A 56,130-nucleotide genomic window follows, 5' to 3' on the forward strand; every position below is an offset into this window, starting at 1 on the left:
CTATCCCCGCAAGCCGTTCGAGAGTATCGAAGCAGCGCGCGCCTGGGTCTATGAGTTCGTTACCTGGTACAACAATGAGCATCGTCACAGTGCGATTAAATACGTGACGCCGGCACAGCGCCATGCTGGTCTCGATAGTGAGTTACTGCGGCAGAGGAAAGCAGTTTACGAAGCGGCGAAAGCCGCACATCCACAACGGTGGTCTGGCCCGACACGTGATTGGGAAAGGACCGACGAGGTCTGGCTGAACCCACCGAAAGAATTGTGCACTGAGAAACCATCATTGGCTAAGGCTGCATAATCAATGAACGCGACATCTTTGTTGACAAACACCGGGGTCAGCGCACACCAACGGTGCTGTACACCGCACCAAACCCTCGCCATGTCGGTCGCCCAGCGTTCATTAGGTCGGGAAGCCGCCGAGGGCAAGGATCTGACCCGAGGCCGGTGGCCGGACTTGCGTTTCCGGACCTGCCAACCCTTGATCTGGAAGATTCGCTGAACAGTATTCTTGTTCTCGCCCAGCAACCAGGCCACAGTCCGGTAGCCCGCATAGGGCAAGGCATCGATGACCCGCTTTATCCGCCGGGAGAGCACATCATTGACCCGCCTCTGTCGCTTCACCGCCTGATAATAGTATGTTCGCCGGGCAATACCCGCCCACTCACAGGCTTTGCTGATCGGAACCGGTGTACCCTCTGCCGCCATCTCCTCAATGAGATGCTTTACGACTCGTCGCTCGAATCGAGATGGCGCTGCAGCTGAGCCTGCCCCTGTTTATGGGCATTTTTCTGAATTTGAGCTCCAGCATCGCTTCACCGTATGCTTCCTTCAAATCGCGCAGTTGTTTCTCGTACTGTTCAGCGATGTCTTTGGGGTTCGCCTTCAGTGCGTTCTCCATCCCGGATTCGGCATCGGACATCCAGGATTCAATCTCGGCCTGGGTGAGATCGAATTCCCTGGCGGCTTCCGGGATCGTTGTCTGCCCCCGGTAGACCTGCTTGATCAACTCCGCCTTACGCTTCGCTGTCCAGCGTTTGATTTCGGGTTCTTGCATCATGGTTACCTACCTCCTCAGATAGAAAATACCATGTGCAGTTATTCACTGGGTCATTACATTCCCAGCGTCAAATACAGCTTCACCGCCCGAAGGCGTTCTTCGTATGAGTACATGGACTACCTCCAAAGTAGTCCAAGATTTTGTCTGCATCCCCGGTGGGTCAATTTTGGGCGGCATTCAACAACTTACGGCTTGGTCTCTACATGTCTTGCTCTGGCTGATGCATTTTTTCGACGGTAACCGAAAGGTTCTGATCAATCGTTATTACCATGATCTTTCGGAGACGCTCCACAATCTCGCGGCCATATCCAATATCAAATGATCGGTTCTGAGACATTCCATACTCGAAGAAAATTTTAAAGTTTTTAGGTGCACGCTGCATTTTGTAGTCCGCAAATGAAATTGCCACTTCGGGTTCCGAGGGGTCGCCAACTTCTGCCAGATGACTAGGACTTATTGTTACGATCGCTCCTTGCACTTCGATGGTGAAGTTTTCTATATTTTTCTCTGCATTTAAATTCATGCTTACTAAAATTTTCCCAAAGGGTTCCGGTAAAGTTGCTTTGTACGTCTGCGCTTCCCATGAAATCTCTTTAAATAGAGGAAAACCCGTAGAGGCAACTGAACTCGTTGATAGAAATACAAATAAAAAAATTGAAAATAATTTAATTCCATTCATACCTATTTATACTCGTCAATCTGAAATGTCATTTCAATCTTGAAGTTAGTTCCCAAACCAAAATCACCGGCAGTTGCACGTTGCCATTGATAAGCAAGACGTTCGCTACTGTTTACGGTTTGCTTAACGGACCTGTCCAACGTGCCATTCAAATAATGCTGCACATGTATTAACTCGTGACCTATTGCACTACCAATTTTTCCGAGCCCAGCATCCGCCAACCAAACTGGATTAACGTATATGTTTCTTGAGTTCGGCGTCGACATTAATACGCATTTAGACGTACCTGCTAGACATGCTTCAGATTGTGCTAAAGCAGGATCTATGAATACACTTATAGAGTGTTCTCCAGGAGGTAGGATACCTTGAAGTTTATCACTATATTTCTCAAAGGCTTCCTGAAACTTTTCCAAGCCCGCACCATAAGTGAAAACTGGATTGCCAGTGTGATCTGCCTCGTCGCCCCCCGCCGCCTTACTCTGGGCGATCATCCAAGCCTGAGTCACAGACAGCGGATTACCCACACCCCCAACATAGGCAAGATCTTCGTTAGCCCGCAGTCTCTCTATCGGATCACGTGGGGCCAAGCAATTGGTTGCGTTGCACCAAGCCTGCCTCATCTTGGTGGCTTGGCAGTTCGGGCCGCATTTACCAATTCCGCCAATGGCACCGATTAACCCATCCTTGAACCAGTTAAATGCATACTCAATCACATATGGCGCAACCGTCTCCGCAATATGGCCTGACGGGTCAGTGAATCTCAGGGGATTATTGAACGCATACGAGTATCGATTGTAGTTCTGTGCGTTTTCGGGCGCCTGGGTCACCGGATCAGGACTCAACATCCGCCCCAGGCTCGGGCTGTATAACCGCCCGTTCATGTGAATGATCCCGACATCATCCAGGTGCTCGTGGCCCGTGTAGCCGCGCTTCTCAGAACTGCTGATCGCCGCCGGCTGCCACGTTGTCGGGTTGCGGCGCAGGCCCCAGGCGTCGTAGCTGTAGCGGGCAACGACTGTGCCGGTGGCCTCATCGGTCAGGGCAGTGATGCTGCCCAGGTGGTCCCTGTGCACGTAACGGTGTGTAACCGCCCCGTTTACATCCTCCCGGATCATGACCACGCGTCCGTTGGCGCGGACGTAGTGCCGGTGTGTGTCGAAGCCCAGCCCGCTTGAGTTGATGGCCTCGAAGTTTTTGCCCACGTAGTGCGTGGTCTGGCCATTGTGTACCTTGCGGTAGCGGGCCCGATCGGGGCCGTATTCAAAGCCATAGGTCGCCGAGGCGGTGGTGATCGAGACAGGTTTGTTGTAGCTGGACCAGCTGATCATGGGGGTGCTGTCCAGCGTGTCGAGATTGCCGTTGGCATCATAGGCAAAGGTATGGGACGGCAGGCCCCCACCCACCACAGCAGACACGGCATGTGGCTGGGCCAGGTTGTACAGGTGGCTGGTGCCCACATCCGACTTCTCGATCAGATTGCCCATGGGGCTGAAGCCATAGTTCACCGGCGCACCACCCCCCAGGCTGGCACCGGTCAGGCGATCGAGGGTGTCGTAGCTGAAGGTCTCAGTCAGTCCGTGCAAGTCATCCACTCGGCTGAGCATGTTGCCCGTGGCGTCATAGGCGTATGTGAACTCCTGTACGGTCGCCGCCCCGATCATGCTCTGCTGGCTGGCAATCCGGCTGGATGCGCCCTGGAACGCCTGCGTGACGGTGGAGCCATCCCACCGCCAAATTGAAAACCCGGGCAAGTGTCTTGTCCGGGTTTTTTTATGCCTGTAGACCGCGAACCAATGGCAGCACACTAGAACTTGTGCGAGCGCAAAATCTCCACATCCTCCAGATAGGTGATGCCCGAATAGTTCTGGAAAAAGCGCTCCGCCACATCCACGGCGATTTCCTCTGCCGTAATATGGGTCGCCGTAATCACCTCAATCTGTACATTGCTGAACCCGTCCACAACCGCAGCCCGACCTGTCGGACGCACACCGCGGCTGCCCTTGCCGCCCGCCGCAAAAACGGTATAGCCGGTGGCACCGTGGGCCTCTATCACCTCGGCTACCTGCTCCAGGATCACTTTTTCGGTGATGATCACCACCTTGGCTGCCTTGTATGTCATATGCCCTGCCCTCGTCGTGTACTCAATGCCAGCATGGTCGTTGGCCCCGGATGTACTTGATACCTGCAGCGTATCACTGCTTTCACACCCCAAATACGGCCTGCGCCAGCGCCACGTAGAGGGGGATGCCCACGGCGATGGCGATGGGCGTACCGACGCTGGTCGAGGAGCCAATATAGGCTGACGGATTGGCCGTGGGAATGGCCGCACGCAGGGTCGGCGGGCCGGAAATATCCGAGCTTGAACCCGCCATGACTGCCAGCAGGATGACGCCGCCGGGGCTGAAGCCAGTAAGCATGTGCGCCACATAGCCCAGGCCGAAGGCAATCAAGCCGTGCAGCAATGGCGCCAGGGCCGCGTAAACGGCATACCAGTGCGCCACCTTGCGCAGCTCGTTCAAGCGTGTGTAGGCCTCCATACCCATGGTCAGCATGAGTATCGACAGCAGACCGCGGAACAGGGGGTCGTAGAATCCTTCATAAACAATCTCCGGCCGGGTGAACAGCCCAAGGGCCAGGCCGAGTAACAGCGCGCTGAGTGCGGAGCCGCGCAGGCTGCTACTGATGATGGGCCAGATTCGGGTCTTGGCTTTGGCGCCTTCCTTTTTCCGCGCCAGATACAGGTTTGCAAGGACAATCGCGACAATCAGGGCAGGAATATCCATGAAGGGGTACAGCGCTGGCACCCAGGCCTCAAACACAAGGTCCTGCTCCTCGAGCATGACCATGGCCGCGGCCAGGGTGGAGGCACTCACCGCGCCGAACAGGCCTGCCGTGGCGATGCCATCCTCGGTTTTCACTCCCGGCAAGCTGGCGAGCACCATGCTGCCGAGCAGTACAATACCAATGCCGACAACCACCGCAATGAATGCCGGCAGCAGCATGTCGGCCAGGTTGGCATCGCGTATTTCCAGGCCACCTTCCAGGCCAATGCGCATCAGCAGCATGAACACACAGAACTGGTAGATCGCGTCAGGTATTTCCAGCTTGCTGCGAAACGCCGCCAGCAACATGCCGCCAACCAGAAACGCCAGCGCCGGGGTCTGGAACTGAACCAGAAAACGGGACAAGAAATCAAGCAGAAGTTCCATGAGGCAATTCCAACGGTTGCGTTGGAAGAGCATGTTGCGCCCGACCTTACTGCAAGTAAAATAGAATATTTATTTATAAACGTTCTTAAATAAAGAACGACAAAACACGATGGGTTGGGCGCAAATTCACGACCTTTGGCCCCAGCCTGTGCTGATGTCAGCAGACCTCAGCCACCCAACCCCAGATTCCGCAGCGCTGTGCGAAACGCATTGAATGGGCTGATGATGGCGTCGCCCAGCACAATGGCGCAGCCAAACCAGTGAAAGTAGTTGAGCTGCTGCCAGCCCGGACCATTGCTGTTGCTGCCCTCAAACACAAACCAGGTCAGCAGTGCCGTGCCCAGCATTACCGCTGCCACCGACCAGAGCAGGTCAAAAAAGAAGGAAGCGGCGTTTATATCACCCGACTTGAAGAACTCGATAAACAGCACAAATACGCCGAGCCCGATATACACGAAACCAAAGTGGATCTGGGCGGCCATGTCTACCTCAAGCTGGTAGAGCACCGCGGGGTAAAGAACGACCAGCAATACCCAGGGGAAACGGGAAAGAAAGCTACCGATGCCACCGCCATTGTTAACCGTGATTTGTGCACTCACCTGCTGTTCTCCACTTATTATGAACTCACTCATCATAGGTGTATCGGGGGAAAAAACCAGCCCGTTGCCTGCTAACTCCGCGGTGCAGGCGACAGACTCTCAGCAAACTCCAGGGCCTGCGGAAAAAACTCGAGGAACCCCGCTTCTATCGGTACGGCATGGCGTTTGATTTCAGCTGCGCCCGCCGCCAGCGGGTTGGTGCGCTGCAACCGCCCGGCCAGCCCGCGTAAGGTACTCTCCACCCCGTCGATGGTCGCACAGCGATTGAGCCAGTCATGCGCGACCAGCCGCGGCGCAACGGCAGCCAGCGGTTTTGGCAGCTCATTGCGATGCTCGAGTAACAGGCCATACACGCCGTCGACGAAAACAGGCCTTTCCTCTGCCGCGAAGCGCTGCCAATGCTGAATTAGAAAGTGATCGAAGGCGACATCAAGCAGGATACTGGCGTAGCGCCGGAAAGGTGGCGCGAACAGTTCGCGCAGGTCCCGGGTCAGTGGGTGGTCATCGGTGAAGCGATCAATCTGCCGGTGGTGCCGCACGCCCTCACAGAGGCGCGGCGACAAGCCCTGGTCTGCCAGCGGCCCCTTGATAAAATCGCCCGTGACATTCCCCACGCGATGCAGTGGGTCGGCACCGGATAACAGCGCATGCGCCAGATGATTCACGAGTAAAAAACCATTTTCACACTACCCTTTCGTTTCCGAGGGTGCGACCATTGCGCCTCCTCTATAACACGATAAGCTCCGCCCGATGGTACTACGCCCCGCGTTTCTGCGCGCACCCTGGTTCCACTTTCTGCTGCTCGGTGCGGTGCTGTTTTTCGCACAGGCGCAACTGTTTCCGCCGCCCAAGCCGGTTGTCGGTCCGCTGCCGCAGGCGCGCATCGACACTCTCATTGGCCAGTGGGTGGCACTGACAGGGCGCTCCCCGAAGCCGGCCGAAGTGCAGCGCATGACGCGTAATGAACTGGAACAGGACATGTTGTTCCAGCACGCGCTGGGCCTGGAATTACACCGCCACGACCCCGTGGTGCAGCAGCGGTTACTGCTGAATATGCGTTTTCTTGGCCTCGCTGACCCGGCCGCAAATGACGAGGCGCTGTTCGAGGAAGCACTGGCAATGCGCCTGCATCTGGGTGACGAGGTTGTGCGGCGTCGCATGATCCAGGTGATGGAGCAGCTGATACTCGCCAGCAACCCGCCCGCAGCGCCCACAAACGCAGAGATTCAAGCTGATTTTGCAGCCCGCAGTGCGGAGCTGGAGCGCCCGCCCCGCTACTCGCTGCAGCACATTTATTTCAACCGCGAGCGCGAACCGGAGGTCCCGGCACTGGCGAAGCGCATGCGCACAGAGAGCATGACACCGGCGGATGCGCTGCCGTTGAGCTCACCGTTTCTGCACGGGCATGCCTTCCGCAACCAGACGCCGGAACAGCTGGCGCGGCTGTTCGGTGCTGTATTTGTGGACAAACTGACCTCGGGAAGTGCGGCAACTGACACCTGGATTGGTCCGCTGCGATCAGCCTTTGGCCTGCATCTGGTGTGGCTGGATGCCTTCACTCCCCCGCGCCCTGCACAGCTGGAAGAAGTCCGCGAGCAACTGACCAGAGACCTCTCGCAACAGGCACGCAGCAGAGCCCTGCAAGCCGGCATCGAGCGCCTCGCCACAACTTACGAGTTCCGCCTGTGAGAATAACCCCCCGTCCACTACTGTGCGTGTGTGCACTGCTTATGTTGGGCTTGCTGCCGCCTGCCGCCCAGGCACACCGCTTTGCCCCCACCCTGCTGCAGCTCACCGAGCTGGACTCCGGCAACTACAACGTGGTGTGGAAAACACCCGCACAAACCAACAGTCCGGTGCCCCTCGCACCCGTGTGGCCTGAGCGTTGCCGCGTGCTGTCCACCAGCCCCACGCAGCCGGAGGGCACCGGGCTGGTGACGAGCCTGCAGCTGGCATGCGGCGGTGAGGGGCGCGCGCGCCTGGTGGGACAACGCCTGGCCGTTGACGGCCTGGCCGCCAACCAGGCCTCAGTGATGTTGATGCTGAACCTGCAGGACGGCCGCCAGTACCAACAGGTGCTAACGGCTGAGCAGCCCTCGTTTAACGTGCCCGAGGCACCGAGCGCTGCGCGCGTGATGGGTGAGTACAGCGTACTGGGCATGGATCATATCTGGCGGGGTATCGACCACCTGCTGTTCGTGTTCGGCCTTTTACTGCTGGTGGGGGGCGGCAAGCGCCTGCTCTGGACCATAACCGCGTTTACCGTTGGGCACAGCATCACCCTGTCACTGGTGACGCTCGGGTTTTTCAATTACCCGGTAGCGCTGGTGGAATTCACCATTGCCCTGAGTATCTTCTGGCTGGCGCTGGCACTCACCTCCCCCAATCAGAACAGTCTGTCGCGGCAACACCCGTGGTGGCTGGCGGGCGGATTTGGCCTGTTGCACGGCATGGGTTTCGCCGGTGCGTTGGCCGCCACTGGCTTGCCAGAGGGTAACCTGCCACTCGCTCTGCTGTTTTTCAATGTGGGGATCGAAGCCGGGCAAATTGCCTTTATCGCCGTGGTGCTGCTTCTGTGGTGGCTGCTGCGCCGCGCTATTGCGCCCTGGCGGGAGCGCCTGGAGCCGGTGCCGATTTACCTGCTGGGTGGCCTCTCCGCCATGTGGTGTATCGAACGCGGGCTGGAAGTCATCGCCTGAAAGGTCGCTGCAAAACCGCCAACCCAGAAGGTTGGCGGCATTGCACCCTATCCGAAGGACGGTGGCGTGATCTCGCGCTCGTCCTGCCATACCACGTTGAGGTCACGCGACAGGTAGCGCGCGCCTTCAGCACGCACTTCAATCACGTCCTGATAGCGAATGCCCATATCGAGGCAGAAGGAGCGACCCTCGCGCTGGAAGAAATGCGATGCCACGCAGTAGGTTTCCCCGCGGTAGCGATCACCTTCCCATTCACCCGCTACCTGCCCCACCAGGTGGAACGTGCGCTCAAACTGGCGCAGGAATTCCAGATTGCCGATGAACACCTCGCGTGACGGAGCCGCAAAGCCTGGGCCCTGCTGCGTGAACTCGGGCCACATCAGGGTTTCCATAACCGCAAACTCCCGGTCATCCACCGCTTTTGCATAGCCGGCTGCGAGGCGCGCTGGCGCGTGCTCCCGGCTCATTTCGCCGCCTCGAAACTGGCAACAATGGCGGCGATTTCAGCGCGAATACGCCCCGTGCCATAACCCAGCTCTTTAACGCCCTCCGGCGCGTAACTGACGGTTGCGTTGCGCCCTGCGAACATAATCATGTCGGGCATGAGCGGGTGCTCGTCGCTGCGCACCTCCAGATCCTGCGGATTGCCGGCTTCTTCACACCACATCTCGAAGTAGGCTTTCCAGGTGAGGTTCTCATCGCCTACCAGGTAGGCACATCCGGGTTCACCGTGTTCCAGTGCGCCCTGCACAGCCTCGGCAAGGGACGCGGAGGTAATGTGGTTGGTGCCCCCTTCAGGGGCAAACACCGGCACGCCCTCCATCAGGCCTTTGGCATAGAGATAGTTGTAGTACAGGTGCGGGATCTCCAGACCCGGCAGATGGCCGAGTACAAACGGTGCATTCAGGCTGCACACCGCGAAACTGTCATCGCTCATGGCGCGGATGGCATCGTCAGCCAGCTTGCGCGAACGCACATAGGGGCTGGTGGCGACTTTTTCCGGTGCCACCTGCGGGTAGAACGTGCCGATGTAGGCCACACGCTTGATACCGGCAGCCTTGGCAGCGGCGAAGAAGCGCGGAATGCCCTCCGTGTTGTAGCGCGTGTAGAAGTCCTCCTCGGTCACCGAACCGTCCTGCGGTACTTGCCGAATGTCCACACCGGCTGCGAACACCAGCCAGTCGAACCCTTCCAGGCGGCCATCGGCTACGTCATCTTCAACATAGTGCGTGGCAATGAACGGCAGCTCTGCCAGTGCAGGCACCTTGGAGGGGGAACGCGCCATGATCGTCACCTCATGCCCTGCCTGCGCCAGATGTAACGCGGCATGGCCGCCAATCAACCCGGTTCCGCCTACCACCAGTACTCGCATGTCGTTCTCCTCAATTGCCAATAGTGCGGCCAACCCGAAGCAGGGTCCGCCGTGAACCCGGAGTGTACCGGCTGGGAAAGCACGGGAGTAAGCCTCGACCACCGCCTACCGCGTGCAGCCGCGTAAAAAGCGCCTGTGAGACTGCCATGTTGAACAACGCCCCGAGGCGCTCACCGGGAAGTCGCGCGCACGCCTCATCCACCGACGACGAATCGCCCTGTGGCATCACAGATCCGCGCGCATCCGCCACGCGTATAATAACTGCTTGATTTCCGTGGCTATAATTGAATCAGGATGGAGCGGAAAACCTTGGAATCGGGGAACTTCGCCACTATTATGGGTCCAAGAAATGTTCGCACCTCGGGTGCACAGCAATGGAGCGGTAAACGATGCAACAGAAGAGCATGTACAACGTGAATACGGCGGGCATGGATTCGTTGGTCAACACCAACAAGGTGCTGAAGAACACCTACATGCTGCTCGGCATGACCCTGCTGTTCAGTGCAGTCACGGCGGGCATCTCAATGGCGGTTGGGCTGCCACAGGGCGCCGCGCTGGTTCTGATGCTGGTGGGCTTTGGCCTGCTGTTTGTGGTCAACAAGATGGCGGATACCAGCAAAGGCCTGCTGGCCATTTTCGCCTTCACTGGCGTAATGGGTGCCTCCATCGGCCCGATGCTCAATTTCTATCTGTCCATGCCCGGTGGTCCCGCCCTGGTCATGCAGGCGCTGGCCGGCACCGCGATCGTGTTCTTCGGCCTGTCGGCCTACGCCCTGACCACGCGCAAGGACTTCTCGTTCATGGGCGGCTTCCTCATGGTCGGGCTGATCGTGGCAGTAGTGGCCATGATCGCGAACATTTTCCTGGCAATCCCGGCGCTGTCGCTGACCATTTCAGCCGCCGTGATCATGATCATGTCCGGGCTGATCCTGTTTGACACCAGCCGCATCATTCACGGCGGTGAAACCAACTACATCCGCGCCACAGTGGGCCTGTACCTGAACATCTACAACTTGTTCGTGCACATGCTGTCCCTGCTCACTGCGCTTGGCGGCGATGACTGAGCCCAGCCACACTGCAGCCACCCAACCCCGGCCCATGCCGGGGTTTTTTGTTGGCCACGCTGCATGACTCTGCACTATTGCCTGCTGGTGCTTGCTGCCCCCGCATCCGGGCACACCAGCCTCACGGCGGCGCGTTTCGCTGCCGCCCTGCTCGCGCGCGGTCACACGCTGTCGCGAGTGTTTTTCCTGGATAATGGCACCAGCAATGGACTTGCCACGGCCATCACACCGCAGGATGAACGCAGTCCACAGCAGGCCTGGTCGGCGCTTGCCGATGCGAACGGCACCGAGCTGGTGCTCTGCGTCAGCTCCGCGGTGAAGCGCGGCCTGCTGGACAGTGCCGAAGCGCAGCGCCACGGCTTCCCCGCCGCCACTGTTCACCCCGGTTTTACCCTGGGCGGGTTGGGCCTGCTGGTGGAAGCCATGCAGTCCGCCGACCGGGTTGTCACCTTCGGTGCGCCCGCATGAAGGCCGCTGCACAAGGGGGCGTTCTGGTAGTCACTCGACACCCCCAGCCCGGCCGCAGCCTCGCGCGCAGTGCGCTCGATACCGCGTTGGCCACCGCCGCCTTTGAGCAACCGGTCAACCTGCTGTTTCTCGGTGCCGGCGTGCTACAACTGCTACCGGAACAGGATAGCTCTGATGTGGGGGTGCGCAACCTGCGCAAGGTCATCGACTCCATGCCGCTGTACGATATGGAGCACTGCTACGTGGATGCCGAGGGCGCGGCACGCGCCGGGCTCACAGCGACAGACCTGCCACCGGGGGCCATTCTGGTTGATCACACGGCCCTGCGCGCGCTGTTCGACAGCCACCGACACGTACTCGGTTTCTGACCATGTTGCACACACTCAATTGCAGCCCCGGCCATCCTGCAGTGCAGGACTGCATCGCGTTGTTGCAGCAAGAGGATGCCCTGCTCCTGCTGGGAGACGGTGTCTATATCGCGCTGGAGAACAGCCAGGGCTGGCAGGCACTGCAGGCGAGCGGAGCCACACTGCATGCGCTGGAGGCCGATGCCAGAGCTGCAGGGGTACAGCACCGCCTGGCGCCCTGCTTCACGCTGGTAGACGATGCCGGTTTCGTTGCGTTGAGCGAGTTGCACGCGCAACACATGGCCTGGTATTAGGCCCGACCATGCTACCCGCTACCGCGTTTACCCCCGAGGGCTTCCTCAAGGACCTGTCTGCATGGACACCTGCCGTGGCCGAGCAATTGGCTGCAGCAGAGGGAATTGCGTTGACCACCGCCCATTGGGAAGTGCTTCACCTGCTACGCGACTACTACCAACAATTCGACAGTTCACCCGCCATGCGCCCACTGGTGAAGTGGGTCCGCATCAACCTGGGTGAAGACTGCGGCCGCAGCGTTTACCTGCTGTCGTTGTTCCCCGGCTCACCGGCCAAGATTGCCAGCAAAATCGCCGGCCTGCCCAAACCCGATAACTGCCTGTAACCCCAGCGCCACGAGACCTGTTCATGCCCCTCTCTCACATTGATCCGGCAAACTATGACGCCCTGCTGGCAGCCAAAGTGGCCCGCACCCGCGAGCAGCTTGCACCTTTCACGACATCGGCACCCACCGTCATTCCGTCGCCGCCCGAGGCCTTTCGCATGCGCGCGGAGTTTCGCGTGTGGCACAACGGGGATGCGCTGGACTACGTCATGTTCCCACCCGGGGAGCCACAGAACCCGGTCGCCATCACCCGGTTCCCGATTGCCTGTGCCGCGATACAGGCCCTCATGCCCGACCTGCTCGCGGCGCTGCGCGAGCACACGGAACTCCGGCGCAAACTGTTCCAGGTGGAATTCCTCAGCACCACCAGCGGTGAAATGCTGGTGACACTGGCGTATCACCGGCGCCTGGACGCCGCCTGGGAAACCGCGGCAGAAGCCCTGGCCGGGCAATTCAACCTGGCGCTGGTGGGTCGCAGTCGCAAGCAGAAAGTGGTAATTGGGCGTGACTACGTGACTGAAACCCTGCACATTGCCGGGCGCGACTATCACTACCGGCAGTACGACCAGGCATTCACCCAACCCAATGCCGCGGTGAACCGGCAGATGATCGAATGGGCCTGTGCGAGCGTGGCCGAGGAAGGCGGCGATCTACTGGAACTGTATTGCGGCAATGGCAACTTCACCCTGCCGCTGTCACGCCACTTCAACCAGGTGCTGGCGACCGAGCTCGCCAAAACGTCCATTCGTGCCGCCCAGTGGGGCATTGCGGCCAACCACATCGAAAACGTTGCCATGATCCGTTTGGCTGCGGAGGAAGTGACACAGGCCATGAACGGTGAACGCGAATTCCGGCGCCTGGCCGACTTGCCACAGCCCCTGGCGGCGTATGCATTGAATACGGTGTTCGTGGACCCACCGAGAGCGGGCCTGGACCCGGCGACGGTTGCCATGGTGCAGCGCTTCCCCACAATCGTCTACGTGTCCTGCAACCCGGCGACGCTGGCGGAGAACCTTGCCACACTGTCACTGAGCCACGACCTCAGCCGCTTTGCCCTGTTTGACCAGTTCCCCTACACGGCACACATGGAGTGCGGCGTGGTACTGCGCCGCCGGTAGATGCGCTAGCAGCGAATACCGAACGCCAGCAAACCTCGCCCCAGCACCTCATCCAGGCGCTCCACGTCGGCCGCGTTGACCTCCAGATACCTCAGGCCTTCGGCCTTGCACACTTCCTTGTTGCGCAGGCGCGCGGCGAGCTTTGGCGGTGCCGCTTCGTCGTCCCAGCAATCGATATACACACTGCCAGCAGGCAGGTAGAAGTCAGCCCACAGGGGCTCCTCCACCGGCAGCGCACGACGTGTGGCGTGCGCCAACTGCGCCAGGTACAACCAGTTGCACACCACCGCTTGCAACGGACTTCCGGTTTGATGACCATCGATGCCGCTGCAGCCGCTGCTTGCCTGCACGCTGCGTGACTCAGGCTCAGTCTCCACCTGTGCAAACAGATCCGGTTCCGCCGACTCGAGCGCAGCGCCAGCGTGCTCCGCCTCCCGATTCTGCTCCGCGCATTCCGGTTGGCCGGACAGGCGCTCCAGCTCCCGGTGAATAACCGGGTGATCGACAACTTCATGCGGCCAGCTGACATAGAACGCACCCGTGCTGTCGCTCTCTACCTGTTGCCCACCCAGATGGCGGCCGAAATCAGTCAGCTCCCAGCCCAAAATGCTGTGCCGTTGCAGGCCCAGTTCCGCGAGCGCGCGGTTAAGCTGTCGGGGCTGCAAGCGCGGGTAGTAACGCCGCATCTGGCTGGCGGTGATACGCTGATTGGATTCAATCGCGCTGAGCAGGGGGTGTTGCACAAGTGCCCCGGGCCAAACGATGTAACGGCCAAAGCGCTTGCTGTCGCGATACGTGCCCCCCTCGTATTCCCCTTTTTGCGTGAGCAACCAGTTGTCCGCGTGGCGACGTATCCAGCCGTAGTCCTTCAGCGTCACAAACAGCTGCTGCACTGGAATTTCCAGCGCTCGGGCCAGCGCGCTGGTGGACAGGCGTTCCTCCTCATGGCTCATCGAGGCGCATCTGCCGCGGCACCAGGGTAGCGTGCCTGCAATGCCGCGTAGACCTGGTCGGCATAATCCTCGGCGGCGCTATCCAGTTCGGCGAGTACCTCCACGAGATGTTCGTTGTCCTCGCGGCCCCTCCACAGTTTCTGGTAGGTACCCGCCTGATAGCCGTGGTCCTGGCGGAAAAAATTGAGTACGTTTTTGCCCACATAGGCACTGTGCAGCCGGGTAAAATCCAGCCCCGCTGCATGCATGAGTTCCCAGAATCGGCGCGGACAGAAACCCTGTGTTTGCAGCGCATGCAAGGCGAGCGCTTCGGTGGCTTCGCGCACACCCAGGCCCGCCGGACTGAAGCCTTCGAGCTCGGCTGCAATGTCTTCGGCTATCGCCTCAACCGATTTGTCGCCCGCGAACAATGCCGACAGCCCGAAGTGCCAGATGTCGATGACCTCCAGGCGCACCTGCTCCATATCGGGCGTCTGCTTCTTCCACCATTTATAGCCGTAATGCTCAATCAGCTCGCCGCATTCAATCCACAGCGCGCGGTACCAGGCGAAATCCTGATCGATCCACTGGGGGTGAATACGGGTGTTCATCCGGTCCTGCATGGCCAGCATGGTCTGCAATGCCTGTTTCAATTGCGGCGCCTCTACGTGTTGAAACCGGCCACAAGGATAACAGCGCCGCGAGTGACGCACCACGTCACTTAAGCAGTCAAACATTGCCTGACATGGCGCCCTCCAGTGCACCCTCGCCCGGGCTCGCCACCGCCAACGCGCATTCGCCTTCGGGCATCACTTGCGGTACCTTCGCACCGCAGCCGGCCGCGGTAGCGGAATGGCAGCGCCTGGCACGACTAGCAACCCGGAGCAACGCCATGATCTTACCCGCACCACGAGAGCGGCTCACCTGATGCAGGTCATTCTGGCCATGAGCGCCTTTATCCTCAGCCATGTGCTGATCTCACGCACCGCCTTGCGGCCGTGGCTTATCACGCAGTTTGGCAGACCCGTCTATATCGCCGGCTATTCAGTACTGTCCTGCCTGCTACTGGCCTGGGTCATCCTGGCGTTGCTGGGCACCGAACGCACCCCACTGTGGCTAACACACGGGTGGGCCTACACATTCGCCGCCGTCACCACACTGCTTGCTTTCATCCTGATCGCAGCCGGCGCACTGTCGCCCAACCCCTTCTCTGTGTCGTTCCGCAACGCGGGTTTCGATCCGAGCCGGCCCGGTATCGTCGGTTGGACGCGACATCCCCTGGTGTGGGGACTGACACTCTGGGGAGCTGCCCATGTACCGGCCAACGGCGAGTGGCCTGCCCTGCTGCTGTTTGGGGGCTCGGCAGTTTTCGGGGTTGTGGGGATTGCGTTGCTGCAGCACCGACTGAAGCATCAGCAGGTACCCTCGGTGACTCGCGGGCATATTGATCGCAACGCTCGCTTCGGCATTGCCTTGGGCAGTGTGTTGTGGGGCGCGCTGTTGGTGGCGCATCCTGTGTTATTCGGCGCCAATCCTTTGGCGTTATTGCGCGCCGTATGGGGTTGAAGAACACAAACGGCCGCGTATATTGAACAAGAGCTGTCGCACCAGCGTCATGAAGTGATGCGATTGTTACTCATCATTGCATTGCGACTCTGGAAAAACATGCTGAATTCACGACGGGCTACACTTCTCATACTCACCCTGCTCACCACGGTCATTGGCGCCTCAAGTGCGAACGCGCAGCGTGGCGCAAATGTTACCGCGCCACCGCCAGTTGGCAATATGGCGCCTGACGCGATGGCCGCACTGTCCAACGTTGAACTGCAGGGCGTTCGGCTCCATATGCCTATCGGCGAAGCAATCGATGCTCTGCAAGCCCAAGCATATGATTTTGATTTGCAGAAAAATCAGCAGATGGGCCGAGGCTCGTCCCTTGCCACCTACACCTTCGTGAAAGGTACAGTCGCGAGCAACCAACAGGATCGAGAGCGCTTTTTGCTTCATGTGCGCATGGACACACCGAATGACCCGCGTAAGCGCAACCTGTTCAACCCGGACTGGCCAGTTATCGGTGTGGGGTACATATTGCAGGACAGGGACAACCGGGAAAATATCAGGCAATACACGGGCTACGACTGGAGCGGAACGCCGCAGGAGGCCCTGACCTCCCATGCCCGGCAAATCATCTGCCCGACACTCGCAGCAGAGGGTTTTGCCTGTCGCGAAACGGATTCCGGGTTTACAACGGACCTGTTGCAGGATGGCAGTCGCGGTGGAGCTCTGGGCTCCTTCTCCGCAGCGGCAGACGGCACCTACAAAGTCAGCCTGCAGGCCGAGCAGCTTCGGTAACGCTTAGCGCTTGGGGACGGGGCAGGCTCGGAGATTTTGTTGTATTTTTCGTAACCCACTGATTTTACTGGTGCCCGGGGCCTGAGTAAAAGAAGAACAAGTTGCTGGAACTTACACATTTGGAATCCGAGCATCGCGCGGCGTCTCAGGACTTAGTGAAGGCTCAGCATCGCCATCTGCAAAATAAACTTAAGGCGCCCGTGTCCGGAAACATTCAGCAGCTACAAGTGCATACGGTAGGGGGCGTTGTGAGCGCGTCTCAAGAACTGATGAAGATCATCCCAAACGAGGCGGTCGTAGAGGCGCAGGCCTTGGTTCGCAACAAAGACATCGGCTTCTTGGTGGAAGGGCAACAGGCCTCTGTAAAAATCGACACATTCAACTTCACCAAGTATGGGTATATCAACGCCGAAGTCGTGGACATTAGTGAAGATGTCCTAGAGGACGCAGACCTAGGCTGGGTGTTTCAGTTAAAGCTGGCCCTGCACGAAGATCACATTCAGGTCGGTGAGCGCACCGTGAAGTTAACTCCGGGCATGTCGGTTGTCTCAGAGATAAAGACCGGCCAAAGAAGAATCATTGAGTTTTTCTTGTCACCGTTACTTCGTTATAAACAAGAAGGGATTCGTGAAAGATAAATTTCATTCGTTGCCAACTCAAAGCTCCGATGGAGGAAGGGCTATGAACATACCAGAATTTATTGAGTGGATACACCTAAAGGCTTGGCAGAACGTAGTCGCTAAGCACACGGCACAGATTATTTTCGCCCTCAGCGCTTTTCTCATAGGTACAGTTGGCGTTATGGCGTTTCATGAGCGTGCATATCGAGAGGCCCCCCAGTATGAAGACCTCATTGTCACAGAAGGAACGATCGTCGGCATACGAATTTCTGGGAGAACACGTGAGTATTTGGAGATTCTAGATTCGAGTACTGGTGAACACATGTTTTTCCCCTCAAAACTTGGTGGTTTGGGCCTGGGAGGACACAGCATTAATCAGCTTAGGCAATTGAAGGGAGAAACAGCACGTATATTGTGGCAAAAGTCATGGTTGCCGCTAAGGCAGAAGGTGCTTTGGGAAATAGAGGCTGGAGGCAAAGTATTTAAGTCCTATGAAATAGTACTTCGAAGCCGAACCTCAAAAAAAACGTTAATGAAGGAAATGTTCGCTTTTTCAGTGGGAATTATTGCTTTTTCAATGGCATGGTACGCCATATTAATGTATTCCTCGCGGGGAATAGAGGGGGATAAGTCATGACTATTAAATCAGAGCCTTTGGTCCAAACAACCTGAGCCTGTAAATAATTCTGTGTAACCGCCCGGGTTCACCATAATCCGTCAGCCGGCCTTCGAACTCGATCATAAACCGGTTCAAGGCCGTTCGCCAATTCCGGATTGGCATAGTCCATTTCTTGGACGCATCGTTGATCGCCAGGTAAACCACCTTGATTGTGACGCTCAATAGCTTCTTCCAGCGCGTCAACGCAGAAACTGGCATCCAGGGTATTGGATACCCGCCATGAGAGAACGCGCCGGGAGTACCAATCCATGATGGCAACCAGGTACACGACGCCCAAAAGCACCATTCTCAGATGATACGGTTTTTTTAGGGTATTTTTATTTTATAAGTCATTGTTTTATAGCTAATGGTGCCCGGGGCCGGAATCGAACCGGCACGATCGCAATGATCGGGAGATTTTAAGTCTCCTGTGTCTACCAATTTCACCACCCGGGCTGCAGGCAGTAGCACACGTAGCGCGGCGCGGATCATAGCACAGCGACCTGTACGAACAAAAAGTTGCGGGGCAGCCAGCGTGTTACACTCGCTGTTTTGACGGGTTGCGACTGGAAATCGTATGCGCAAGCTCTGGATCGTCCCGCTGGCCCTGCTGCTGGTCGCGTTCGTTGCAACATTTGTGCTGCTGTCAACGCCGGGGCTACTGACCCGGGCGCTGCAATGGGGCACTGCTTCGTTTACCGATTATCGCCTTGAAATCGAGGGGCTGGCATTTGAGCCCTCTCAACTGCGGCTTGAATTCGATACGCTGCAATTGCTCCCCAAGGGCTCCACAGGCCCGGCCCTGCTTACCGTGCAGGGGTTTGCCGGTGACACCCGACTGGCTGACCTGCGGCGGGGCAATCTAGAAGCAACCACTCTGAAGAGCGAAAGCGTTGTCGTTTACGTGTCAGCGGAGGACGATAGCGAAGATCCCACACCCGCGCAGTGGATGCAGTACCTGCGTTTTCTGCCGGCATCACTGGTGGTCGATACCGTGCACGTGGTGAACCGGGACGGCGATGTGGCCATCTTCCCCTTGCGCGACATACGCGGAGCGCGCAGCGCGGCGGACCGTTTTGAGGTCAGTCTGCTCGCCGACCTCAATGGCGCGCCGCTCGATATCACCCTGAAGATCACGGCCAGGGAAATCATGAGCGACCAGGGGCGCGTGACCTTCCGTGCCCAGCTGGCCGCGCCGGAGTCCGGCACCCGGGGTACGCTGGAGGGTCTGCTGACCGGCTACGGGGACGCATTCCGCTTCGATGTTGCGGTAGATGCGGCGTTTGCCGAAGTCGCAACCTTCATCGACCTTTTTCCCGATGCCCCGCCGTTGGCGGGAGCGCTCACCATGCAGGGAAAACTGCAGGGTGATTTGCAGAGCTTTTCCCTCACAGATGCGGCGTTTGAGCTGGATAACCGTCCGGCCTATTTCTTTGAAGCCAGCGGTGCGATGACAAGCCAGGGCAACCCTGACCCGAACCTCAGCCTGATTGCATCTGGCGAGCTTGATTCAGCCAAGTATTTCCTGCGCTGGCTGGATCTCGATCTGTCGCCACTGGGCGGAATACGCGCCAGCATCGCCCTTTCCGGCACCATGGCCAATCCGGCGATCGAACAGCTCACTGTGGTCACCGCCAGCAGTGAAGGCCTGTGGATTGCCCTCAACGGCTCATCGGGCCCGGGCTCGCTGGGGAGCCCCCAGCTACCGCCGGACACCCACTTCACTGTGCACGCCCTGGCGCCGTCACTGGCGCTGCTCAGCCCCTGGCTGGGGCAGGCACCCACTATCGATCCTGGGCCGTGGGAGTTCGCGGCGACACTGCGCGAAAACGATGGCGCGCTACACGTGCAGAATATCATGGGCCAATTGGGCTACAGCGAGAGCACCCAGCTGAGCGTCACCGGGAACGTTGCGCAGGTTGCGCTGACCCCTCCAGAGCAAGGCACTCGCGTCGCGGGCATCGATCTTGGCCTCGCGGTTAGCAGCGCCGACCTGGCCACGCCCGGTCGCTGGTTCGATACCGACGTTCCCCCCGGGTTTTCACTTCAGGGCCAGGTACAGGTCAGCGGAACAGACGCTGAACTCACGCTGCGCGATGGGTCCGCCCGGATCACACATGAACTCCTCACGATCGATGTCAATAACCTGAACACCGTGCTTGCGCGCAACGTGGGCTACGAGCCACAAGCTCTGCAAGCCGGGGTACTGGTGCAGGCGTCTGAAGTGGCCGCATTGGGGCAGTTCACTGCACTGGATTTGCCACCGCTGGGTGCTGGCACACTGGAGAGCTTACTCAACTATGACGGCGAGCGTGTGGCGCTTGACACTATTCGCGCCACCCTCGACAGTCCGGCCGGGGAATTACTGGTCACAGGGACGCTGCGAGATCTCACCGGCGCGCGCGAGGCAGCACTAAACGCACGGGTGCAGCACCTGAGCCTGGATGCGTTGCTGACTCAGTTCACCGCAGGCACAACGCCGCCCGCTGAGCTGGGCAGCGTGAGCGGGCGCTTCACGCTCCGCGGCACACAGGCGGACTACGAGCTGTCCAGCCTTGAATTCAGCAGCGCAGAGAGCGCCTCGCTCGACTTGCGCGCCAGCGGAAACGGCCGCTACGGCAGCGATGGCTGGAGTGGTGCTGTTAGCCTCAACTACGGCAGTGATAACCGTGAACTGCTCAAGGCGCTAACCGGCTTGTCGCTGAAACCCGTCACGGGACAGGCTGACCTGACCGTGGATGCGACCTCCGCGCAATTGCAGGCAAACGCACAACTGGGTGATACGGCGCTGTCACTTGCGGGGAAGGCAACCCACACAGGCAGCACCATCGATGGATTGCAAGCAACCCTGTCTTCAGCGCTGGTTAACCTGGACGACATTGGCTTGCAGGCCTCCGGCACCGAGACGACGGATTACCGACCGACAGAACAACTCGATACAGATTCCGACGGCCGGTCCTTGCAGCAGTTTCTGACCAACCTGCCGCGTTATCCGATCGACTTGCGCATACAGCTCGATACCCTGCGCGGGGAAGCAACCCGTTTCGACGACATCAATGTGCATGTCAATGGCAGCGGCACCACCTACCTGCTCGACCAGTTCGATTTCAGCTACGATGCGGCGCCGGCGGAAATCCGCGGTGTTGTCGACATCAGCCTGGACCCGCCCGGCCTCAGCATTGCCGGGCAGGCGCAGTCTATTCCGCTCAACACCCTGAGCAGGGACCTCGGGATCGATACGGACATCAGCGGCTCCCTGAATCTACGTGGAGGCCTCAGCGCCCAGGGCGCAACCAGCGCCGAGTTGCTGCAACAACTCGATGGCAGCATGGCCTTTGCGCTGGAGAACGCGACCGTTGAGGGTGCGGCCTATGATGTACTCGCAACGGGCATTCTCACCTGGCTGTTTTCAGGCGCAGCACTGGAGAAATCAACGTTCCTCGACTGCACCATGGCGCAGTTTATTCTGGATAATGGCGTGGCGCGTACTGACAGCCTCTTCGTCGAGTCTCCGAACATGATCGCCACCGGTATAGGCAGCTTTGACCTGCCCAAACGCACGCTGGCGCTGACGCTGACACCGCGCTCCAAGTCACGCAGCATCCAGATTCCCTCGAGCATCAGTCTGCGCGGCGACATGGCGAGCCCGCGCACCTCGGTTTCGCCCATCGCGGCGACACTGGATATCTCCACCGAGGCGATGCTGTTCGTGCCGCGCCTTCTGGTGAAAATATTCGGCGGTGGCCAATCCAAAAGCGGAGCAACACGACCCTGCGAGGTACTGCTCACGCAATAAGCTCGTTGCATTCCACCGTGGTACACTGCGCGCCACGACCCGGCTGGCACGAACGGATTCTTCTTTATGGCTTCTCCCCGCGGCGAGTTCAGCTCGCGCTTTGGCTTTATTATGGCTGCCGCGGGCAGCGCTGTCGGACTCGGCAATATCTGGGGTTTCCCGACCCAGGCCGCGAGCAATGGCGGCGCTGCCTTCCTGCTGGTTTACCTCTTTCTCGCTTTCACCCTCGCCTACCCGGCACTCATGGCTGAGCTCATCATTGGCCGTCACGCTCATGCCAATGCCGTGCGCGCCCTGCGTCTGATATCCCCCAACACCTTGCTGCGCAATGTGGGTACAGGCACTGGCATCGCGGGCCTGATTGTGGCGAGCTTTATTCTGAGCTTCTATGCCATTGTTGCCGGCTGGATGCTGGCCCATTGCCTGGCTGCGCTGACAGACCTTGCCGGCATGACAGCCGCCAGTGCCTGGCTGACTGATTTCAGCTTGGCACGTAATCTGGCATTCATGCTGGCGTTCATGGCGCTCACCATCGGCATTATTTCCGAGGGCGTGCAACAGGGCATTGAACGCTGGTCAAGCCGTCTGATGCCTCTGCTGTTGCTGTCACTGGTGTTGTTGGTGGTCTATGTGCTGACGCTGGACGGAGCGCTGGATGGCCTGCGGGTCTATCTGTTGCCGGACTTCGAGCGCGCATTGGCACCGGGCCTGATTGTGAAGGCACTCGGGGCCGCTTTCTTTTCGCTTTCGCTGGGTGTGGGCACAATGCTGATCTATGGCTCCTATATCAGCGACAGCGAAAACCTGCCGGTGGTGGGTGGCCTGGTGACGCTGGTGGACATCTCCATCGCCGTGTTGGCGGGCTTCCTCGTGTTGCCTGCCATGTACGTCGCCCTGCACAGTGGCGTGGAAATTTTCACGGCCAGCGGCGCGCTTATCTCCGAAGACACCCTGATATTTACGGTATTGCCGAAACTGTTTGACACCATGGGCGTAGCCGGCGTGGTGGTTAGCCTGCTGTTCTTTTTCCTCATGACCATTGCAGCGCTGACCTCATCGATATCCATGCTGGAGGTGCCGGTGGCCTATACGATTGAAGAGCATGGCGTAGGGCGCAAACCCGCGGTACTGGCCATTGGTTCCGTGATCGCGCTGATCAGCACGGTGATCCTGCTGAATTTCGAAACACTTTTCGGCCTGGTTATCGCGGTCACCACCCGCTACAGCCAGCCTCTGTTGGGCTTCATGTTCTGTCTTTATGCGGGTTGGGTATGGCACCGCGACACCCTGCTCCAGGAGTTGCGCAAGGGGGATGCGGGGGCCGAGCACAAGCTGTTCTGGAAAATCTGGCCCGGCTACGTGCGCGTGGTATGCCCCCTGATCATACTGCTGATCTTTGCCCAATCGCTTGTGGGCTAGCCGCCGCGACCATCAATTCAGACGCAGCACACCGCTGTCTTCCACATACTGGGTAGGCAGCAAGCCACGAAAATCAATCTTGGCCGTGAAGCGGTACTCCAGCGTATCGCTGCGGGCACGTCCGAGGCTACCCAGCAGCTTCAGCACCTCCAGTAGATTCACCCCGGCATCAAGCGTTACCTGCTCTTCCGTGTAGCCTGCAATGGTGGGCACCTGATTGGTCACGCCACTGACCAGTTCGCGCTCCAGCAGTGCGATACCGTAGCTGATACCCGCAATATCCAGCGCCTGCGCATTGGGGTTGGCAATACGCAGCACGATACGAAAACGCGGCCCCGAATCCACCATGGGCAGGCTCTTGACGCTGTCAACACTGACTCGCGGCGGATCAATTGCCGGGCCCAGTCCTGCACAGCCCGCTAAAAACAGGGTCAACAGCAGCGCAGACAGTACACGATAGTGACTCCCGGGCAGGCAACTGTGCATCAGTCGCGCCCTCCCGGTGTAACAGAAAAGAAAAACACGCCGTAACCCAGGCTGGCCACGGCAAACACCAGGGCCACCCAATCGCCCGTTTGCAGGTACATCCAGCTGCTGAAAACCAGCATGCCCAGGGTCAGGACAATCCCTGTATTGCGCGCGGTCGGCGACACTTCAACACTCCTCTATGCTATCCTGCTGTCAAATGCACAGCCAGTAACAGCCGATAATAGCACCCGCATGAGCAAATTTATTCTGATATTCCTCGTGGTTCTGGTCGCACTGTTTACCCTGGAAATGCTGGCCCCCGTGCAGGCCGCTGTTGTGCAGCCTTTCACCGCTTCCCTGGCAACACTCAGTGCCGCATTAATTACCCCCTTCGACAGCGATGTGATTGCCTACGGGCGGGTCATCGCGCACAGCGTAAACGGCTTTGCGGTATCCATTGAGTCGGGCTGTAATGGCGTGGAAGCCGCGATTGTATTGATTGCGGGCGTACTGGCGTACCCCGCGCCGTGGCATTACCGCCTGCTGGCGATTCTCGCGGGTTTCCTGACGATTCAGGCGCTGAATATTGCCCGCATCATCAGCCTGTTCTACCTGGGGCAGTGGAACCTGGATATTTTCAACTGGACACACCTCTATTTGTGGCCCGTGTTCATCATGCTGGATGTGCTCATCGTCTTCATTCTTTACCTGCGCCTTCTCGAGCGGCGACCGCAGGGTGTGAACGCATGACACTCTACCGCTTCATCGGCCTTGTGCTGCTGTTGATGATTCCCTTTTTCGGCCTGTGGTACGCGCTGGGCGCCCTGCCCTCGGCGCCGGCCCTGTGGTTGGCGCAAGTCGCCTTGCCCTGGGCGCTACCAGAGGTGGTGCAATCGGTGGTAATCGACCGGCACCAGTTGATGGTGTTCACGCTGTTCGGGGAAGCCGGGCAAAGCGTGGTGCCCCTTGACCAGGCGGAATATCAGCTGGCGTTTCCACTGAACACCCGCATCCTCTCCTATTCGATACCGTTCTACGCCGCACTCCACTTCGCCAGCCGCATCGAGGGCTCGCTGGAACGTTTCGCCCGCGGTTTACTGGTGCTGTGGTTGCTGATGTTCGTCGGCGTGATGGCAGTCACGCTGAAGAACCTCATGCTGGGTCTGGGTGGCGACCTGCTCTGGACGGCGTCCACAAACCCGCTGCCCTCCGCCAACGCCATCGCCCTGCTCTTCCAGTTCAGCACCCTCATCGTGCCTACGGTCGCGCCCATCATGCTGTGGGCCTGGTCGGTGCGGGAAAGCCCCCGCTGGCGCGCGATCCTGCTCGGCGAGGCTGCTGCGCGTCGACAGGGGTAGCGCAGCGCAGGCGCAAACGCTGCCACGTTGTTACGCCGCATCCCCCATCCGGCCACTGCTGACCTCGCGCATCAGTGCTTGATACTCCTCACCGCGGTCCTCCAGTACCGCCTGCAGTGCGCGCTCCATCAGCCAGCGTGCCTGACAGGTGTAAGCGTAGATACAGGCGTGCACCGCAGCGTCACTCCAGTTATCCACCGAACAGTTAGACGAATACTCCTCAAAGTGCGCCAGAGAGCGAATAAGGTCGGCGATGTGTCGGGGGCATTCACAATCGAGCGTGCTTTTCAGCTGCCGCGCCGCGCTGAGCTGGAGATCGTTGAACTGCCGCGGCTTGGCGGTCATCAGCTCGCCGAGATTGGTGTCGCCCAGGCTGGTCGTCTTGTCGGCAACGCTGCGCGCAAGCTCGAACGCGAGATACGCCGGGTCGGGCGGGAATGTGGTCGCGGCGATGTTTTGCTGCTCGAGGGCCTGTAACCAGCGTTCGCTGGCAAACTGATACGTCACCAGCGCCTTCTCCACTTCCAGATTGCGGATAAGATCCCCAAGCTGGCGCGTCTGGGCACCCGTGAGATTGGCGCACTCCACCACCAGGCTGTCGGCCTTGCCGATTTCTTCGCATTCCTTCGCGGTAATCTGGTTCAGCGGGAGCCGCACCAACAGTGCGTCGACGCCGGCGAGGCAGCCCTGATGCTCGTCGAGCCATTCACAGAGTTGGCCACCAACAAAAACAACCCGTGGTTTCGGGGCCGGCATTGTACCGCGTCCCCCTTTGCCCCGGCCCCGCAGCAACATCTCAAGTGTCTTGCGCTCGTTAGAGGCGATTTCGCCAATACGTGAGCCGCTGTTGACCAGCGCCGCTACCAACTGCAAATGCTCGAGATCTGCCTGAGTGTACTGGCGACGGCCGGTAGTCGTCTTGTGGCTGGCCCCCAGGCCATAACGTCGCTCCCAAACACGGAGCGTGTCGGGCTTGAGCCCGGTAAGCCGGGCCACTGTACCAATGCCGTAGAGGGGCCGAGGTTCCATTACCGCTGCGTTCATATCACTTGCCTCAATTACGCTGTGTGCTTGTTGCGCTCACTACTTGTTACGCTGTACGTCGCACTCTGGATGCATTGTCGAGGTTATGTCTGCATGTTATCTGGACAACTGTCCGGATTTCTTGTCCAACTAACGCGGTGCAGCGTATACAGCACAAACCGAGAGGAGTGACCACGTGGATAACTGGAAGACCGAAACCGACGATCGCGAGCTTGAGCGGCTGTTCGCAGAGGCCCGCCGCTATCCGCTCTTGAGCGCTGAACAGGAGCGCGATATCGACGCCAGCAAGTGGCGCGCCGTGGACGATCTGGGCAGCCTGTTTATCCACAGTGCAGGCGGCCGCCATTTCCTCCGGGACTTGCTGGCCCGTATCCAGCATGAACCGCCGGAGGTCGCCAATTTCGCCAACCGCGACCATCACTTCCTGCTGCGTCGCGAGCTGGTCAGTTACTTAAGCGGTGGGGACCAGGCTGGTGCCGTAGTGCTGCTGGCTGGTGCCCTGTCGGCCGGAGACCTTGAAACCGCCCATGAGACCATCCGTGAGATGGCGCTGCCGGCGAGCCTCGCCGTCGGCATGGCTGGTGCCCTGGCCAGGGCGAACGAGCAATCCGTGAAGTGCCGCGTCGCCGATGCATTGCACGCGTGGCAGACCACCACGGAGGGTCGCAAGCCGGCGACCAAGCGCTACCGGCTGGAATCCACGCAGCTGAAAGCACTGACGCTGGCACTGTCGCGCTTCAATCAGGCGCGCGACACGCTCACCCTGCACAACCTGCGCCTGGTGTACTCCATCGCCGGCAAGGCACGCGGTAAAGGCGCCCCCTACCGCGACCTGATTCAGGAGGGCACACTGGGTTTGATCAGGGCCGCGGAGAAGTTTGAGGCAGCCAAGGGCTACCGTTTCAGCACCTACTGCTATAACTGGATTTCCCAGGCAGTACGTCGTTACATAAGTGACTCGGCCGCGCTGATCCGCTACCCGACCCACGTGCGTGAGCAAGTGGGCAAACTCTATCGGGAGCGCAACGCACTCTGGAGCAGCAGCGGCGAGGAGCCCAGTGAGGAAGCGCTGGCCTCGGCGGCTGGTATCGCTGCCGACAAGGCGCGCGAGTTGCGCCAGCTCCGCAACATGGCCATCTCACTGGACCAGCCGCAGTTCGACGACGACGACGAATCGCTGCTTGACAGTATGCCCGGTGGCCCCTTTGAGGATATTGATGCGCGCGCTGAAACGGCCTCCCTGCAGCGCTGCCTGCTGCAGGAGATCGAGCACCTCGATCCGGCGGAAAAACAGGTGGTTATCGCCCGCTGGGGTTTACACGACGGGCCGCCGCTAACGCGGGCGGAAGTCGCCGACAAGCTGCGTGTGAGCCGCGAGTGGGTGCGTCAACTGGAAAAATCCGCACTGGACAAGCTCAGCCGCAACAGCGTGGTGCGCAAGGCCGCCAGCGATCACGGCAACTTGTCGCCGGCGTGAGGTTCCAGGATGGCGTCGAGTGCACTGCCTATGTCGGCGTGCTGCCAGAGGAAACCGGCGTCCTCCAGCCGCTGGGGTACCACCCGCTGACCGGTGAGCAACAGCTCGTCAGCCATTTCCCCGAGCAGCAGACGCATGACTGGCGCGGGCACAGGCATACCGGGCAACGTGGTGAAGTGCGCGCGCATGGCACGGCAGAATTCTCGCTGGGTGACGGGTTGCGGCGCTGTGACATTTACCGCGCCGGAAAACTCCTCGTGCTGCAGCAGGTGATCGAAAGCGGCGACAACGTCCGCGCGATGCACCCAACTCAGGTATTGCCTGCCACTTCCCGGCCAGCTTGCAATGCCGAGCCGGAACGGCTGCGCCATTTGCGTGAACGCGCCACCGCTGGCATCCAGAACGACCCCCAGGCGCAGCAGACACACCCGAACGCCGGCGGCAACCGCAGCCAGCGCCTGTTCCTCCCAGGCGCGGCACAGCTCGCTGGCGAAACCGCTCCCCGGCGCGGACTCCTCATCAACAGTCTCATTGCCACGCGGGCCGTAAAAACCGATAGCCGAGGCGTTCAGCAGCACCTGCGGCGGTTCCGCCAGGCTACACATCCAGTCCGTCAGTGTCCGCGTGCCCGCCACCCGGGATTCGAGCATTTCTTGCTTGTAGGCGGCGTTCCAGCGTTTGCCGGCGAGGGAGGCTCCGGCGAGGTTCACCACAGCCTGCGGCCCCGGTGTGGACGACACGGCGCCCAGCGTTGTCACGTAGCGGCAGTGCTCCCTGTCGGCGTGTGCCGTGCGACTGAGCACCGTGACGTCGTGACCCGCCGCCAGCCAGTGCTGCAGGAGTGCCTCGCCCACAAATCCGGTACCGCCCGTCATCAGAATATGCATAATCGACGCTCTCCCCTCGTGATACATCAGAACATTGTCGACTGGACCGTCAGTACCCCGTTGGACAATGTGAATACACAGCTGTGACTGGCATGATGAGCAATACTGAGCAGGAACTGCAACAGTTGCAGGAGTTTCTTGCCCGCCACCCGAAAGTGGTGGCACTGACTGGCGCGGGCATCAGTGCCAGCTCCGGCATCGCTACCTACCGCGACGCAGCTGGGCGCTGGCTCTACAGCACGCCCATCCAGCACCGTGAATTCCTGCAGAGCGCCGCGGTCCGTCAGCGCTACTGGACGCGTAGCTGGTTTGGCTGGCCCGCCGTACGAGACGCGCGCTGCAACGTGGCACACCGGGCGCTGGCCACGCTTGAGCAGCAGGGCGTGGTAAGCCTGGTGATCACGCAGAATGTCGATCGCCTGCATCAACGGGCCGGCAGCAGTGCCGTGGTCGACCTGCACGGACGCCTGGACCGTGTGCGGTGTCTGGGCTGTGCGGCGTTCATCGACCGCGAAGTGATGCAACAACGCCTCGCCCGCGCCAACCCACAGCTGGCAACACGTCCGCAGGCCAGCGCGCAGCGGCCCGACGGCGACATGGCGCTCCCGGATACCCTTGCCATAGACACGCAAGTACCGCCCTGCGAAGTGTGCGGTGATGTTCTCATGCCCGATGTGGTGTTTTTTGGCGGCAATGTGCCCGCGGAACGCGTGCTGCGGGCCAATGAGGCACTGGCTGCGGCGGATGCGCTGCTGGTCATCGGCTCGTCCCTGCAGGTGTACTCGGGCTTTCGCTTCTGTCGCAGAGCGCGGGAGCAGAACAAAGCGCTGCTGATCATCAATCCCGGGCTGACCCGGGCGGACGCACTCGCTACACTCAAACTTTCGACGCCGTGTGAAACCTTACTGGACGCTGCAATTACCGGCACATTCACCGCCAACACATGATCCTGCAGCCCCGCCTGCAGGCCGTGCTGAACAGACACCTGGATCCGACGACATGACCACCACAGTTTTTCTTTTTCGCAACGACCTGCGCCTCACCGACCTGCCGGGACTGGCGGCGGCAAGCCGCGCCGGAGACGTGCTGCCGCTCTACATTCTCGATGATGCCGCTGCCGGTGATCGCGCCCTGGGCGGGGCCAGTCGCTGGTGGCTTCACCACAGCTTGCAGGCACTCGGCGAGGAAATAGCACAGGCCGGCGGCCAGTTGAACCTGCTGCGCGGTGATAGCGCGGCCTGCCTGCGGGAATTGCTCGCCAGCCGCGATATCACCGCCGTGCACTGCAGCCGCGCCTACAGCCCTTGGGAAGTCGCTCTGGAGGCGCAGCTGCGCGAGGCCTGCAATGCGCTGGGCGTTACCTTCAAACGCTACCCGGGCACATTGCTGCACGAGCCCGAGCATATCGAGAATCAGTCCGGCGCACCGTTCAAGGTATTTACCCCCTTCTGGCGTCATTGCTGCCGTGCCGAAGCGCCGGCGCAGCCCGTGCCGCTGCCCTCCGAAACAACCTGGGCAGAGCCGCTGGCGCAGGGTGCGCCCCTGCGAGAACTCGAACTGCTGCCGACAAATCCCAACTGGGCCGCACACTGGTCGACCCTGTGGACACCCGGCTCGGAGGGCGCCCGCAAGACGTTAGAGCGCTTCCTGCAAGACCGTGTGCAGCACTACGCCAGCGGCCGCGACCATCCGGCCGAGGAGGCGACATCGCGCCTGTCACCGCACCTGCGTTTTGGTGACATATCGCCACGCCAGGTGTGGCACACCGCGCGCGCCACTTTGCAGCAGCAGCCGGCACTGGAAGAACAGATCAACAAATTCCTCGCCGAACTGGGCTGGCGTGAGTTCTCCTACCACCTGCTGTTTCACTTTCCAAGCATCGAACACGCACCCTTCAAGTCGCAGTTCGAGAACTTTCCCTGGCTCGGCAACGAAACCCTGCTACGCGCCTGGCAACAGGGGCAAACCGGTTACCCGGTGGTGGATGCCGGGATGCGCGAGCTCTGGCACACTGGGTACATGCACAACCGCATACGCATGGTTACGGCATCGTTTTTGACCAAGCACCTGCTTACGCACTGGCGTACCGGCGAGCGCTGGTTCTGGGACACCCTGGTCGACGCCGACCCCGCAAGCAATACCGCCAGCTGGCAGTGGGCGGCGGGCAGCGGCGCTGACGCCGCACCGTACTTCCGCATTTTCAATCCAGTAACCCAAGGCCAGAAATTCGACGCGGACGGCGTTTACGTGCGCCGTTGGGTGCCGGAGCTCGCCGCCCTGCCCGACCGCTATCTGCACCGGCCCTGGGAGGCTCCAGCGGCCGTGCTGGAGGAAGCCGGCCTGTCCCTCGGCAGCGACTACCCGCAACCCATTGTCGATCACCGTGAAGCGCGTGAGGCGGCGCTTGCGGCCTACCAGGAGATACGCAAGGGCTAAGCGCGCCACCATCAACAGGCGACTGCCTGTGGCATGCACACGGCGCTGGAAATCCGCGCAAAGAGCGTCAATACTGTGTGCTGATAAAGCGATAGATCACCCTTCCACACGGAGCAAGATCACCATGGCACTGAACCAGAAAAACCTGTACACGGCATTGCTTCTCACGCTGGGCCTGCATGCAGCACCCGGCCACGCGGACACCGCAGAGGTTATTGATGCTGAAGGCAACCGCATGTCTTTCGAATACCAGGGAAACCAGCTGCGGGTAAATGTAGCGCAGGAACAGGGCAGCTATATGCTGGCCAACGAGCAGAGCCTGTATGTCGTTACCAACAACGATGGCCAGATCATGGTGATTGATGTACAGCAGGCCATGTCCATGTTTGGTGGCATGGCACAAGCCGCGGTGCCGGACCTGGCAGACGTTCGCGTCGACAAGCTGGAGGCAACCGGTCGCAAGGAGACGGTAGCCGGCATCGAAGGTGAGGTGTATACCCTCAACTTCGTCGACCACAATGGCCAGGCACAGCAGGCAGAACTGGTGCTCTCGCCCGACCCAAGGGCCGTCGGCTTCCGCGATGCCATGCATCGCATGGCTTCACGAGTCGGTGATATGGTGGATCAGAAAGACGCCGCGAACCTGTTGCAAACCCGCCTGAACGACAAGGAGCTCGGTGTATTGCGCTACGGACAGGATATGCGGGTGGCCAGCATCACGACCGACAGCATTGATCCCGCGCGCTTCACGCTGCCGGCAGAGCCCACGGACCTCTCCGCGCTCGGCGGCCTGTTCGGTGGCGGTAATGGCTCCGAGGAAGGTGGTATGGGCGGCATCATGTCCGGCATTTTCGGCGGCAACGCCGGGGAGGCACCGAGTGAAGAAGGTGCACCCGCAGAAGACAGCCTGGAGAACGCCACCAAGGAAATCGGCAAGGCATTCGGCAAGCTGTTCGGTAACTGAGCGGCAGTTTTGCCGCATATTGAACTGGTACATGCGGCGGCTTTAGTGCAGAATGCGCCCCTGATTTTACGAGGGACTGCCGCCGCATGGCAAAAGAAGACCAGATCGAGATGGAAGGTGAGGTTATCGATACCTTGCCCAACACAACGTTTCGCGTACAACTCGAAAACGGCCACGTTGTAACTGCCCACATCTCAGGCAAAATGCGCAAGAACTACATTCGCATCCTCACCGGCGATAAAGTTCGCGTGGAACTCACTCCCTACGACCTCACCAAAGGCCGTATTACCTACCGCGAGCGTTGATACCGCGGCCGAAGCCGCGGCATCATCAGAGCGCGACCTCCGCGCCTCAGGCGGGTTCAGCCTCCGTTTCCTCTACCCGCACTTCCAGGCCATCTCGCGCCGGGTTAAGACGCACCTGTGCAACGCCGCCGCCCTGTGCCAGAGCGCCAAACAGCACCAGCTCCGCTAGCGGCTTCTTGATGTATTCCTGAATCACGCGCGCCATGGGTCGAGCACCCATATTGCGATCGTAACCCTTCTCTACCAGCCACAGGCGAGCGTCCTCGTCCACATCCAGTGTCACGCGCTTCTCGTCCAGCTGCCCCTGCAGCTCGGTGAGGAACTTGTCGACAACCGTGAGGATAACGTCTTCACCCAACGGCTCGAACTGCACAATGCTGTCCAGCCGGTTGCGGAATTCGGGGGTGAACATGCGGTTGATCGCTTCCATCGCGTCCGTACTGTGGTCCTGGGTCGTGAAACCGATGGTGCGACGACTGATGCTCTCGGCCCCCGCGTTGGTGGTCATCACCAGAATCACGTTGCGGAAATCCGCCTTGCGACCGTTATTGTCGGTGAGTGTACCGTGGTCCATCACCTGCAATAACAGGTTGAACACCTCGGGATGGGCCTTTTCGATCTCGTCGAGCAAAATCACGGCGTGTGGGTGCTTGGTCACCGCATCGGTGAGCAAACCGCCCTGATCAAAGCCGACATAGCCCGGCGGTGCACCAATCAGCCGCGACACCGTGTGCCGTTCCATGTACTCCGACATGTCGAACCGAATCAGCTCCAGCCCGAGTTGCCGCGCCAGCTGCTTGGTCACCTCGGTTTTGCCCACCCCGGTGGGGCCGGCAAGCAGGAAGGAACCGATAGGCTTGTCCCCGGAGCGCAGGCCCGCCCGCGCCAGCTTGATGGAGGTGGCCAGGCTGCTGATCGCCGCCGTCTGGCCAAACACCACCATTTGCAGGTTCTGTTCGAGCTTCTGCAGCGTTTCCCGGTCATCCGAGCTCACGGATTTCGGCGGGATACGCGCAATCTTGGCGACCACCGCTTCAATATCGGCCACACCAACCACTTTCTTGCGCTTGGAGGGTGGCTGCAGCTGCTGATAGGCACCCGCTTCGTCGATGACATCAATGGCCTTGTCGGGCAGAAAGCGGTCTGTGATGTAGCGTGCAGAGAGGTCGGTGGCCACGCGCAGCGCCTTGTTCGTGTAGCGCAGGCCATGGTGCTCCTCGAAACGCGACTTCAGCCCCTTGAGGATGAGATACGCGTCGTCGGGGGATGGCTCCAGCACATCGATCTTCTGGAAGCGCCGACTGAGCGCCTTGTCCTTGTCGAAAATGCCACGGTATTCCTGGAAAGTCGTGCTGCCGATACAGCGCATTTTTCCCGAGGTAAGCAGCGGCTTGAGCAGGTTGCTGGCATCCATGACACCGCCGGACGCCGCACCGGCGCCGATGATGGTGTGAATCTCGTCGATGAAAAGAATCGCTCCCTCGCGCTTCTTCAGGTTGGCCAGGAGGCCCTTGAAGCGCTTTTCGAAATCACCGCGGTACTTGGTGCCCGCCAGCAATGCGCCCAGGTCCAGCGAGTACACCACGCTGTCCTTGAGCATATCCGGCACATCGCCATCGACGATCATTTTCGCCAGGCCCTCGGCAATGGCCGTCTTGCCCACACCGGACTCACCCACCAGCAGTGGGTTGTTCTTGCGCCGTCGCGCGAGAATTTGCGCTACCCGTTCCACCTCCGGCATGCGACCAATCAGCGGGTCGATACGCCCGGCACGCGCCTCCTCGTTGAGGTTGGTGGAATAAGTATCCAGCGGGCTCTCCTCGGCCTCTTCCGTCGTCGCGCTGTCGCTGGCTGGCCCGCCGGCGGCCCCACTCTCCCCGTCTTCGGGCACGCGGGAAATACCGTGGGTAATGAAGTTCACGACATCAAGACGCGCGATGCTCTGCGTCTTGAGGAAGTACACCGCCTGGCTTTCCTGCTCACTGAAAATGGCCACCAGCACGTTGGCCCCGGTGACTTCGCTGCGGCCGGACGACTGCACGTGAAACACGGCGCGCTGCAGTACCCGTTGGAACCCCAGGGTAGGCTGCGTTTCGCGGTCATCGCTGTCTTCGGGAATCAGCGGCGTGGTCGCGTCCACGAATTCCATGAGGTCTCCGCGCAGGGCGTTGATTTCTGCGCCGCAGGCCTTGAGTACGCGAATGGCGTCGTTATTGTCCAGCAGCGCGAGCAGCAGATGCTCGACTGTCATGAACTCGTGGCGCTTGCCCCGGGCCTCGCGAAAGGCCTCGTTGAGGGTCAACTCCAGATCCTTGCTCAGCATACTTTACCACTCCCGGGCTATTCGCCCTCCGATGCCTCGATTTCGCACAACAGCGGGTGTTGATTGTCACGCGCGTACTGATTGACCTGGGCCGCCTTGGTTTCAGCAATATCCCGGGTGTATACCCCACATACGCCCTTACCCTTGGTATGGACTGTCAACATCACATGCGTGGCCTGCTCGCGGTTCATGCGGAAAAACACCTCAAGCACCTCGACCACGAACTCCATGGGGGTGTAGTCGTCATTCAGCAAGACCACTTTGAACAGCGGCGGCTTCTTGAGCTCCGGCTTGGCGTCCTGCAGCGCGAGGCCGCCTTCCCGATCGCCTTGCTCCTCGTCGGACATGCGCCACTCACCGGCCCGAATACCCTCGTTCACGCCTTTCCTCTCACACGTCTTTCCTGTCATAGATAGTGGATATTGGCCCATTATAAGTCAATTCAACCCCTGTCGGTTTTTCGCCGCCAAACGCCGCCCACAAAAAAGGGCCCGTGCTGCCACGGGCCCTTCCCGATAAGCCTGCGGAACAGGCTTACATGTTGTCGATCAGCTTCTGACCGAATTCGGAGCAGCTGACCAGCGTTGCACCTTCCATGAGGCGTTCAAAGTCATAGGTGACCGTGCCTTTCTGGATGGCGCCGTTCATGCCGTTGATGATCAGGTCCGCGGCCTCGTTCCAGCCCATGTGACGCAGCATCATCTCGGCGGAGAGGATCAGCGAGCCCGGGTTGACCTTGTCCTGGCCGGCATATTTTGGCGCCGTACCGTGAGTGGCCTCGAACAGGGCTATGGTGTCGGACAGGTTGGCGCCCGGCGCAATGCCGATACCGCCTACCTGGGCCGCCAGGGCGTCCGACAGGTAGTCGCCGTTCAGGTTGAGGGTCGCCACCACGCTGTAGTCCTTCGGACGCGTGAGGATCTGCTGCAGCATCGCGTCTGCGATCACATCCTTGATGACGATGTCCTTGCCCGTGTTGGGGTTCTTGATAGTGACCCAGGGGCCGCCATCGAGCAGTTCACCGCCAAACTCCTGCTGGGCAAGCTCATAGCCCCAATCACGGAAGGCACCTTCCGTGAACTTCATGATGTTGCCCTTGTGTACCAGAGTCACCGACGGCAGATCCTGGTCGATAGCGTACTGGATGGCCTTGCGCACCAGACGCTTGGTGCCTTCCTCGGAAACAGGCTTGATGCCAATACCCACATTCTGCGGGAAGCGGATCTTGGTCGCCCCCATCTCGTTGATGATGAAATCGACAACCTTGTTCGCCTCGTCAGAGCCCGCCTTGTATTCAATGCCGGCGTAGATGTCTTCAGAGTTTTCGCGGAAGATCACCATGTTACAGGCGCCGGGATCTTTCACCGGCGAAGGCACGCCCTCAAACCAGCGCACCGGGCGCAGGCAGGTGTAAAGATCAAGCTCTTGGCGCAGTGCCACGTTCAGGGAGCGGAAGCCGCCACCGACCGGTGTGGTCAGGGGACCCTTGATACCGACCGAGTACTCCTTGATGGCCTGCAGTGTTTCCTCGGGGAACCAGTCGCCATCGTACAGTTCAGCGGCTTTCTCACCGGTGTAGATCTCCATCCAGGAGATCTTCTTGCTGCCACCGTAGGCCTTCTCGACAGCGGCGTCGACCACGTTGATCATGACCGGGCTGATATCGACACCAATGCCGTCACCCTCGATGTAGGGGATGATCGGGTGGTTGGGGACGTTCAGGCTGAAATCGTCATTGACCGTGATCTTTTCGCCGGTCGTCGGCACCTTGATGTGCTTATAGCCCATAGATTGTTCTCCGTCGCTGTGGGTCCATTGGGTCTCGGGGTGCGGTATCCTTGAAGGAGCCCCCGTTAAAACGGCACTTAGTGTATCAGGTTTCCCGGCCTTTCTCTTGAACCGGGGAGCAGTTTTTTAACCGCTACGGAGCCACGATGGCCACGGTAATTCTTTTCAACAAGCCCTTTCAGGTACTGAGCCAGTTCAGCGACCGCGGTGACCAACCCGGGGGCGCTGAGAGCGCCGGGACGACAACCGCAGGCAACGCTGCGCCCCCGCGCCGTGCCACCCTGGCCGACCACCTGCAGGCGCCGGCTTTCCGCGTTGCGGGGCGCCTGGACTACGACTCCGAGGGCCTGCTGCTACTCACCGACGACGGCGCGCTGCAGCAACAGATTACCCACCCGCGACACAAACTCTGGAAAACCTACTGGGCCCAGGTTGAAGGCCGACCCACCCAGGAGCAGATTGCCGCACTGCAGGCCGGCGTCACGTTGCGCGACGGCCCCACCCTGCCCGCGCGCGTGCGCGCCATGGAGCCGCCCACCACCCTCTGGCCAAGGGACCCGCCTGTGCGTGCGCGCCTGACCGTCGCCGACAGCTGGCTGGAAATCAGTATCCGCGAAGGGCGCAACCGCCAGATCCGCCGCATGACCGCGGCAGTAGGGCTGCCAACACTGCGCCTGATTCGCGTGGCCATTGGTGACTGGTCACTGGAGGGCCTGTCACCTGGCGCCCACCGCAGGCTGACCGTGCACCCGCCCCGCAAACGCAGCGGGGCAAAAACCGGCGGCCAACAAAGCCGCCGCAGGAGGCAAAAACCATGAGCGAATGGTTTGCCCACGTGACTGTGGCCACGGTGGTGTTCAACGAGGGACGTTACCTCATGGTCGAAGAGCGCGACAAAACCAGCGGCCGGCGTGTGTTCAACCAGCCCGCGGGGCACCTTGAGGCGGGCGAAACACTGTTTCAGGCCGCACTGCGCGAGACCCGCGAGGAAACGGGCTGGAGCGTAGAACTGCAAGGGGTGCTGGGCCTGGCGCGCTATGTCGCGGCGGGCAATGGGGTGACCTACTATCGCACCACCTTCTGTGCGCAGCCACGGGAACTGCTGACCGGCGCAGAGCTTGATCCCGACATCCTGGCGGTACACTGGCTGGACTACGAGGAAATTCTCGCCAGTTCTGCTAGAATGCGCAGCCCGCTGGTACTCGCCGCCATTGAGCAGCACCGCAGCGGCATTCGCTATCCTCTGGACCTGATTTCACCAGCATGAGCCTCAACGCATCGACCAAGGTAATCGTCGGCATGTCAGGTGGCGTGGACTCCTCCGTCGCCGCACTGTTATTGCGCGAGCAGGGGTATCAGGTGGAAGGCCTGTTCATGAAGAACTGGGACGAGGACGACGGCACCGAGTACTGCACTGCCAAGGCGGATTTTGCAGACGCGCAGGCAGTCGCCGATGCGCTGGACATTCGCCTGCACGGCGCCAACTTTGCCGCCGAGTACTGGGACAACGTGTTTGAGCACTTCCTCGCCGAGTACCAGGCCGGGCGCACACCCAATCCCGACATCCTCTGTAACCGTGAAATCAAGTTCCGCGCCTTCCTCGACTACGCCCTGCTGCTGGGAGCCGATTGCATTGCCACCGGGCACTACGCGCGCCGAGGCGAAACACAGGGCAAAGCCACGCTGTTGCGGGGGCTGGATGACAACAAGGACCAGAGCTATTTCCTGCACGCCGTGGGCCACCGCGAGCTGGCACAAACGCTGTTCCCCGTCGGTGAGATAGCCAAACCCGAGGTGCGGGCCATCGCGGCGCGCCACGCACTGGTCACCTCGGACAAAAAAGACTCCACCGGCATCTGTTTTATCGGCGAACGCCGTTTCAAGGATTTCCTGCAGCAATACCTGCCCGCGCAGCCCGGTGACATCTACAGCCTGGACGACGAGTTGCTGGGTCGGCATCAGGGCCTCATGTATCACACCATAGGCCAGCGCCAGGGGCTGGGCATTGGCGGCCTCGCCGACCATGGCGATGCGCCCTGGTACGTTGTCGGCAAGGACCTCGAGCACAACATTCTGCGCGTGGCACAAGGCAACAACCACCCCGCCCTGTTCAGCAACAGCCTGCAGGCTGGCGCCATTTTCTGGATTACCGGCGAAGCGCCGGAATTTCCCCTGCACTGTACCGCCAAGGTGCGCTACCGCCAGGCCGACCAGGCCTGCCGTGTCAGCCCCGCCGCCGCCGGCTTCCGGGTCGAGTTTGACGCGCCACAGCGAGCCGTTACCCCCGGCCAGTCCGTGGTGCTCTATGACGGCGAACGCTGTCTGGGAGGGGGTGTCATTGAACGCACCGACTGAACCTGATGCACACCTGGTGCCGCTACTGGACCAGCAGACCATCGCCCTCGCCGGCGTTGCCCAGGCCGCGCGCCTGGTGGATCAGGTATCACGCACGGGGAGCTGCCCACCGGAATTCCTGCAGGCCTCGCTCAACAGCCTGTTTGTGTTCGACAGCGAAGCAGTGGATGACATCTACGGTGGCCTGGGTGGTGTCAAACTGGGTCTGGATACGCTGGCCATGGTGCTGCACAACCAACAGCCACAGGAATTGCGCGACATGGTGCGCTATGTATTCAACCTGCTGTACCTGGAACGCAAGTTCGCTGCGGACCCCGCCATGATGCGGGTCGTGCACTCCCGACTGCAGCACACCAGCTTTCGCGCCGAGCACTTCGCCGGCAACGTGAACGATATTTGCCACAGTGTGTCCGGTGTGTACCAGGACACGCTGAGCACGCTGAAGTTTCGCATCAAGGTAAACGGCAACGCGCAACACCTGCAGAACCGCCAGAATGCCGACACCATCCGCGCCCTGTTACTGGCGGGCATACGCTCCACCCACTTGTGGCGCCAACTCGGTGGCCGGCGCTGGAAGCTGTTGCTGCAGCGGCGCAGTATCGGGCGGCGCGCCCATGAACTGTCACGCCAGCTGGGCGTGGCGCACCACCCGACCGATTCTCCGGAGTAAAGCATGGAACTCACCGCCCTCACCGCCGTATCGCCCATCGATGGCCGCTACGGTACACGCACCGCAACCCTGCGCAGCGTGTTCAGCGAATTCGGCCTGATCAAACGGCGCGTGCTGGTGGAAGTGCGCTGGCTGCAGCAGCTGGCACAACTTGCCGCTGTAACCGAGGTACCCGCGCTGTCAGAGCAGGCCAGCGCCGCGCTGGACACCATCGCCCGTGACTTCAGCGAAGCAGATGCACAGCGCATCAAGGCCATCGAGGCCACCACCAACCACGACGTCAAGGCGGTAGAGTATTTCATCAAGGAGCGCTTTGCCGGCAACGCAGAGTTGGAGCGCATTGCTGAATTCGTGCACTTTGCCTGCACCTCCGAAGACATCAACAACCTCTCCCACGCGTTGATGCTGCGCGATGGCATGCAGGATGTATTGCTGCCGACCATGCAGCGACTGCTGGTGGCCTTGAGTGAACTGGCAGTTGCCCATGCGGATACCCCGATGCTCTCCCGCACCCACGGTCAGACCGCGAGCCCTACCACCATGGGCAAGGAAATCGCCAATGTCGTCGCGCGCCTGCGGCGCCAGCTCGCACAACTGGAGGCAGCAGGTTACCTGGGCAAGATCAACGGTGCAGTGGGCAACTACAACGCCCACCTGAGCGCCTACCCCGAGGTGGACTGGCAGGCCAATGCGGAGGCGTTTGTTACCGGTTTGGGGCTGGGCTGGAATGCCTATACCACCCAGATTGAGCCACACGACTACATGGCAGAGCTGTTCGACGCCATGGCGCGTTTCAATACGGTTCTGATCGACCTGGATCGGGATCTGTGGGGCTACATTTCCCTCGGCTACTTCCGCCAGCGCACGGTGGCCGGCGAGGTGGGCTCGTCCACCATGCCGCACAAGGTCAATCCGATTGATTTTGAAAACTCCGAAGGCAACCTGGGGCTCGCCAACGCGGTGTTCCAGCATCTGGCCAGCAAACTCCCCATCAGTCGCTGGCAGCGCGACCTCACCGACTCCACCGTGCTGCGCAACATGGGGGTGGGCTTTGGTTACAGCCTGATTGCCTACGAAGCGAGCCTCAAGGGTATCGGCAAGCTGCAGTTGAACGAGGCGCGCCTGGCGGAGGATCTGGAGCAGAGCTGGGAAGTCCTCGCGGAGCCCATTCAGACGGTGATGCGCCGCTACGGTATCGAGAAGCCCTACGAAAAACTCAAGGAGCTGACGCGCGGCCAGGACATGAGCCGGGAGACCCTGCAAACATTCATTACAGCTCTGGAGATTCCTGCAGCAGCCAAGGAGTCCCTGCTGGCACTGACACCCGCCGGGTATACCGGTAACGCGGCGGCGCAGGCGCGCGCCATCCGCGAGGACTAGCGCTCCGTGCAGGGGCTGCAGCCGGCACTGTTTCTGGACCGGTACTGGCAGCGCGAGCCACTGCTGCTGCGCGCCGCCGTCCCCGGCTTTGTGCCGCCGGTCAGTGCCAACGAACTCGCTGGCCTGGCCATGGAGGATGAGGTCGAGTCCCGTATCGCCGAGTGCAACGGTGCCGCAGACAATGCCAGCAGCTGGCAACTGCACCACGGACCGTTTCTCGCCAGTGATTTTCTGCGCCCGCACCCCTGGACACTGCTGATCCAGCGCGTCGACCAACTACTGGACGAGGTCGCCGAGCTGCGTCGCCTGACCGATTTCATACCGCGCTGGCGCCTCGATGACATCATGGTGAGCTACGCCACGGACGGCGGAGGCATCGGCCCCCACTACGACCTGTATGACGTCTTCCTGCTACAGGGTGAGGGAGAGCGCACCTGGCGGATCGGTCAGCGCTGCAACGCGGATACGCCCCTGCTGGCGCATGACGACCTTAAATTACTGGCACACTTCGACTGCCAGGCTGAGTACACCCTGCGCTGTGGCGATGCACTCTATATTCCACCGGGGGTTGCGCACTGGGGCATTTCCCGCGGCGAGTCCACCTGTTTCTCACTCGGTTTCCGCGCGCCGCGCATGGCGGACCTGCTTTCGCGCCTCACTGATTCACAACTGGAGCGAACGCCAGACAACCTGCTACTGCGTGATGCCGGGCGCGAAACAGCCAGCCGATGTGGTGAAATTACCGCCGCCGACAGCGCGCAGGCGCGCGAGCAGATCCAGGCACTGCTGGCCAGCGCCCGCGAGGACAGCTGGTTTGGCGAACTGGTGACCGAGTCCAACAGCGAACCCCTCGCGTTGAAGGATGTGCTGCAGCTAACCGCCCATGTGCAGGACGGCTACGGGGTGCGCCTGGCGCCGGACGCCCGCGTGGCCTGGCAGCACACCGACAGAGAGGGCCTGCGGGTGTTTGCCAATGGCGCAAGCTGCACCGCGCCGGAAGCGCTGCGCGACTGGCTGGCCCGGCTCTGTGCAGACCATGTAGTGCACTGGCCGGGCGGCGAGAACACGATGCCCGTGCTACAGTTCCTGATGCAACAGGGAGCATTGGATGTCGAGTGAACCGACGCAAGGGCTGGTCGTGCACACCGCCGCCTGGGACCAGCAGCAGGATACCCTGCGCGCGCTGCGCGAGACGGTATTTATCCTGGAGCAGGGCGTGCCACGCGATATCGAGTGGGATGGCCAGGATGCCGATGCCATACACGTGCTGGGGACCTTGCAGGGCGAGCCGGTGGCCTGTGGACGCCTGCTGCCGGGTGGCAAAATCGGGCGCATGGCCGTGCTCGCGTCACAGCGCGGCCGCGGTTACGGTGCCGCCGTGCTGGAAGCGCTGATCACCGCGGCGCGGGAGCAGGGCCTGGAGACGGTGTACCTGCACGCGCAGCAGCACGCCGCAGACTTCTACGCGCGCGCCGGCTTTGCACCCGAGGGTGAGCCCTTTACCGAGGCCGGTATACCCCACGTTGCCATGCGCCGTGATACAGGCCTCGGCAAGGTCTACGGCAATGGCATTGCCTACCCGGAACCGTTTGCCCGCTGGGCCGTGGCCCTGTGTCGCAACGCATCACGTGAAATCTGCATACTCAGCCACGACCTGGATCACCGCGTCTTCGATGACAGCGAACTTGCCACCGCGCTGAGTGCGCTCGCGCGGCGCGCCCCGCAGTCACGGGTGCGCATTCTGGTCAGCGACTATCGGCCCATGATCCAGCGCGGCCACCGCTTGCTGGCCCTGGCGCGCCGGCTCCCCTCCTCCATCATTCTGCAGCAGCTCAATGAACACCCTGACTGGAAGGGCGAAACCCTCGTGCTGACGGACCGCAGCGGCGTACTCTGCAAACCGGCAGAAAGCGACACGGCAGCGTTTTGCGAACCGGACTCAAGGGCACGCGCGGAACGCTACCGTGATTTCTTCGAGGAGTTGTGGCGCCACAGCGGGCCGCATATTGAGTTTCGCAGCGTGCCGCTTTAACGATGCAGGCGCCGCCTGCAACGCAGGGGTAACGCGGCCCCGCTCACCTTAATCACGCGCAACGGAAGCACCGAGCCAGCGCTGCGTCACCACACCCGCAGTCATGGCACCGTTCACATTCAGCGCCGTGCGCGCCATATCTATCAACGGCTCGATAGAGATCAACACGGCGGCCACTGTGACGGGAAACCCCATGGCTGGCAGCACAATCAGTGCGGCAAACGTCGCGCCCCCGCCGACACCGGCCACGCCGAAGGAACTGATGGCGATAACACCCACCAGGCCCGCCATAAAGTCCCAGGCCAGCGGGTCTATGCCCATGGAGGGTGCGATCATCACCGCCAGCATGGCAGGGTAAATTCCCGCGCAGCCGTTCTGCCCGATGGTCGCCCCAAGCGTGGCCGACAGATTGGCGATAGGTGTGGCTACACGCAGTTTCTCCACCTGGGTTTCCACGTTGAGCGGAATGCTGGCGGCAGAGCTGCGCGAGGTAAAGGCAAACGCGAGCACCGGCCAGACCGACCGAAAGTAGTGACGCAGGCCGACCCCGTGCACACCCAGCAGCAGCGCATGAATAGCGAACATGATGCCAATGGCGAGATAAGAGGCCGCAATAAAGGCCAGCAGATTGACGATATCCGCGGCATCAGAGCGCGCTACGACACCCCCGATCAACGCGAGAATTCCGTAGGGTGTCAGCGCCATCACGATATGCACCAGACGCATCACGATCAACCGGGTGGTATCGACAAAGCCCTCTATCTGGGCGCCACGCTGCGGGTCTGTACGCGCAACCTGTAGCGCCGCAATACCAAACAGGATGCCGAATATCACCACCGCGATAATGGATGTGGGGCGGGCCTCCGTGAGGTCGTAGAACACGTTGGCGGGCACAAAGCGAACCAGCATGTCGGGCAGGCCCAGCCCGGCAACCGTCTCATAGCGCTGCGCAAGTGCTTCAGCGGAAGCAAACTCCCGCGCGCCCTGCGTAATGCTGTCGGCACTCAAACCAAACGCACTGGTGACCAGAATGCCCACCACCGCCGCTATCATCGTGGTTGCAATCAACAGGCCGACCACGGCGCCACCGATTTTGCCCAGGTCCGCCACCGCACGCATCTTCAGCACCGCGGCCACCATCATCACCAGCACCAGCGGCATAATGATCATGCGCAGGAGGCTGACATAGCCACTCGCCACAATGCCCGTCCACTGCAGTGTGTCGGTGAGCAGCTGGGTGTGCCCGGGCCAGGCGAACTGCAGGGCCAGCCCGTAGAGTCCACCGGCCACCAGGCCGGCGAGAATCTGCCGCGAGAGGGGCCAGCCGCGGCTGCGCAGCCGGTACAACAGGTAACAGAGAGCAATAAAGCACAGCAGATTGACTAGCAAGGGCATGGCGGTTCCTCGGGGGCTGTGGTGAAAACGGCGTCAATCGGGAAGCATGCACCCGACTTCATTGCCCTCGTAGACCAGTGGCCAGGTTTTCAATGCGCGGCAGCGTTCTTCAGAGGCCTGCAACAGCGCGCCGTCCGTCAGCCGAAAGCGGTAGCGGTGAAGCGGACACTCGATTTCGCCATTGCGAATCGACGCCACATCGAGCGCATGCTCCCGGTGCGGACAGCGGGACTCGAACAGATACAGCTCGTCATCCTGCATCGCCAACAGCAACGCCAGCTCATCGATGCGAAATTCGCGCCGGTAACCTTCGTGCAGATTGATCAGTTTTTCCAGCGGCCGGAAGCGCATGTGGGCACACTCAGCGGAGAATCACAAAGGCATAGTAGCAGCTGGGATCAGAGCAGGTCGATCAGCTGGCGCGCCGCGGCGTAAGGGGTGGTCGTACCCTCCTCCACCGCCTGTTCCAGTTCCGGCAGCAGCGCGCGTATGCGAGGGTTCTGCTGCAAGCGCTGCAAGAGAAGATTGTTCAGCAGCGAGCGCATCCAGTCGCGGTTCTGCCGCGCGCGCTTGGCGTTGAAAGCGTTTGCCTTGCGGGCCTCGGTCGAATAGTCCACCAGCATGCCCCACACCGCGTCTATATTGCGGTTCTTCAGCGCCGAGCAGGTCATCACCCGCGGTGTCCAGAAGGTGGTCTGGCGCAACAGATGCATGGCGGCGTTATAGTGCTGGCCGGTCTGCTTTGCCAGAAGCTCACTGTCGCCGTCGGCCTTGTTGATCACCAGCGCATCCGCCATTTCCATGATACCGCGCTTGATGCCCTGCAGCTCATCGCCGCCACCAGGCAGCATCAACACCATGAAAAAGTCGACCATACCGGCGACCTGGTATTCAGATTGGCCTACGCCCACCGTCTCCACCAGGATGACGTCGTAACCAGCCGCCTCACAGAGCAGCATGGTTTCGCGCGTTTTCTGTGCCACGCCGCCCAACGCCCCCGCGGCCGGCGATGGGCGGATAAACGCCTCCTCGCGCCGCGAGAGCATCTCCATGCGGGTTTTGTCGCCGAGGATGGAACCACCGGTGCGCGGCGAGCTGGGGTCCACCGCAAGCACCGCTACGCGCTTGCCCTGGCTGATGAGGTAAAGGCCAAACGCTTCGATGAAGGTGGATTTGCCCACCCCCGGCACACCGGAGATACCCACCCGAATGCTGTTACCGGTTTTCGGCAACAGTGTTTCAAGCAGGGTCTGGGCACTCTCGCGGTGCGCCGCAAGCGAGCTTTCCACCAGCGTGATGGCTCTGGCCAGGGCGCGGCGATTGCCCGCCTGCAGAGCTTCCAGGTCGACAGCTGTCATGGCGTCAGGCGTTGCCCTGTGCCTCGTTGACCGCATCCAGCACTTCGCGCGCGCACTGTGGAATAGGCGTACCGGGGCCGAAAATGCACTTCACGCCCGCCTCATAGAGGAAGTCGTAGTCCTGGCGCGGTATCACCCCGCCAGCAATCACCACGATATCGTCGGCGCCCTGCTTGCGCAGTTCTTCGACCAATGCCGGCACCAGGGTCTTGTGCCCGGCGGCCAGCGAAGAGGCGCCCACCACGTGCACATCGTTTTCAATGGCCTGACGCGCCACTTCTTCCGGGGTGGAAAACATCGGCGAGAGGTCGATATCAAAGCCAACGTCGGCAAACGCTGTGGCAACCACCTTGGCGCCGCGATCGTGGCCATCCTGGCCCATCTTGCACACCAGCATGCGCGGCCGGCGACCGTATTTCTCTACAAATGCATCGATATCCATACTGATACCCTGCCAGTTTTCATCGTGCTGGAAAGCGGAGCCGTAGACGCCGGATACGGTTTGCGCCTGGGCGTTGAAACGCCCGTATTCGCGCTCCAGCGCAAAGGAGATCTCCCCTACCGTTGCGCGGCGGCGTGTCGCCTCGATGGCCATTTCCAGCAGGTTGCCTTCACCACTCACCGCTGCCTGGTAAAGCTGTTCGAGGATATCCTCTACAGCACCTTCGTCGCGTCCCTCGCGCACACTGGCGAGGCGCGCCAGCTGGGATGTGCGCACGGCGTCGTTGTCGATCTGCAGTACATCGACCTCGCTGGCATCGTCAGTGCGGTACTTGTTAACACCCACAATCACGTCTTCACCGCGGTCGATGCGCGCCTGCTTGCGCGCGGCCGCCTCTTCGATGCGCAGTTTGGGCATGCCGGTTTCAATCGCCTTGGCCATACCACCGGCCGCCTCGACTTCTTCGATCAGTTCCCAGGCCTTGTCCGCGATGGACTGGGTCAGGCTTTCCATCATGTAGGAGCCGCCCCAGGGGTCCACCACATTGGTAATACCGGTTTCTTCCTGAATAATGAGCTGCGTGTTGCGGGCAATACGCGCCGAGAACTCCGTGGGCAGTGCAATCGCCTCATCCAGTGCATTGGTGTGCAGTGACTGGGTGCCACCGAATACCGCCGCCATGGCTTCAATGGTGGTGCGCACCACGTTGTTGTAGGGATCCTGCTCCGTCAAGGACCAGCCGGACGTCTGGCTGTGCGTGCGCAGCATGGAGCTCTTGGGATTCTGCGGTTCGAATTCCGCCACAATCCGGGCCCATAACAAGCGGGCCGCACGCAGCTTGGCAATCTCCATGTAGAAATTCATGCCGATGCCCCAGAAGAAGGACAGCCGCGGCGCGAATTCGTCGATGCTCAGACCCGCCGCCAGTGCCGTGCGGATGTATTCCTTGCCATCCGCCAGCGTGTAGGCCAGCTCCAGGGCGGCATTCGCCCCCGCTTCCTGTATGTGATAGCCGGAGATGGAGATGGTGTTGAAACGCGGCATATTCCGCGAGCAGTGCGCGATGATGTCACCGATGATCTTCATGCTCGGTGCGGGCGGGTAGATGTAGGTGTTGCGCACCATGAACTCTTTCAGGATATCGTTCTGGATGGTGCCCGCGAGCTCTTTTTGGCTAACGCCCTGCTCTTCCGCGGCCACGATGTAGCCCGCCAGAATGGGTAGTACCGCCCCGTTCATGGTCATGGATACCGACACCTGGTCGAGCGGGATACCGTCGAACAGGATCTTCATGTCCTCCACGGAGTCGATCGCAACGCCCGCTTTGCCCACGTCGCCCGTCACACGCGGGTGATCGGAATCGTAGCCGCGGTGAGTGGCCAGGTCGAAGGCGACGGAGATGCCCTGCCCGCCCGCAGCCAGTGCCTTGCGATAGAACGCGTTGGAGGCTTCAGCAGTAGAGAAGCCCGCGTACTGACGAATAGTCCAGGGCCGACCGGCATACATGGTGGCCTGAGGGCCACGAATGTAGGGCGACAGGCCCGGCATGGTGTTCGTGTACTCAAGCGCCTCGATATCCTCGGCGGTGTACAGTGGTTTGACCGCGATATCTTCCGGGGTCTGCCAAGTCAGTGTATCCAGCCCTTTGCCACGCAGGCTTTTTTCCGCTTCTGCGCGCCAGGCTTCAGGGTTGGCTTCATCCCGGTTATAGATCTTGTCGCTCATAATCGCTGTCTCCGCTCGCCCGCTCAGTGCTCGTCGCCGGGCTGGTTGATTTCAATGAGTACGCCGTCACAGCTCCTGGGGTGAATGAAAATCACGCGGGAGTTGTGCGCACCGGGTGTCGGCGCCTCCGAGAGGAACTGGTAGCCTTTTGCTTTCAGGCGCGCCACATCCTCCTCGATATTGTCCGAGCGGAAGCAGAGGTGATGCAGGCCGCCCCCACGCTTCTCCAGGTAGGTGGCGATAGGCCCCTCCCCGTTGAGCGGGTGCACCAGTTCAATATTGGTCGGCGGCAAGGGAAAGAACGCCGTGGAGGTCTTCGCCGGCACAACGTCCTCAGTGCCCTCGAAGGGCAGCCCGAAGTCTTCCATGAAACGCTTGATGGCCTTCTCGAAGTCCGGCACGGCAATGGCAATATGATCCAGCGCGGTAATCATTCGGAGCTCCTCAGATAACTTGCTGCAGAAAACGTGCGGTGGATTCCCGGCGCTGCAATGCAACCGTCTCGGGAGACACTTCCTCGATCTTTTCGTCCGGTGTCACCTTGAACAGGGTCTGCCCCTTGTGGATGATCACACCGTCGGTATCGAGCAGCACTTTGTCTACCGTGCCGGCGAAGGGCGCGTAGACCTTGTTGAACATCTTCATCACTTCAACAATGTACAGCGGATCACCGGCTTCAAAGTGATCACCCTCCTGCACATAAAGCTCATGTTGGGGGGATTCCCGCCCGTAGAACATACCGCCGCTTTCGGCGAGAATTTCGTCAGACTTTGCCACCGGTGGCGGCACCAGCACCTTGGCCATGCGGTGCTGCAGATCGCCGTCAAGCAGGCGCTCGGGAATGTGAACGGTGAGATCCTCGTTGACCGTGAGGTCAAAGAAACCCGTCGTCTCGGCAATACTGGGCAGTACCGCGAGGATATCCACCCCGGACTGGAAGCCCGCATGCGCCGCGCGCACCTGCGTCCAGCTCTCTGCCGTGAACCCGTCAGGTACTGCGGAGTCGGCCAGTACGCTCTGCAACTGCACCCAGTCGCCGGCGTCCAGCCGCTGCGACAGCTCGGTGTAGAAATCGAGCGCGTCCTGCAGCAGGTCGTGATCGTGATCCCAGATCACGGTAGCAGCGGGTGCCTCCGGGCTGTAATCCATGTTCAGGAAGTGATAAGTGTCGGCGAGCATTTCGACCGGGTTTTCGTTCCAGCTCACTTTGCCGTCGATCAGGGTATAACAGTCGCGGTTGATGCTCAGCCATCCCGCCAGGATGTGCGGTTCTGCCAGCAAACGCTCGAGAGGCCGCAACAGCAGGGTGGACTTCAGCTCCAGGCTGGATTTGAGTGCTTTTGCCGCCTCGTCACCCTGCCCGTTGAGCGCCGCCCGACTGATTTGCTGCCACGCGTACTCGATATCGAGCTTGTCCGCCTCGGCTTTCAACTCACCGACTGCCGTGAGATAGGGCACGATAAAGCGGGTCGTTGGCCGCGCGTTGATATTCTGGCCTATGAACCAGTTGACCAGCCCGTAGTGAAACTCCAGGTTGGTCGCCAGGTCCTTGCCGCGCATACGGGTGCGGCGTATCACCTCGGCCATGCGCTCGTAGGTTTCCAGGCGCGTGTCACCCACGGTCAACAGCAGGGCAATGTTGGAGTCGTAAGCACCCGCAAGGGTGTACTTCATGAAGACATCAGTATCGGGGTTGTGCAGGCTGATACCCTGATCGTCGCGAATTTCACCGTCGAGTGCATCGCTCCAGCCTTCGATAACCCCGCCAGCGGAAGGCTGCAGCGCCTGGTTGGTCGCATTCAGCCGCGCTTCCACCGAGTCGTTGTGACGCAACACGCGCTCCGGGCGTGGCAAGGCAGAAGCGTGCGCTGCCAGCAGCACCATGGCTTCCACCAGTGACTGCACAATAAAGAAGTCGCGCTCATCGTCCGGGTTGGTGAACTTCAGCGAATAGCAGAGCTCCGTCACCCGGTGTTCAACCTGGATGCGGGTGTTCATCTCCATGAAAAAGTGCTTGTCACGATCGACAATACACTCGAAAGTTGAGACAGAATCCAGGCCGACCGCCGCACCAAAGCGCGCCGCCTCGTCTTCCATTTCTTCCAGGGTCAGGAGATCCTGGCGCAACACAGCCGCTTCCGTGCTGTTTCCAGACGCCTCCGCCTGCGCCAGTGCAGTCTGCAATGACTCAATCGTCACGGATACCTCAAGCAGCTTCTGCTCGTGCATCTGCAAGGAACAGTCGCGGCCACCCAGGGTGATGCACCATTCGCCATTGCCGATCACCTGGATTTCCTGGTGACGGGTTGTTTCGATGTTCAGTTCAACGAGAACGTTTTTGTTGTCGCCAACCCCCGTTGTTTTCACCTCGTTGAGGATTTCCCGCACCAGCTCCGGCGTGCGATCTGCCTCGCCAATACCGAGAATACGCTGGCCCTTGCCGCCGCCGCCGCTGATTGCCTTCAGGCGCACGCGGTTCTTCGGGTAATCCTCGGCCATCCGCTTCACAGCCTCGGTGAGCGTTGCACACAGTTCGTCGACTGTGTAGAGGTCCACACCCTTCTCGTAGGAAGCCGCCAGCACGGTATCCGCCTTGTCTTCCAGGGTGATATCCGGGTTATCCAGCTGCTCGTTATCAACCGCAAGGTCATTGGCGGCACACAGGGCTTTCAGTGCGGCAACGTCAGGGTGCTTCTTGAGCAGGGTAAGCGCAGTGCCGTTGTCGATACCCGGAGTAACCGATACACCCGCCTTCAACGCCGTACGCTTGGCTTCGTCCTTGAGGCCGGCATCGTGCACCGTACGCGAGCAGGGGCCAATAAAGTTAAGGCCGGCACGCTCCATAGCCGCCACCATGGCCTGGTCTTCCGCCATGAAGCCATAGCCGGCGAAAATGGCGTTGTAGCCGTTGTCGTGGGCAATACTGATGATTTGCGCAATGCGCTGGTCGCGTTCTTCCTTGTTCGCCCCGGTGTAGTCCGGCACGCGGTGGACACGATCCGGGTCTGTCAACGAGCGCAGTTCAGGCGCCTGGGCGTTGCGGTAGACAATCGAGTCTTTCTCCGAGAGCAGGATACCGAAATGCTCGATACCCATCTCGGTGAAGACATCCATCGCCTCTTTGCGAATGGGGCCGCGACAGATAATCAGCGGCCGCAAGCCCGAACAATCGAAGCGACGCACCCAGGCGGAGGGATGCTCCGCCTGGCGGCGGTCGCGGTGAATCAGGGGATTGCGCAAGTAAAATTCATTGGACACGCGGTATTTCCTCAATCAGGCGATGGCCGTGGCCGTGGTCAGTGAAATTCGCGCTGCACGGAGGCAAGCGGTTCAGGCGTGTAATGCCGCAGGCAGAAATCCATGTGCTCGGCCAGTACCGTGCGCAGGTCTGAAGGCATGACGATCTGCGAGATAGAGCCGAGGCTCAGCGCCTCATTCGGGTTCATCAACTCCTGCTCATAACGCTGGGCGAGTGCCTGCTCTTCCGACTTTACCCAACCCTGCACGAGTTGCTGCGCTGCTGCGCGGGCTTCCTCATCCGACAGACCGGCCGCTTTTTGCGCGTCGGTCTCGGCGGCGACTTTGCCCGCTACGCTGCCGCGGATACGTCGCAGTTCGTCCTTGTAGACGTACTCTACGCCGGCAGGCCCCATCACCGCGACGCGGGTGGTCGGCAGCGCTACCACGAAGTCTGCCCCGGTGGGGTAATTGTTGTAGGACGCGTAGGCACCGCCGAAGGCGTTGCGCACCAGCACCAGGAAGCGCGGCGTGCGCAGGTCGACGATGGCATCCAGCATCGCGCGACCCGCCTGCACAATACCGCCGGCTTCCTGCTCGCGCCCGGGCAGGAAGCCCGTGGTGTCCTCGAGGAAAATAATCGGGATGTTGTACAGGTTGCAGAAGCGGATAAAACGCGCGTTCTTGTAAGCTGCGGCGATGTCGATCTGACCCGACGCCACCGCGGAATTGTTCGCCACAAAGCCGACAACATTGCCGCCCATACGCCCCAGCGCGGTAATGGTATTGCGTGCACGTTCCGCCTGAATTTCCAGGAAGTCGCCATGGTCGCACAGCTGCTGAATCAGGATGCTGATATCCACCGGAGTGTTGTATCCCGTGGGTGAGTTGAACGCTTTCTTCAGCAGAATATCGATGTCCCAGGTCTTGCGCGTGACCGGGTCAGAGGACGCCTGGTACGGTGCCAGGGCACTGTTGTTGTCCGGCAGGTACTTGAGTAGTTCGCGCACCTTGCGCAACGCGGCGACTTCATCGGGTACCACGAAATCAGTCACACCACTCTGGCTATGCACACCGGGACCACCCAGTTCATCCGGCGTCACGTCTTCGCCCAGCACCGACTTTACCACCCCGGGACCCGTGAGGCCGAAGAAGGTGTCATTGGGCTGAATCAGGAAACTGCCCTGCCGCGGCAGATACGAACCACCGCCAGCGTTGAAACCGAACATGCACATGATGCTGGGCACAACACCCGAAATTTTGCGCAGTGCAGTAAAGGCATCTGCGTAACCGTCGAGCCCGCCGACACCCGCAGGGATGTAGGCACCGGCCGAATCGTTGAGGCCCACCAGCGGAATTTTGCGTTTCGCCGCCAGCTCAAACAATCGCGCCAGCTTCTTGCCGTTGGTGGCATCCATGGAGCCTGCGCGCACCGTGAAATCGTGGCCATAAATGGCGACATCACGCCCGTTGACCTTGATCAGCGCCGTAACCAATGAAGCGCCATCCAGATTCGGGCCCCAGTTCTGGTAAAGCACCGTGGGGGCATCATCAGCGAGACACTCGATACGCTCCCAGATCGTCATGCGTTTTTTCTGGTGCTGACGCTGTGTGTTGCGCACGCCAGCGGCACGCAGCGGACGCTGCTGCAGCTCCCAGCCCGCCTTCAATGCCTTTTCATACAGGCCGGGTTGCGAAGCCACCTGGCCCGGCACGCCAAACTCCCGCTCGGGCGCGCTGGCGAAGGGGTTCTGCAGAGACGCAATCAATTCTGAATCAGTGCTTTTCTTCATTCTGTTTCCCATGCTGGTACGTTACCGCTCCGTGGAAGCCGGCAACAGCTTCTACCTTCTGTCGAAGTTCCCGGGTTTACATGCGACGGCGGCCGGGCTTACGATGACTGCCCGCCCGAATTCGGCGCACCACATTAATTCCATGCCCCTTGAATGTCAATTTAACGACACTCAAATACGAGTGTCGAAGACCTCGCAAATGCTCAGGTTTTCCCGCCCAGATACCGAAGATTGCGTAATTTTTGCGTTGGTTTCCTACGAATATATGAGGCGTCAACATTGGACCTCCCCCGTCCGGCGAGCCGGGGTAACGCCGTGAAACTGCACATCGACGAGCTGCCCTGGCAAGCGGATAGCGCGCCTTTGTTCGCAGCGTTGCGCGACCTCCCCGGCGCAGCCTGGCTGGACAGCGCACAACCCTGGGCCAGCGGCGGTCGCTATGACATCCTGGTGGCGGCCCCCATTGCAGAAACGCCACAGGCCCCGGATACCAGCGCGCCCAGCAGCTGCTGGAACCGCTATCTGCAAGCGCTGGCCGACTTGCACCGGGAACGGTATGCGACTATCGCACCCGCCAGCCAGCGCCTGCCCTTCTGTGGCGGACTGCTGGGCTACCTGGGCTACGAGCCCGGCAACACCCTGCATGGGGTAACACACCCCTGCGTATCCGAGCCCACCTCGCCCGCTGCAGCCATAGGCTGCTACGACTGGTGTATTGTGCAGGACCATCTACTACAGCGCTCAGCATTGGTGGCCATGCCGTGGGTTGCGAGCAGCGCGCGGGCCGACATTCGCGCCAGACTGGCAGCGGCCAATCACACCTTGCGGCCTTTCACCCTCAGCGGCAGCTTCCAGCCCGCCATGAGTCGCAGCGATTACCACAGCGCCTTTGCCCACATTCAGGACTACATTGCAGCGGGCGACTGCTACCAGGTCAACCTTGCACAACGCTTTGACGCCACCTACAACGGCGACCCATTCACCGCCTACTGTACCCTGCGTGAAGTGGCTGCGGCACCCTTTTCCGGCTACCTCGAGCCCGCAGCGGAACAGGCGCTGCTGTGCCTGTCACCTGAGCGCTTCATCTCCCTGCAGGGGCAACAGGTAGAAACGCGCCCTATAAAAGGCACCCGCCCCCGCTTTGCCGACCCGGCACGTGACCTGCAAAGCGCCACCGCATTGCGGGAAAGCCCCAAGGACCGTGCCGAAAACCTGATGATTGTGGACCTGCTGCGCAACGACCTCGGGCGCAGCTGTGTGCCGGGCAGCATACATGTCGAACAGCTGTTCGCACTGGAAAGCTATCCCACCGTACACCATCTGGTGAGCACTATCCGTGGCGAGCTGGCAGCCGGGCGCGGACCAGCCGACCTGTTGCGCGACAGCTTTCCAGGCGGCTCCATCACCGGCGCGCCAAAACGCCGTGCCATGCAGATCATCGCCGAACTGGAACCCTGCAGCCGCGAGGCCTACTGCGGCTCACTGCTGTATATCAGCGCCGACGGGCACATGGACAGCAACATCGCCATCCGCAGCCTGGTCGCCAATCACGGCAGCCTGCGCTGCTGGGGCGGCGGCGGTATTGTGGCCGACTCCGAAGTAGACCAGGAATACCAGGAAACCTACGACAAGGTCGGACGCTTCCTCAGCACACTGGAACAGCGATTTCGTTAAGTATCGGCGAGGGCGCGCGTGCCCGTGCGGGGTGTCCAGGACCGTTGGCAGCACGGATGCTGCCATCAAGCCCCATAGATAGATTCTCGACGATTCAACCAGAGCTCGCGGGGGCGCGCGTGTCCGTGCGGGGTATGCAGGACCGTTGGCAGCATGGATGCTGCCATCGAGCCCCCATGGACGGGTTCACGGCGAGTCCGGCATACCCCGCACGGACACGCGCGCCCTAACCACCTAAACCGCGAATACCACCCGCAGCATTAAACACTCAACGCCCGCTCACTGGCCTCAACAAACGCCTGCTTCAATGACGGAAAGTCATGCAGCGCCTTGAACTGCGGAAACTCGTCAATCACATTCTGTGGCGCGTGGAACAGCAGCCCCACATCCGCCTCTGCCAACATGGTGGTGTCATTGTAGGAGTCCCCCGCCGCGATAATGCGGTAGTGCAGACTGTGCAGGGCCTGCACCGAAGCCCGCTTGGGATCCTTCTGCCGCAACTTGTAGTCCACCACCCTGCCCGTATCATCCACTTCCAGACGGTGACAGAACAACGTGGGCCAGCCCAACTGGCGCATCAGCGGCGCCGAGAATTCATAGAACGTGTCCGACAGGATAATCACCTGAAACCGCTCGCGCAGCCAGTTGAGAAACTCGGCGGCACCCGGCAGCGGTTCCAGCGTGGCAATCACCGCCTGGATATCGTCGATCTTCAGGCCGTGCTCATCCAGCAGGCGCAGGCGCTGTTTCATCAGCACATCGTAGTCGGGAATGTCGCGGGTAGTGGCGCGCAGGGCGTCAATGCCGGTTTTCTCCGCAAACGCAATCCAGATTTCGGGGATGAGCACCCCTTCCAGGTCAAGGCAGGCCAGTTCCACGCTGTGTACTCCAAGAGGCTTTCAGGAAGCGGCCCAATCTACCCAAGCGCCGCACGGGCCACAAGCGCAACAGGCACAAAAAATCAGTACACGGGCAACTCAATGTCCGCGAACAGTGCCTCCAGCTCGGCTTTGCTGTGGTGAGCAAACGCTTCCTTGACGATATCCCGGGTCAGATGCGGCGCAAAGTCCTCAATGAAGTCGTACATATAGCCGCGCAGGAAGGTGCCGCGACGACAACCGATGCGGGTCACGCTGCTGGCAAACAAGCGCGTGGCATCCAGCGCCACGAGGTCCGAGTCCGCGCGCTCGTCGTAGGCCATGGCGGCAACAATGCCGATGCCAAGACCCAGGCGCACGTAGGTTTTGATGACATCGGCATCAGCAGCGGTGAACACGACTTTGGGCACCAGACCGCGTGCTACAAAAGCCTCGTCGAGTTTCGAGCGCCCGGTGAACCCGAACACGTAGGTCACAATGGGGTGCGCGGCTACGTCTTCCAGCGTCAGCTCGGAAAGCTGGGTCAGGGGATGATCGCGAGGCACCAGCACGCAGCGGTTCCAGCGGTAGCACGGCAACATGATCAGGTCACTGAACAGCTCCAGTGCCTCGGTGGCGATGGCGAAATCTACCGTGCCATCCGCCGCCATTTCGGAAATCTGCATCGGTGTGCCCTGGTGCATGTGCAGCGACACGTCCGGGTAGCGTTCAATGAAAGAGCGGATGGTCGCGGGCAAGGCGTAGCGCGCCTGAGTGTGCGTGGTCGCAATCGAGAGGCTGCCCTTGCGCTCATTGGAATACTCCTGGGCCACCTGCTTGATGCTCTCCACCTTGCGCAGCACTTCCCCTGCCGTTTGCAGAATGGCTTCCCCCGCCGGCGTGACGTGGGTCAGATGTTTACCGCTGCGGGCGAAGATCTCCACGCCCAGTTCATCTTCGAGTAAACGGATCTGCTTGCTGATACCCGGCTGCGAGGTGTACAGGCTCTGTGCCGTTGCCGACACATTCAGGTCGTGGTGGGCGACTTCCCAGATGTAGCGCAGTTGCTGCAGTTTCATACCCAAACCTCTCACCTCACGCGCTCACCACAGGGCCGCGGTGCGCGGGAG

General features: G+C 60.5%; 57 protein-coding genes, 1 tRNA gene and 1 pseudogene. 30 read left to right on the forward strand and 29 right to left on the reverse strand.

All coding sequences use genetic code 11. The annotated features are described in order from the left end of the window. On the forward strand, window positions 1-301 hold a 301-nt coding region (locus G533_RS23760; RefSeq protein ID WP_144079736.1), incomplete at its 5' end, for an integrase core domain-containing protein. Between the two features lie 411 nt (window positions 302-712). Here the strand turns inward: G533_RS23760 and G533_RS19920 are convergent. The 7 genes from G533_RS19920 to G533_RS0100035 all read right to left on the reverse strand — a co-directional run bounded on the left by G533_RS19920 (window position 713) and on the right by G533_RS0100035 (window position 6,212). Continuing rightward, window positions 713-1,060, reverse strand: a complete 348-nt coding sequence (locus G533_RS19920) for a DUF1153 domain-containing protein (RefSeq protein ID WP_240472327.1) — start codon at window positions 1,058-1,060, stop codon at window positions 713-715. A 199-nt stretch (window positions 1,061-1,259) separates the two neighbouring features. After that, window positions 1,260-1,739: a hypothetical protein gene (locus tag G533_RS0100010; protein WP_144079737.1), complete on the reverse strand. Its 480-nt coding sequence runs from the start codon at window positions 1,737-1,739 to the stop codon at window positions 1,260-1,262. Window positions 1,740-1,741: 2 nt separating this feature from the next. Continuing rightward, window positions 1,742-3,490, reverse strand: coding sequence for an RHS repeat domain-containing protein (locus G533_RS0100015; RefSeq protein ID WP_144079738.1), 1,749 nt, complete (start codon window positions 3,488-3,490; stop codon window positions 1,742-1,744). 53 nt (window positions 3,491-3,543) lie between these two features. Further along, window positions 3,544-3,858, reverse strand: a complete 315-nt coding sequence (locus tag G533_RS0100020; protein WP_027948176.1) for a P-II family nitrogen regulator — start codon at window positions 3,856-3,858, stop codon at window positions 3,544-3,546. An 82-nt stretch (window positions 3,859-3,940) separates the two neighbouring features. Continuing rightward, the gene (locus G533_RS0100025; RefSeq protein WP_027948177.1) at window positions 3,941-4,948 is read right to left on the reverse strand and encodes a sodium-dependent bicarbonate transport family permease; all 1,008 of its coding nucleotides are present in this window, start codon (window positions 4,946-4,948) and stop codon (window positions 3,941-3,943) included. 167 nt (window positions 4,949-5,115) lie between these two features. Next, complete coding sequence (locus G533_RS0100030) at window positions 5,116-5,547, reverse strand: hypothetical protein (RefSeq protein WP_027948178.1); 432 nt, start codon at window positions 5,545-5,547, stop codon at window positions 5,116-5,118. A gap of 71 nt (window positions 5,548-5,618) precedes the next feature. Then, the gene (locus tag G533_RS0100035) at window positions 5,619-6,212 is read right to left on the reverse strand and encodes an acyl carrier protein phosphodiesterase (protein ID WP_027948179.1); all 594 of its coding nucleotides are present in this window, start codon (window positions 6,210-6,212) and stop codon (window positions 5,619-5,621) included. 85 nt (window positions 6,213-6,297) lie between these two features. Here G533_RS0100035 and G533_RS0100040 point away from each other — a divergent pair, with 85 nt between their 5' ends. Both G533_RS0100040 and G533_RS0100045 read left to right on the forward strand, forming a co-directional pair. Beyond that, window positions 6,298-7,236 carry a peptidyl-prolyl cis-trans isomerase gene (locus tag G533_RS0100040; protein ID WP_027948180.1) on the forward strand — a complete coding sequence of 313 codons (939 nt, stop codon included), beginning with the start codon at window positions 6,298-6,300 and terminating at the stop codon, window positions 7,234-7,236. A 41-nt stretch (window positions 7,237-7,277) separates the two neighbouring features. After that, a complete protein-coding gene (locus G533_RS0100045) occupies window positions 7,278-8,246 on the forward strand; it encodes a HupE/UreJ family protein (RefSeq protein WP_035525756.1) in 969 nt (322 codons plus the stop codon). 47 nt (window positions 8,247-8,293) lie between these two features. Here G533_RS0100045 and G533_RS19925 read toward each other — a convergent pair whose 3' ends face one another. Both G533_RS19925 and G533_RS0100055 read right to left on the reverse strand, forming a co-directional pair. Then, on the reverse strand, window positions 8,294-8,713 hold the full coding sequence (locus tag G533_RS19925) for a nuclear transport factor 2 family protein (RefSeq protein ID WP_051229828.1): 420 nt from the start codon (window positions 8,711-8,713) through the stop codon (window positions 8,294-8,296). Continuing rightward, window positions 8,710-9,618: an NAD-dependent epimerase/dehydratase family protein gene (locus G533_RS0100055; protein ID WP_027948182.1), complete on the reverse strand. Its 909-nt coding sequence runs from the start codon at window positions 9,616-9,618 to the stop codon at window positions 8,710-8,712. The genes G533_RS19925 and G533_RS0100055 overlap by 4 nt, the downstream gene beginning before the upstream one ends. Window positions 9,619-10,007: 389 nt before the next feature. Between G533_RS0100055 and G533_RS0100060 the strand changes: the two genes are divergently transcribed. From G533_RS0100060 to trmA, 6 genes are all read left to right on the forward strand, one after another. Beyond that, the gene (locus G533_RS0100060) at window positions 10,008-10,682 is read left to right on the forward strand and encodes a Bax inhibitor-1/YccA family protein (RefSeq protein ID WP_027948183.1); all 675 of its coding nucleotides are present in this window, start codon (window positions 10,008-10,010) and stop codon (window positions 10,680-10,682) included. Between the two features lie 63 nt (window positions 10,683-10,745). Beyond that, window positions 10,746-11,150 (forward strand): sulfurtransferase complex subunit TusD, encoded by a 405-nt coding sequence (tusD, locus tag G533_RS0100065; protein WP_027948184.1) that lies wholly within the window; start codon window positions 10,746-10,748, stop codon window positions 11,148-11,150. Then, a complete protein-coding gene (locus G533_RS19930) occupies window positions 11,147-11,518 on the forward strand; it encodes a DsrE family protein (protein ID WP_035525758.1) in 372 nt (123 codons plus the stop codon). The genes tusD and G533_RS19930 overlap by 4 nt, the downstream gene beginning before the upstream one ends. A gap of 2 nt (window positions 11,519-11,520) precedes the next feature. After that, the gene (gene tusB / locus G533_RS0100075; protein WP_027948185.1) at window positions 11,521-11,811 is read left to right on the forward strand and encodes a sulfurtransferase complex subunit TusB; all 291 of its coding nucleotides are present in this window, start codon (window positions 11,521-11,523) and stop codon (window positions 11,809-11,811) included. Window positions 11,812-11,819: 8 nt separating this feature from the next. Next, window positions 11,820-12,137, forward strand: coding sequence for a TusE/DsrC/DsvC family sulfur relay protein (locus tag G533_RS0100080; protein ID WP_027948186.1), 318 nt, complete (start codon window positions 11,820-11,822; stop codon window positions 12,135-12,137). A 23-nt stretch (window positions 12,138-12,160) separates the two neighbouring features. Then, window positions 12,161-13,255, forward strand: a complete 1,095-nt coding sequence (gene trmA, locus G533_RS0100085) for a tRNA (uridine(54)-C5)-methyltransferase TrmA (protein WP_027948187.1) — start codon at window positions 12,161-12,163, stop codon at window positions 13,253-13,255. A 5-nt stretch (window positions 13,256-13,260) separates the two neighbouring features. Here the strand turns inward: trmA and G533_RS0100090 are convergent, their stop codons facing one another. Both G533_RS0100090 and G533_RS0100095 read right to left on the reverse strand, forming a co-directional pair. Next, window positions 13,261-14,208, reverse strand: coding sequence for a hypothetical protein (locus G533_RS0100090; RefSeq protein WP_027948188.1), 948 nt, complete (start codon window positions 14,206-14,208; stop codon window positions 13,261-13,263). Continuing rightward, window positions 14,205-14,840: a dUTP diphosphatase gene (locus G533_RS0100095; protein WP_027948189.1), complete on the reverse strand. Its 636-nt coding sequence runs from the start codon at window positions 14,838-14,840 to the stop codon at window positions 14,205-14,207. Before G533_RS0100095 ends, G533_RS0100090 begins: the two co-directional genes overlap by 4 nt. A 199-nt stretch (window positions 14,841-15,039) precedes the next feature. On the opposite strand from G533_RS0100095, the gene G533_RS0100105 reads away from it, so the two are divergent. The 4 genes from G533_RS0100105 to G533_RS0100120 all read left to right on the forward strand — a co-directional run bounded on the left by G533_RS0100105 (window position 15,040) and on the right by G533_RS0100120 (window position 17,796). Continuing rightward, window positions 15,040-15,753: an NnrU family protein gene (locus tag G533_RS0100105; RefSeq protein WP_084638714.1), complete on the forward strand. Its 714-nt coding sequence runs from the start codon at window positions 15,040-15,042 to the stop codon at window positions 15,751-15,753. Between the two features lie 99 nt (window positions 15,754-15,852). Continuing rightward, complete coding sequence (locus G533_RS0100110) at window positions 15,853-16,539, forward strand: hypothetical protein (protein ID WP_027948191.1); 687 nt, start codon at window positions 15,853-15,855, stop codon at window positions 16,537-16,539. 101 nt (window positions 16,540-16,640) lie between these two features. Further along, complete coding sequence (locus G533_RS19935) at window positions 16,641-17,177, forward strand: beta-barrel domain-containing protein (protein WP_084638715.1); 537 nt, start codon at window positions 16,641-16,643, stop codon at window positions 17,175-17,177. Next, window positions 17,167-17,796 (forward strand): hypothetical protein, encoded by a 630-nt coding sequence (locus G533_RS0100120; RefSeq protein WP_144079739.1) that lies wholly within the window; start codon window positions 17,167-17,169, stop codon window positions 17,794-17,796. Before G533_RS19935 ends, G533_RS0100120 begins: the two co-directional genes overlap by 11 nt. Window positions 17,797-17,950: 154 nt before the next feature. On the opposite strand, the pseudogene G533_RS24380 reads toward G533_RS0100120, so the two are convergent. Together G533_RS24380 and G533_RS0100130 are read right to left on the reverse strand one after the other, a co-directional pair. Then, window positions 17,951-18,112, reverse strand: a pseudogene (locus G533_RS24380) (DDE-type integrase/transposase/recombinase); the annotation flags it as partial. 73 nt (window positions 18,113-18,185) lie between these two features. Continuing rightward, window positions 18,186-18,273: transfer RNA gene (locus G533_RS0100130), tRNA-Leu, on the reverse strand. Window positions 18,274-18,394: 121 nt separating this feature from the next. Here G533_RS0100130 and G533_RS0100135 point away from each other — a divergent pair. Then, a complete protein-coding gene (locus tag G533_RS0100135; RefSeq protein ID WP_027948193.1) occupies window positions 18,395-21,613 on the forward strand; it encodes an AsmA family protein in 3,219 nt (1,072 codons plus the stop codon). A gap of 66 nt (window positions 21,614-21,679) precedes the next feature. Next, window positions 21,680-23,032, forward strand: coding sequence for a sodium-dependent transporter (locus G533_RS0100140; protein WP_027948194.1), 1,353 nt, complete (start codon window positions 21,680-21,682; stop codon window positions 23,030-23,032). Window positions 23,033-23,044: 12 nt separating this feature from the next. Here the strand turns inward: G533_RS0100140 and G533_RS0100145 are convergent, their stop codons facing one another. Both G533_RS0100145 and G533_RS24900 read right to left on the reverse strand, forming a co-directional pair. Beyond that, window positions 23,045-23,518: an LEA/WHy family protein gene (locus G533_RS0100145; RefSeq protein WP_027948195.1), complete on the reverse strand. Its 474-nt coding sequence runs from the start codon at window positions 23,516-23,518 to the stop codon at window positions 23,045-23,047. Then, window positions 23,518-23,685, reverse strand: coding sequence for a hypothetical protein (locus G533_RS24900; protein WP_169515381.1), 168 nt, complete (start codon window positions 23,683-23,685; stop codon window positions 23,518-23,520). The genes G533_RS0100145 and G533_RS24900 overlap by 1 nt, the downstream gene beginning before the upstream one ends. Window positions 23,686-23,752: 67 nt before the next feature. On the opposite strand from G533_RS24900, the gene xrtH reads away from it, so the two are divergent. Both xrtH and G533_RS0100160 read left to right on the forward strand, forming a co-directional pair. Continuing rightward, the gene (xrtH, locus tag G533_RS0100155; RefSeq protein WP_027948196.1) at window positions 23,753-24,250 is read left to right on the forward strand and encodes an exosortase H; all 498 of its coding nucleotides are present in this window, start codon (window positions 23,753-23,755) and stop codon (window positions 24,248-24,250) included. Further along, window positions 24,247-24,858, forward strand: a complete 612-nt coding sequence (locus G533_RS0100160; RefSeq protein ID WP_027948197.1) for an exosortase H-associated membrane protein — start codon at window positions 24,247-24,249, stop codon at window positions 24,856-24,858. Before xrtH ends, G533_RS0100160 begins: the two co-directional genes overlap by 4 nt. Before the next feature lie 30 nt (window positions 24,859-24,888). Here G533_RS0100160 and G533_RS0100165 read toward each other — a convergent pair whose 3' ends face one another. Next, complete coding sequence (locus G533_RS0100165) at window positions 24,889-25,902, reverse strand: MerR family transcriptional regulator (protein WP_027948198.1); 1,014 nt, start codon at window positions 25,900-25,902, stop codon at window positions 24,889-24,891. Window positions 25,903-26,077: 175 nt separating this feature from the next. Here G533_RS0100165 and G533_RS0100170 point away from each other — a divergent pair, with 175 nt between their 5' ends. After that, the gene (locus G533_RS0100170) at window positions 26,078-27,379 is read left to right on the forward strand and encodes a sigma-70 family RNA polymerase sigma factor (RefSeq protein WP_027948199.1); all 1,302 of its coding nucleotides are present in this window, start codon (window positions 26,078-26,080) and stop codon (window positions 27,377-27,379) included. On the opposite strand, the gene G533_RS0100175 is transcribed toward G533_RS0100170, so the two are convergent. Next, window positions 27,355-28,266, reverse strand: a complete 912-nt coding sequence (locus G533_RS0100175; RefSeq protein WP_027948200.1) for a TIGR01777 family oxidoreductase — start codon at window positions 28,264-28,266, stop codon at window positions 27,355-27,357. The genes G533_RS0100170 and G533_RS0100175 overlap by 25 nt on opposite strands. Window positions 28,267-28,358: 92 nt before the next feature. On the opposite strand from G533_RS0100175, the gene G533_RS19945 reads away from it, so the two are divergent. The 4 genes from G533_RS19945 to infA all read left to right on the forward strand — a co-directional run bounded on the left by G533_RS19945 (window position 28,359) and on the right by infA (window position 31,971). Further along, the gene (locus tag G533_RS19945) at window positions 28,359-29,213 is read left to right on the forward strand and encodes an NAD-dependent protein deacetylase (protein ID WP_240472328.1); all 855 of its coding nucleotides are present in this window, start codon (window positions 28,359-28,361) and stop codon (window positions 29,211-29,213) included. Between the two features lie 52 nt (window positions 29,214-29,265). Beyond that, window positions 29,266-30,702 carry a cryptochrome/photolyase family protein gene (locus G533_RS0100185; protein ID WP_027948201.1) on the forward strand — a complete coding sequence of 479 codons (1,437 nt, stop codon included), beginning with the start codon at window positions 29,266-29,268 and terminating at the stop codon, window positions 30,700-30,702. Window positions 30,703-30,826: 124 nt separating this feature from the next. After that, window positions 30,827-31,666 carry a hypothetical protein gene (locus G533_RS19950; protein ID WP_051229830.1) on the forward strand — a complete coding sequence of 280 codons (840 nt, stop codon included), beginning with the start codon at window positions 30,827-30,829 and terminating at the stop codon, window positions 31,664-31,666. 86 nt (window positions 31,667-31,752) lie between these two features. Continuing rightward, window positions 31,753-31,971: a translation initiation factor IF-1 gene (gene infA / locus G533_RS0100195; protein WP_027948202.1), complete on the forward strand. Its 219-nt coding sequence runs from the start codon at window positions 31,753-31,755 to the stop codon at window positions 31,969-31,971. A gap of 46 nt (window positions 31,972-32,017) precedes the next feature. Here infA and clpA read toward each other — a convergent pair whose 3' ends face one another. The 3 genes from clpA to icd form a co-directional block, all read right to left on the reverse strand. Continuing rightward, window positions 32,018-34,294 carry an ATP-dependent Clp protease ATP-binding subunit ClpA gene (clpA, locus tag G533_RS0100200; RefSeq protein ID WP_027948203.1) on the reverse strand — a complete coding sequence of 759 codons (2,277 nt, stop codon included), beginning with the start codon at window positions 34,292-34,294 and terminating at the stop codon, window positions 32,018-32,020. Window positions 34,295-34,311: 17 nt separating this feature from the next. Continuing rightward, window positions 34,312-34,641 carry an ATP-dependent Clp protease adapter ClpS gene (gene clpS, locus G533_RS0100205; protein WP_035525976.1) on the reverse strand — a complete coding sequence of 110 codons (330 nt, stop codon included), beginning with the start codon at window positions 34,639-34,641 and terminating at the stop codon, window positions 34,312-34,314. A 187-nt stretch (window positions 34,642-34,828) separates the two neighbouring features. Further along, complete coding sequence (icd, locus tag G533_RS0100210) at window positions 34,829-36,082, reverse strand: NADP-dependent isocitrate dehydrogenase (protein WP_027948205.1); 1,254 nt, start codon at window positions 36,080-36,082, stop codon at window positions 34,829-34,831. Window positions 36,083-36,228: 146 nt separating this feature from the next. Here icd and G533_RS0100215 point away from each other — a divergent pair, with 146 nt between their 5' ends. The 7 genes from G533_RS0100215 to G533_RS23770 are packed head-to-tail and all read left to right on the forward strand — an operon-like array spanning window position 36,229 to window position 42,519. Continuing rightward, window positions 36,229-36,900, forward strand: coding sequence for a pseudouridine synthase (locus tag G533_RS0100215; RefSeq protein ID WP_027948206.1), 672 nt, complete (start codon window positions 36,229-36,231; stop codon window positions 36,898-36,900). After that, window positions 36,897-37,349, forward strand: coding sequence for an NUDIX hydrolase (locus G533_RS0100220; RefSeq protein ID WP_027948207.1), 453 nt, complete (start codon window positions 36,897-36,899; stop codon window positions 37,347-37,349). Before G533_RS0100215 ends, G533_RS0100220 begins: the two co-directional genes overlap by 4 nt. Beyond that, entirely contained in the window at window positions 37,346-38,437 is a 1,092-nt protein-coding gene (gene mnmA / locus G533_RS0100225) for a tRNA 2-thiouridine(34) synthase MnmA (RefSeq protein WP_027948208.1), read from the forward strand. Before G533_RS0100220 ends, mnmA begins: the two co-directional genes overlap by 4 nt. Next, complete coding sequence (gene hflD / locus G533_RS0100230) at window positions 38,421-39,107, forward strand: high frequency lysogenization protein HflD (protein ID WP_240472329.1); 687 nt, start codon at window positions 38,421-38,423, stop codon at window positions 39,105-39,107. The genes mnmA and hflD overlap by 17 nt, the downstream gene beginning before the upstream one ends. A gap of 3 nt (window positions 39,108-39,110) precedes the next feature. Beyond that, window positions 39,111-40,487 carry an adenylosuccinate lyase gene (gene purB / locus G533_RS0100235; RefSeq protein WP_027948210.1) on the forward strand — a complete coding sequence of 459 codons (1,377 nt, stop codon included), beginning with the start codon at window positions 39,111-39,113 and terminating at the stop codon, window positions 40,485-40,487. A 6-nt stretch (window positions 40,488-40,493) separates the two neighbouring features. Then, window positions 40,494-41,606, forward strand: coding sequence for a JmjC domain-containing protein (locus G533_RS0100240; protein WP_027948211.1), 1,113 nt, complete (start codon window positions 40,494-40,496; stop codon window positions 41,604-41,606). After that, window positions 41,596-42,519: a GNAT family N-acetyltransferase gene (locus G533_RS23770; RefSeq protein ID WP_035525764.1), complete on the forward strand. Its 924-nt coding sequence runs from the start codon at window positions 41,596-41,598 to the stop codon at window positions 42,517-42,519. The genes G533_RS0100240 and G533_RS23770 overlap by 11 nt, the downstream gene beginning before the upstream one ends. 48 nt (window positions 42,520-42,567) lie before the next feature. Here the strand turns inward: G533_RS23770 and G533_RS0100250 are convergent, their stop codons facing one another. Genes G533_RS0100250 through G533_RS0100280 form a run of 7 tightly spaced genes read right to left on the reverse strand, consistent with a single transcriptional unit; the run spans window position 42,568 to window position 52,469 of the window. Continuing rightward, window positions 42,568-43,914 carry an L-cystine transporter gene (locus G533_RS0100250; RefSeq protein WP_027948213.1) on the reverse strand — a complete coding sequence of 449 codons (1,347 nt, stop codon included), beginning with the start codon at window positions 43,912-43,914 and terminating at the stop codon, window positions 42,568-42,570. A 33-nt stretch (window positions 43,915-43,947) separates the two neighbouring features. Further along, window positions 43,948-44,265, reverse strand: coding sequence for a Rieske (2Fe-2S) protein (locus tag G533_RS0100255; protein ID WP_027948214.1), 318 nt, complete (start codon window positions 44,263-44,265; stop codon window positions 43,948-43,950). 47 nt (window positions 44,266-44,312) lie between these two features. Next, window positions 44,313-45,272 carry a methylmalonyl Co-A mutase-associated GTPase MeaB gene (gene meaB, locus G533_RS0100260; RefSeq protein WP_027948215.1) on the reverse strand — a complete coding sequence of 320 codons (960 nt, stop codon included), beginning with the start codon at window positions 45,270-45,272 and terminating at the stop codon, window positions 44,313-44,315. Window positions 45,273-45,276: 4 nt separating this feature from the next. After that, complete coding sequence (gene scpA, locus G533_RS0100265) at window positions 45,277-47,439, reverse strand: methylmalonyl-CoA mutase (protein WP_027948216.1); 2,163 nt, start codon at window positions 47,437-47,439, stop codon at window positions 45,277-45,279. A gap of 23 nt (window positions 47,440-47,462) precedes the next feature. Next, entirely contained in the window at window positions 47,463-47,873 is a 411-nt protein-coding gene (mce, locus tag G533_RS0100270) for a methylmalonyl-CoA epimerase (protein ID WP_027948217.1), read from the reverse strand. 10 nt (window positions 47,874-47,883) lie between these two features. Beyond that, window positions 47,884-50,697, reverse strand: a complete 2,814-nt coding sequence (locus tag G533_RS0100275) for an ATP-binding protein (protein ID WP_027948218.1) — start codon at window positions 50,695-50,697, stop codon at window positions 47,884-47,886. A gap of 38 nt (window positions 50,698-50,735) precedes the next feature. Continuing rightward, window positions 50,736-52,469, reverse strand: coding sequence for an acyl-CoA carboxylase subunit beta (locus G533_RS0100280; protein ID WP_144079741.1), 1,734 nt, complete (start codon window positions 52,467-52,469; stop codon window positions 50,736-50,738). A 315-nt stretch (window positions 52,470-52,784) separates the two neighbouring features. On the opposite strand from G533_RS0100280, the gene pabB reads away from it, so the two are divergent. Then, the gene (pabB, locus tag G533_RS0100285) at window positions 52,785-54,143 is read left to right on the forward strand and encodes an aminodeoxychorismate synthase component I (RefSeq protein WP_035525767.1); all 1,359 of its coding nucleotides are present in this window, start codon (window positions 52,785-52,787) and stop codon (window positions 54,141-54,143) included. 260 nt (window positions 54,144-54,403) lie between these two features. Here the strand turns inward: pabB and thrH are convergent, their stop codons facing one another. Together thrH and cysB are read right to left on the reverse strand one after the other, a co-directional pair. Continuing rightward, the gene (thrH, locus tag G533_RS0100290) at window positions 54,404-55,021 is read right to left on the reverse strand and encodes a bifunctional phosphoserine phosphatase/homoserine phosphotransferase ThrH (protein ID WP_027948221.1); all 618 of its coding nucleotides are present in this window, start codon (window positions 55,019-55,021) and stop codon (window positions 54,404-54,406) included. A gap of 83 nt (window positions 55,022-55,104) precedes the next feature. Beyond that, window positions 55,105-56,079 (reverse strand): HTH-type transcriptional regulator CysB, encoded by a 975-nt coding sequence (gene cysB, locus G533_RS0100295; RefSeq protein ID WP_027948222.1) that lies wholly within the window; start codon window positions 56,077-56,079, stop codon window positions 55,105-55,107. Window positions 56,080-56,130: the final 51 nt, after the last annotated feature.

Source organism: Haliea salexigens DSM 19537 (assembly GCF_000423125.1).
Taxonomy (GTDB): Bacteria; Pseudomonadota; Gammaproteobacteria; order Pseudomonadales; family Halieaceae; genus Haliea; species Haliea salexigens.

What these genes read in the sequence shown, in the direction of transcription:
- G533_RS19920 (WP_240472327.1), bottom strand. Translation starts at nt 1,060, where the DNA reads ATGATGCAAGAACCCGAAATCAAACGCTGGACAGCGAAGCGTAAGGCG.
- G533_RS0100010 (WP_144079737.1), bottom strand. Translation starts at nt 1,739, where the DNA reads ATGAATGGAATTAAATTATTTTCAATTTTTTTATTTGTATTTCTATCA.
- G533_RS0100020 (WP_027948176.1), bottom strand. Translation starts at nt 3,858, where the DNA reads ATGACATACAAGGCAGCCAAGGTGGTGATCATCACCGAAAAAGTGATC.
- G533_RS0100025 (WP_027948177.1), bottom strand. Translation starts at nt 4,948, where the DNA reads ATGGAACTTCTGCTTGATTTCTTGTCCCGTTTTCTGGTTCAGTTCCAG.
- G533_RS0100040 (WP_027948180.1), top strand. Translation starts at nt 6,298, where the DNA reads ATGGTACTACGCCCCGCGTTTCTGCGCGCACCCTGGTTCCACTTTCTG.
- G533_RS0100045 (WP_035525756.1), top strand. Translation starts at nt 7,278, where the DNA reads ATGTTGGGCTTGCTGCCGCCTGCCGCCCAGGCACACCGCTTTGCCCCC.
- G533_RS19925 (WP_051229828.1), bottom strand. Translation starts at nt 8,713, where the DNA reads ATGAGCCGGGAGCACGCGCCAGCGCGCCTCGCAGCCGGCTATGCAAAA.
- G533_RS0100055 (WP_027948182.1), bottom strand. Translation starts at nt 9,618, where the DNA reads ATGCGAGTACTGGTGGTAGGCGGAACCGGGTTGATTGGCGGCCATGCC.
- G533_RS0100060 (WP_027948183.1), top strand. Translation starts at nt 10,008, where the DNA reads ATGCAACAGAAGAGCATGTACAACGTGAATACGGCGGGCATGGATTCG.
- tusD (WP_027948184.1), top strand. Translation starts at nt 10,746, where the DNA reads ATGACTCTGCACTATTGCCTGCTGGTGCTTGCTGCCCCCGCATCCGGG.
- G533_RS19930 (WP_035525758.1), top strand. Translation starts at nt 11,147, where the DNA reads ATGAAGGCCGCTGCACAAGGGGGCGTTCTGGTAGTCACTCGACACCCC.
- tusB (WP_027948185.1), top strand. Translation starts at nt 11,521, where the DNA reads ATGTTGCACACACTCAATTGCAGCCCCGGCCATCCTGCAGTGCAGGAC.
- G533_RS0100080 (WP_027948186.1), top strand. Translation starts at nt 11,820, where the DNA reads ATGCTACCCGCTACCGCGTTTACCCCCGAGGGCTTCCTCAAGGACCTG.
- trmA (WP_027948187.1), top strand. Translation starts at nt 12,161, where the DNA reads ATGCCCCTCTCTCACATTGATCCGGCAAACTATGACGCCCTGCTGGCA.
- G533_RS0100090 (WP_027948188.1), bottom strand. Translation starts at nt 14,208, where the DNA reads ATGAGCCATGAGGAGGAACGCCTGTCCACCAGCGCGCTGGCCCGAGCG.
- G533_RS0100105 (WP_084638714.1), top strand. Translation starts at nt 15,040, where the DNA reads ATGGCAGCGCCTGGCACGACTAGCAACCCGGAGCAACGCCATGATCTT.
- G533_RS0100110 (WP_027948191.1), top strand. Translation starts at nt 15,853, where the DNA reads ATGCTGAATTCACGACGGGCTACACTTCTCATACTCACCCTGCTCACC.
- G533_RS0100135 (WP_027948193.1), top strand. Translation starts at nt 18,395, where the DNA reads ATGCGCAAGCTCTGGATCGTCCCGCTGGCCCTGCTGCTGGTCGCGTTC.
- G533_RS0100140 (WP_027948194.1), top strand. Translation starts at nt 21,680, where the DNA reads ATGGCTTCTCCCCGCGGCGAGTTCAGCTCGCGCTTTGGCTTTATTATG.
- G533_RS0100145 (WP_027948195.1), bottom strand. Translation starts at nt 23,518, where the DNA reads ATGCACAGTTGCCTGCCCGGGAGTCACTATCGTGTACTGTCTGCGCTG.
- xrtH (WP_027948196.1), top strand. Translation starts at nt 23,753, where the DNA reads ATGAGCAAATTTATTCTGATATTCCTCGTGGTTCTGGTCGCACTGTTT.
- G533_RS0100160 (WP_027948197.1), top strand. Translation starts at nt 24,247, where the DNA reads ATGACACTCTACCGCTTCATCGGCCTTGTGCTGCTGTTGATGATTCCC.
- G533_RS0100165 (WP_027948198.1), bottom strand. Translation starts at nt 25,902, where the DNA reads ATGAACGCAGCGGTAATGGAACCTCGGCCCCTCTACGGCATTGGTACA.
- G533_RS0100175 (WP_027948200.1), bottom strand. Translation starts at nt 28,266, where the DNA reads ATGCATATTCTGATGACGGGCGGTACCGGATTTGTGGGCGAGGCACTC.
- G533_RS19945 (WP_240472328.1), top strand. Translation starts at nt 28,359, where the DNA reads ATGATGAGCAATACTGAGCAGGAACTGCAACAGTTGCAGGAGTTTCTT.
- G533_RS0100185 (WP_027948201.1), top strand. Translation starts at nt 29,266, where the DNA reads ATGACCACCACAGTTTTTCTTTTTCGCAACGACCTGCGCCTCACCGAC.
- G533_RS19950 (WP_051229830.1), top strand. Translation starts at nt 30,827, where the DNA reads ATGGCACTGAACCAGAAAAACCTGTACACGGCATTGCTTCTCACGCTG.
- infA (WP_027948202.1), top strand. Translation starts at nt 31,753, where the DNA reads ATGGCAAAAGAAGACCAGATCGAGATGGAAGGTGAGGTTATCGATACC.
- clpA (WP_027948203.1), bottom strand. Translation starts at nt 34,294, where the DNA reads ATGCTGAGCAAGGATCTGGAGTTGACCCTCAACGAGGCCTTTCGCGAG.
- clpS (WP_035525976.1), bottom strand. Translation starts at nt 34,641, where the DNA reads ATGTCCGACGAGGAGCAAGGCGATCGGGAAGGCGGCCTCGCGCTGCAG.
- icd (WP_027948205.1), bottom strand. Translation starts at nt 36,082, where the DNA reads ATGGGCTATAAGCACATCAAGGTGCCGACGACCGGCGAAAAGATCACG.
- G533_RS0100215 (WP_027948206.1), top strand. Translation starts at nt 36,229, where the DNA reads ATGGCCACGGTAATTCTTTTCAACAAGCCCTTTCAGGTACTGAGCCAG.
- G533_RS0100220 (WP_027948207.1), top strand. Translation starts at nt 36,897, where the DNA reads ATGAGCGAATGGTTTGCCCACGTGACTGTGGCCACGGTGGTGTTCAAC.
- mnmA (WP_027948208.1), top strand. Translation starts at nt 37,346, where the DNA reads ATGAGCCTCAACGCATCGACCAAGGTAATCGTCGGCATGTCAGGTGGC.
- purB (WP_027948210.1), top strand. Translation starts at nt 39,111, where the DNA reads ATGGAACTCACCGCCCTCACCGCCGTATCGCCCATCGATGGCCGCTAC.
- G533_RS23770 (WP_035525764.1), top strand. Translation starts at nt 41,596, where the DNA reads ATGTCGAGTGAACCGACGCAAGGGCTGGTCGTGCACACCGCCGCCTGG.
- G533_RS0100250 (WP_027948213.1), bottom strand. Translation starts at nt 43,914, where the DNA reads ATGCCCTTGCTAGTCAATCTGCTGTGCTTTATTGCTCTCTGTTACCTG.
- G533_RS0100255 (WP_027948214.1), bottom strand. Translation starts at nt 44,265, where the DNA reads ATGCGCTTCCGGCCGCTGGAAAAACTGATCAATCTGCACGAAGGTTAC.
- meaB (WP_027948215.1), bottom strand. Translation starts at nt 45,272, where the DNA reads ATGACAGCTGTCGACCTGGAAGCTCTGCAGGCGGGCAATCGCCGCGCC.
- scpA (WP_027948216.1), bottom strand. Translation starts at nt 47,439, where the DNA reads ATGAGCGACAAGATCTATAACCGGGATGAAGCCAACCCTGAAGCCTGG.
- mce (WP_027948217.1), bottom strand. Translation starts at nt 47,873, where the DNA reads ATGATTACCGCGCTGGATCATATTGCCATTGCCGTGCCGGACTTCGAG.
- G533_RS0100280 (WP_144079741.1), bottom strand. Translation starts at nt 52,469, where the DNA reads ATGAAGAAAAGCACTGATTCAGAATTGATTGCGTCTCTGCAGAACCCC.
- cysB (WP_027948222.1), bottom strand. Translation starts at nt 56,079, where the DNA reads ATGAAACTGCAGCAACTGCGCTACATCTGGGAAGTCGCCCACCACGAC.